56 protein-coding genes and 1 pseudogene (1 of these 57 only partly in view) are annotated in these 56,496 nt (G+C 68.6%); 22 read left to right on the plus strand and 35 right to left on the minus strand.

The window, feature by feature from the left end; translation table 11 throughout:
• Together AC507J_RS24925 and AC507J_RS24930 are read left to right on the plus strand one after the other, a co-directional pair.
• Positions 1 to 1,561: LuxR C-terminal-related transcriptional regulator (locus AC507J_RS24925; RefSeq protein ID WP_496291625.1), on the plus strand; the 1,561-nt coding region annotated here is incomplete at its 5' end.
• A gap of 313 nt (positions 1,562 to 1,874) precedes the next feature.
• Positions 1,875 to 2,303 carry an SRPBCC family protein gene (locus tag AC507J_RS24930; RefSeq protein ID WP_496291626.1) on the plus strand — a complete coding sequence of 143 codons (429 nt, stop codon included), beginning with the start codon at positions 1,875 to 1,877 and terminating at the stop codon, positions 2,301 to 2,303.
• 87 nt (positions 2,304 to 2,390) lie between these two features.
• Here the strand turns inward: AC507J_RS24930 and AC507J_RS24935 are convergent, their stop codons facing one another.
• From AC507J_RS24935 to AC507J_RS25010, 16 genes are all read right to left on the minus strand, one after another.
• Complete coding sequence (locus AC507J_RS24935; RefSeq protein ID WP_496291627.1) at positions 2,391 to 3,164, minus strand: PP2C family protein-serine/threonine phosphatase; 774 nt, start codon at positions 3,162 to 3,164, stop codon at positions 2,391 to 2,393.
• A gap of 113 nt (positions 3,165 to 3,277) precedes the next feature.
• Entirely contained in the window at positions 3,278 to 3,667 is a 390-nt protein-coding gene (locus AC507J_RS24940; protein ID WP_496291628.1) for a nuclear transport factor 2 family protein, read from the minus strand.
• A 2-nt stretch (positions 3,668 to 3,669) separates the two neighbouring features.
• Positions 3,670 to 3,981 carry a MoaF-related domain-containing protein gene (locus AC507J_RS24945; RefSeq protein WP_496291629.1) on the minus strand — a complete coding sequence of 104 codons (312 nt, stop codon included), beginning with the start codon at positions 3,979 to 3,981 and terminating at the stop codon, positions 3,670 to 3,672.
• A gap of 151 nt (positions 3,982 to 4,132) precedes the next feature.
• A complete protein-coding gene (locus AC507J_RS24950; protein ID WP_496291630.1) occupies positions 4,133 to 4,441 on the minus strand; it encodes a GNAT family N-acetyltransferase in 309 nt (102 codons plus the stop codon).
• 141 nt (positions 4,442 to 4,582) lie between these two features.
• Positions 4,583 to 5,524, minus strand: coding sequence for a DUF5996 family protein (locus AC507J_RS24955; protein ID WP_496291631.1), 942 nt, complete (start codon positions 5,522 to 5,524; stop codon positions 4,583 to 4,585).
• 48 nt (positions 5,525 to 5,572) lie between these two features.
• The gene (locus AC507J_RS24960) at positions 5,573 to 6,298 is read right to left on the minus strand and encodes a flavodoxin family protein (RefSeq protein WP_496291632.1); all 726 of its coding nucleotides are present in this window, start codon (positions 6,296 to 6,298) and stop codon (positions 5,573 to 5,575) included.
• Positions 6,299 to 6,331: 33 nt separating this feature from the next.
• Entirely contained in the window at positions 6,332 to 6,532 is a 201-nt protein-coding gene (locus tag AC507J_RS24965) for a glutaminase (protein ID WP_496291694.1), read from the minus strand.
• Positions 6,529 to 7,257: an NADPH-dependent F420 reductase gene (locus AC507J_RS24970; RefSeq protein WP_496291633.1), complete on the minus strand. Its 729-nt coding sequence runs from the start codon at positions 7,255 to 7,257 to the stop codon at positions 6,529 to 6,531. Before AC507J_RS24970 ends, AC507J_RS24965 begins: the two co-directional genes overlap by 4 nt.
• Entirely contained in the window at positions 7,254 to 8,324 is a 1,071-nt protein-coding gene (locus AC507J_RS24975; protein WP_496291634.1) for an LLM class flavin-dependent oxidoreductase, read from the minus strand. The genes AC507J_RS24970 and AC507J_RS24975 overlap by 4 nt, the downstream gene beginning before the upstream one ends.
• Before the next feature lie 30 nt (positions 8,325 to 8,354).
• Entirely contained in the window at positions 8,355 to 9,902 is a 1,548-nt protein-coding gene (locus AC507J_RS24980) for an alpha/beta hydrolase (protein ID WP_496291635.1), read from the minus strand.
• A gap of 14 nt (positions 9,903 to 9,916) precedes the next feature.
• Positions 9,917 to 10,141 carry a hypothetical protein gene (locus AC507J_RS24985; protein ID WP_496291636.1) on the minus strand — a complete coding sequence of 75 codons (225 nt, stop codon included), beginning with the start codon at positions 10,139 to 10,141 and terminating at the stop codon, positions 9,917 to 9,919.
• A 650-nt stretch (positions 10,142 to 10,791) separates the two neighbouring features.
• Positions 10,792 to 11,286, minus strand: a complete 495-nt coding sequence (locus AC507J_RS24990; RefSeq protein ID WP_496291637.1) for a flavin reductase family protein — start codon at positions 11,284 to 11,286, stop codon at positions 10,792 to 10,794.
• 18 nt (positions 11,287 to 11,304) lie between these two features.
• Complete coding sequence (locus AC507J_RS24995) at positions 11,305 to 11,889, minus strand: mycothiol-dependent nitroreductase Rv2466c family protein (RefSeq protein ID WP_496291638.1); 585 nt, start codon at positions 11,887 to 11,889, stop codon at positions 11,305 to 11,307.
• Between the two features lie 10 nt (positions 11,890 to 11,899).
• On the minus strand, positions 11,900 to 13,027 hold the full coding sequence (locus tag AC507J_RS25000; protein WP_496291639.1) for an LLM class flavin-dependent oxidoreductase: 1,128 nt from the start codon (positions 13,025 to 13,027) through the stop codon (positions 11,900 to 11,902).
• 77 nt (positions 13,028 to 13,104) lie between these two features.
• Positions 13,105 to 13,803 (minus strand): hypothetical protein, encoded by a 699-nt coding sequence (locus AC507J_RS25005; protein WP_496291640.1) that lies wholly within the window; start codon positions 13,801 to 13,803, stop codon positions 13,105 to 13,107.
• 3 nt (positions 13,804 to 13,806) lie between these two features.
• Positions 13,807 to 15,078: an aminotransferase class V-fold PLP-dependent enzyme gene (locus AC507J_RS25010; protein ID WP_496291641.1), complete on the minus strand. Its 1,272-nt coding sequence runs from the start codon at positions 15,076 to 15,078 to the stop codon at positions 13,807 to 13,809.
• A gap of 121 nt (positions 15,079 to 15,199) precedes the next feature.
• On the opposite strand from AC507J_RS25010, the gene AC507J_RS25015 reads away from it, so the two are divergent.
• From AC507J_RS25015 to AC507J_RS25025, 3 genes and pseudogenes are all read left to right on the plus strand, one after another.
• Complete coding sequence (locus tag AC507J_RS25015; RefSeq protein WP_496291642.1) at positions 15,200 to 15,550, plus strand: ArsR/SmtB family transcription factor; 351 nt, start codon at positions 15,200 to 15,202, stop codon at positions 15,548 to 15,550.
• 153 nt (positions 15,551 to 15,703) lie between these two features.
• Entirely contained in the window at positions 15,704 to 16,084 is a 381-nt protein-coding gene (locus AC507J_RS25020) for a hypothetical protein (protein WP_496291643.1), read from the plus strand.
• 79 nt (positions 16,085 to 16,163) lie between these two features.
• A pseudogene (locus AC507J_RS25025) lies at positions 16,164 to 18,203 on the plus strand (molybdopterin-containing oxidoreductase family protein).
• Between the two features lie 7 nt (positions 18,204 to 18,210).
• Here AC507J_RS25025 and AC507J_RS25030 read toward each other — a convergent pair.
• From AC507J_RS25030 to AC507J_RS25050, 5 genes are all read right to left on the minus strand, one after another.
• Positions 18,211 to 19,269 (minus strand): inorganic phosphate transporter, encoded by a 1,059-nt coding sequence (locus AC507J_RS25030; RefSeq protein WP_496291644.1) that lies wholly within the window; start codon positions 19,267 to 19,269, stop codon positions 18,211 to 18,213.
• Between the two features lie 242 nt (positions 19,270 to 19,511).
• Positions 19,512 to 19,856, minus strand: coding sequence for an ArsR/SmtB family transcription factor (locus AC507J_RS25035; protein WP_496291645.1), 345 nt, complete (start codon positions 19,854 to 19,856; stop codon positions 19,512 to 19,514).
• Positions 19,857 to 19,967: 111 nt separating this feature from the next.
• Entirely contained in the window at positions 19,968 to 21,308 is a 1,341-nt protein-coding gene (locus tag AC507J_RS25040) for an FAD-dependent oxidoreductase (protein ID WP_496291646.1), read from the minus strand.
• Between the two features lie 251 nt (positions 21,309 to 21,559).
• Positions 21,560 to 21,907, minus strand: a complete 348-nt coding sequence (locus AC507J_RS25045; protein ID WP_496291647.1) for an ArsR/SmtB family transcription factor — start codon at positions 21,905 to 21,907, stop codon at positions 21,560 to 21,562.
• Positions 21,904 to 24,492: a molybdopterin-containing oxidoreductase family protein gene (locus AC507J_RS25050; RefSeq protein WP_496291648.1), complete on the minus strand. Its 2,589-nt coding sequence runs from the start codon at positions 24,490 to 24,492 to the stop codon at positions 21,904 to 21,906. The genes AC507J_RS25045 and AC507J_RS25050 overlap by 4 nt, the downstream gene beginning before the upstream one ends.
• Before the next feature lie 574 nt (positions 24,493 to 25,066).
• Here AC507J_RS25050 and AC507J_RS25055 point away from each other — a divergent pair.
• From AC507J_RS25055 to AC507J_RS25075, 5 genes are all read left to right on the plus strand, one after another.
• Complete coding sequence (locus AC507J_RS25055; RefSeq protein WP_496291649.1) at positions 25,067 to 26,128, plus strand: hypothetical protein; 1,062 nt, start codon at positions 25,067 to 25,069, stop codon at positions 26,126 to 26,128.
• Positions 26,129 to 26,236: 108 nt separating this feature from the next.
• Entirely contained in the window at positions 26,237 to 27,028 is a 792-nt protein-coding gene (locus tag AC507J_RS25060; protein ID WP_496291650.1) for an ArsI/CadI family heavy metal resistance metalloenzyme, read from the plus strand.
• A 28-nt stretch (positions 27,029 to 27,056) separates the two neighbouring features.
• Entirely contained in the window at positions 27,057 to 27,938 is an 882-nt protein-coding gene (arsM, locus tag AC507J_RS25065; protein ID WP_496291651.1) for an arsenite methyltransferase, read from the plus strand.
• A 28-nt stretch (positions 27,939 to 27,966) separates the two neighbouring features.
• The gene (locus AC507J_RS25070) at positions 27,967 to 29,079 is read left to right on the plus strand and encodes a GTP-binding protein (protein ID WP_496291652.1); all 1,113 of its coding nucleotides are present in this window, start codon (positions 27,967 to 27,969) and stop codon (positions 29,077 to 29,079) included.
• A 71-nt stretch (positions 29,080 to 29,150) separates the two neighbouring features.
• Positions 29,151 to 30,293: a methyltransferase domain-containing protein gene (locus AC507J_RS25075; RefSeq protein WP_496291653.1), complete on the plus strand. Its 1,143-nt coding sequence runs from the start codon at positions 29,151 to 29,153 to the stop codon at positions 30,291 to 30,293.
• A gap of 4 nt (positions 30,294 to 30,297) precedes the next feature.
• Here the strand turns inward: AC507J_RS25075 and phnD (AC507J_RS25080) are convergent, their stop codons facing one another.
• From phnD (AC507J_RS25080) to AC507J_RS25110, 7 genes are all read right to left on the minus strand, one after another.
• The gene (gene phnD, locus AC507J_RS25080; RefSeq protein ID WP_496291654.1) at positions 30,298 to 31,230 is read right to left on the minus strand and encodes a phosphate/phosphite/phosphonate ABC transporter substrate-binding protein; all 933 of its coding nucleotides are present in this window, start codon (positions 31,228 to 31,230) and stop codon (positions 30,298 to 30,300) included.
• A 94-nt stretch (positions 31,231 to 31,324) separates the two neighbouring features.
• Positions 31,325 to 32,185, minus strand: coding sequence for a phosphonate ABC transporter ATP-binding protein (phnC, locus tag AC507J_RS25085; RefSeq protein ID WP_496291655.1), 861 nt, complete (start codon positions 32,183 to 32,185; stop codon positions 31,325 to 31,327).
• On the minus strand, positions 32,182 to 33,927 hold the full coding sequence (gene phnE / locus AC507J_RS25090) for a phosphonate ABC transporter, permease protein PhnE (RefSeq protein WP_496291656.1): 1,746 nt from the start codon (positions 33,925 to 33,927) through the stop codon (positions 32,182 to 32,184). The genes phnC and phnE overlap by 4 nt, the downstream gene beginning before the upstream one ends.
• Positions 33,906 to 34,811 (minus strand): phosphate/phosphite/phosphonate ABC transporter substrate-binding protein, encoded by a 906-nt coding sequence (phnD, locus tag AC507J_RS25095; protein ID WP_496291657.1) that lies wholly within the window; start codon positions 34,809 to 34,811, stop codon positions 33,906 to 33,908. The genes phnE and phnD (AC507J_RS25095) overlap by 22 nt, the downstream gene beginning before the upstream one ends.
• A gap of 214 nt (positions 34,812 to 35,025) precedes the next feature.
• Positions 35,026 to 36,009 (minus strand): hypothetical protein, encoded by a 984-nt coding sequence (locus AC507J_RS25100; protein WP_496291658.1) that lies wholly within the window; start codon positions 36,007 to 36,009, stop codon positions 35,026 to 35,028.
• Positions 36,010 to 36,378: 369 nt separating this feature from the next.
• Positions 36,379 to 37,638 (minus strand): MFS transporter, encoded by a 1,260-nt coding sequence (locus AC507J_RS25105; protein WP_496291659.1) that lies wholly within the window; start codon positions 37,636 to 37,638, stop codon positions 36,379 to 36,381.
• Positions 37,635 to 38,990, minus strand: coding sequence for an FAD-dependent oxidoreductase (locus AC507J_RS25110; RefSeq protein ID WP_496291660.1), 1,356 nt, complete (start codon positions 38,988 to 38,990; stop codon positions 37,635 to 37,637). Before AC507J_RS25110 ends, AC507J_RS25105 begins: the two co-directional genes overlap by 4 nt.
• Before the next feature lie 303 nt (positions 38,991 to 39,293).
• Between AC507J_RS25110 and AC507J_RS25115 the strand changes: the two genes are divergently transcribed.
• From AC507J_RS25115 to AC507J_RS25125, 3 genes are read left to right on the plus strand one after another with little or no spacing between them, the layout of a single operon-like run.
• On the plus strand, positions 39,294 to 39,983 hold the full coding sequence (locus AC507J_RS25115) for an arsenate reductase/protein-tyrosine-phosphatase family protein (protein WP_496291661.1): 690 nt from the start codon (positions 39,294 to 39,296) through the stop codon (positions 39,981 to 39,983).
• Positions 39,976 to 40,749 (plus strand): aquaporin, encoded by a 774-nt coding sequence (locus tag AC507J_RS25120; RefSeq protein ID WP_496291662.1) that lies wholly within the window; start codon positions 39,976 to 39,978, stop codon positions 40,747 to 40,749. Before AC507J_RS25115 ends, AC507J_RS25120 begins: the two co-directional genes overlap by 8 nt.
• The gene (locus AC507J_RS25125; protein WP_496291663.1) at positions 40,746 to 41,150 is read left to right on the plus strand and encodes an arsenate reductase ArsC; all 405 of its coding nucleotides are present in this window, start codon (positions 40,746 to 40,748) and stop codon (positions 41,148 to 41,150) included. The genes AC507J_RS25120 and AC507J_RS25125 overlap by 4 nt, the downstream gene beginning before the upstream one ends.
• Before the next feature lie 101 nt (positions 41,151 to 41,251).
• On the opposite strand, the gene AC507J_RS25130 is transcribed toward AC507J_RS25125, so the two are convergent.
• The gene (locus AC507J_RS25130) at positions 41,252 to 42,712 is read right to left on the minus strand and encodes an SDR family NAD(P)-dependent oxidoreductase (RefSeq protein WP_496291664.1); all 1,461 of its coding nucleotides are present in this window, start codon (positions 42,710 to 42,712) and stop codon (positions 41,252 to 41,254) included.
• 323 nt (positions 42,713 to 43,035) lie between these two features.
• On the minus strand, positions 43,036 to 43,845 hold the full coding sequence (locus tag AC507J_RS25135; protein WP_496291665.1) for an SDR family NAD(P)-dependent oxidoreductase: 810 nt from the start codon (positions 43,843 to 43,845) through the stop codon (positions 43,036 to 43,038).
• Between the two features lie 115 nt (positions 43,846 to 43,960).
• Here AC507J_RS25135 and AC507J_RS25140 point away from each other — a divergent pair, with 115 nt between their 5' ends.
• A complete protein-coding gene (locus AC507J_RS25140) occupies positions 43,961 to 44,557 on the plus strand; it encodes a TetR/AcrR family transcriptional regulator (RefSeq protein ID WP_496291666.1) in 597 nt (198 codons plus the stop codon).
• A 237-nt stretch (positions 44,558 to 44,794) separates the two neighbouring features.
• On the opposite strand, the gene AC507J_RS25145 is transcribed toward AC507J_RS25140, so the two are convergent.
• Complete coding sequence (locus tag AC507J_RS25145) at positions 44,795 to 45,475, minus strand: TetR/AcrR family transcriptional regulator (RefSeq protein ID WP_496291667.1); 681 nt, start codon at positions 45,473 to 45,475, stop codon at positions 44,795 to 44,797.
• A gap of 125 nt (positions 45,476 to 45,600) precedes the next feature.
• Between AC507J_RS25145 and AC507J_RS25150 the strand changes: the two genes are divergently transcribed.
• Together AC507J_RS25150 and AC507J_RS25155 are read left to right on the plus strand one after the other, a co-directional pair.
• The gene (locus tag AC507J_RS25150; RefSeq protein WP_496291668.1) at positions 45,601 to 46,380 is read left to right on the plus strand and encodes an SDR family NAD(P)-dependent oxidoreductase; all 780 of its coding nucleotides are present in this window, start codon (positions 45,601 to 45,603) and stop codon (positions 46,378 to 46,380) included.
• On the plus strand, positions 46,377 to 46,502 hold the full coding sequence (locus AC507J_RS25155) for a hypothetical protein (RefSeq protein ID WP_496291669.1): 126 nt from the start codon (positions 46,377 to 46,379) through the stop codon (positions 46,500 to 46,502). The genes AC507J_RS25150 and AC507J_RS25155 overlap by 4 nt, the downstream gene beginning before the upstream one ends.
• A 292-nt stretch (positions 46,503 to 46,794) precedes the next feature.
• Here the strand turns inward: AC507J_RS25155 and AC507J_RS25160 are convergent, their stop codons facing one another.
• On the minus strand, positions 46,795 to 47,022 hold the full coding sequence (locus AC507J_RS25160; protein ID WP_496291670.1) for a hypothetical protein: 228 nt from the start codon (positions 47,020 to 47,022) through the stop codon (positions 46,795 to 46,797).
• A gap of 146 nt (positions 47,023 to 47,168) precedes the next feature.
• Here AC507J_RS25160 and AC507J_RS25165 point away from each other — a divergent pair, with 146 nt between their 5' ends.
• Complete coding sequence (locus tag AC507J_RS25165) at positions 47,169 to 48,176, plus strand: zinc-dependent alcohol dehydrogenase family protein (protein ID WP_496291671.1); 1,008 nt, start codon at positions 47,169 to 47,171, stop codon at positions 48,174 to 48,176.
• A 37-nt stretch (positions 48,177 to 48,213) separates the two neighbouring features.
• Here the strand turns inward: AC507J_RS25165 and AC507J_RS25170 are convergent, their stop codons facing one another.
• From AC507J_RS25170 to AC507J_RS25180, 3 genes are all read right to left on the minus strand, one after another.
• Positions 48,214 to 49,140 (minus strand): GlxA family transcriptional regulator, encoded by a 927-nt coding sequence (locus AC507J_RS25170; RefSeq protein WP_496291672.1) that lies wholly within the window; start codon positions 49,138 to 49,140, stop codon positions 48,214 to 48,216.
• Positions 49,141 to 49,418: 278 nt separating this feature from the next.
• A complete protein-coding gene (locus tag AC507J_RS25175) occupies positions 49,419 to 49,838 on the minus strand; it encodes a Rid family hydrolase (RefSeq protein ID WP_496291673.1) in 420 nt (139 codons plus the stop codon).
• Positions 49,839 to 50,225: 387 nt separating this feature from the next.
• Complete coding sequence (locus AC507J_RS25180; protein WP_496291674.1) at positions 50,226 to 51,320, minus strand: alkene reductase; 1,095 nt, start codon at positions 51,318 to 51,320, stop codon at positions 50,226 to 50,228.
• A 41-nt stretch (positions 51,321 to 51,361) separates the two neighbouring features.
• Here AC507J_RS25180 and AC507J_RS25185 point away from each other — a divergent pair, with 41 nt between their 5' ends.
• The 5 genes from AC507J_RS25185 to AC507J_RS25205 form a co-directional block, all read left to right on the plus strand.
• Positions 51,362 to 51,691, plus strand: coding sequence for an SbtR family transcriptional regulator (locus AC507J_RS25185; RefSeq protein ID WP_496291675.1), 330 nt, complete (start codon positions 51,362 to 51,364; stop codon positions 51,689 to 51,691).
• Between the two features lie 57 nt (positions 51,692 to 51,748).
• On the plus strand, positions 51,749 to 52,741 hold the full coding sequence (locus AC507J_RS25190; RefSeq protein WP_496291676.1) for an MsnO8 family LLM class oxidoreductase: 993 nt from the start codon (positions 51,749 to 51,751) through the stop codon (positions 52,739 to 52,741).
• Between the two features lie 221 nt (positions 52,742 to 52,962).
• A complete protein-coding gene (locus AC507J_RS25195; protein ID WP_496291677.1) occupies positions 52,963 to 54,036 on the plus strand; it encodes an alpha-hydroxy acid oxidase in 1,074 nt (357 codons plus the stop codon).
• A 256-nt stretch (positions 54,037 to 54,292) separates the two neighbouring features.
• Positions 54,293 to 55,312: a 4-hydroxyphenylpyruvate dioxygenase gene (gene hppD, locus AC507J_RS25200; protein WP_496291678.1), complete on the plus strand. Its 1,020-nt coding sequence runs from the start codon at positions 54,293 to 54,295 to the stop codon at positions 55,310 to 55,312.
• Positions 55,309 to 56,496 carry the 5' portion of an aminotransferase-like domain-containing protein gene (locus AC507J_RS25205; RefSeq protein ID WP_496291679.1) on the plus strand. 141 nt of this gene lie beyond the right edge of the window, so 1,188 of the gene's 1,329 nt are visible here — the first part of the coding sequence; it begins with the start codon at positions 55,309 to 55,311; the stop codon falls past the right edge of the window. Before hppD ends, AC507J_RS25205 begins: the two co-directional genes overlap by 4 nt.

Consider the following 56,496-nt stretch of genomic DNA (forward strand, 5'->3'; position numbering starts at 1 on the left):
GCGGGCCACCGAGCTGACTCCTGAGCCCGCCATCCGCGCGAGCCGGGCACTGAAAGCCGCGTACGTCACGCATGAAGCCGGTGCGTCCGAACGCGCGCTGGAACTGCTCCTGGCGGCACCGATCGGGTCGCTGGGTCCCCTGCAACGCGCGCGGCTCGACCTGCTGCGAGCCCAGATCGCGTTCCACCTGACCCGTGGCACCGAGGTGCCGGGCATGCTGATGGATGCCGCCAAGGCACTGGCCCCGTTGGACGCCGCGCTGTCCCGCGAGACCTACCTACAGGCCCTGGATGCGGCCATCATCAACGGTGGGGGCGACGCGGTGCGCATCGCCGAAGCGGCCCTGGCCACCCCCGTACCTGAGGTGCCGCCGCGACCGGTGGACCTGCTCCTCGACGGGCTGGCGACGACCCTGACAAGGGGATATTCGGCAGGAGCGCCCGGGCTGCGGCTCGCGCTGGCAGCGTTCCGCGACGGCCCGCAGGTGGAATCTGGGCAATCCAGCGAGAGCGACCGTTGGCTGTGGCTGGCCGGCCGCAACGCCGTGGCGGTCCTCGACGACGAACTGCTCTACGTCCTGGCCACCCGCAACGTCCAGCTCGCTCGTGAAGCCGGCGCGCTGGCCGTGCTCCCCGCCGCACTGAACTTCCTGTCCATCACGTCGGTCCTGCTGGGCGATCTCGCCCAGGCAAGCGAGTTGGCCGCCGAGGCCACAAGGCTCACACAGGCGACCGGGGGCGTGCCGTTGCGCCATGCTCACGTCATTCTCCACGCCTGGTGTGGTGACCAGGCCGAGACCACCGCGGTGAACGCCATCATTGCCCAGGAGGACATCTACCCCGACGGGGGTACGGATGTCGCCCTGGCTCAGTACGCAATGGCAGTACTGCACAACGGGTTGGGCAACTATTCGGTCGCGCAGGAATCGGCGGAGAGAGCGTGCCGGTCCGCCGAACTGTCGATCAGCAGCGCGGGCCTGCCCGAGCTCATCGAGGCTTCCGTCCGTGCCGGCGAGCCGGAACGAGCGGCGCTCGCGCTGGAGCAGTTCAGCTCACGCGCGGATGCGTGCGGCACCTCATGGGCGCTCGGCCTGGCCGCGCGCTCACGAGCGCTGACCACCACGGGGCCTGATGCCGAGAAGCACTACCGCGAGGCGATCGAACGGCTCGACAAGTCCCGCATGGCCAGCGACACGGCTCGTGCTCACCTCGTCTACGGCGAGTGGCTGCGCCGCGAAGGTCGCCGCCAGGAGGCGCGCAAGAGTCTGCGCACCGCCCACCAACTGCTGTCGGATATGGGTGCGGAAGCGTTCGCCGAGCGAGCCGTCCGCGAGCTGCGCGCCACCGGTGAGCACCCGCGCAAACGCACCACCCAGCCGGCCCGCGCCCTCACCAGCCACGAGCTGCACATCGCCCGATTGGTCGCCACCGGGGCAACCTCCCGGGAGATCGGCGCACAGTTGTTCCTGAGCCCGCGCACGATCGAAGCCCACCTGCGCAGCATCTTCCGTAAGCTCGGCATCACCTCCCGCAGGCAGCTCAAGGAACTGCCGCTGCGCTGACCGGCCGGGCACACCACGGCCATAGCCCGGACAGCCAGGCCTCGCTGCTCGATCCAACAGCCGCATTCGGCTGCTTTGACAGCGTCGGCCGGGCTCACACAATGTGCCAGCACGGTACGATCGGCCGGGATCCCCGTAGCTTCCACCGACGCGAACCGTCGCCATGGGTGCGAGCCTGGTGGCTCGACGATGACCGCCGGCGGTTCGGTTCACACGGCCTCATCCCGAAATTACCTGGAACTATTCGACAACCTTGTCGCACAACCGATTTGGCCACTGAGTCGCCCTCAGGCCAGACCAGGAGAGGACGACCATGCCTACCATCAGCCACACGATCGACATTGCCGCGCCCGCGGATCGCGTGTGGGCGATCCTCACCGACACTGCTGCGTACCCGGAATGGAACCCATTCATCACGAAGCTTGACGGCAGCCTGACCCGGGGATCTCGGCTGGCGGTGACCATCGCACTTCCCGGGGCTAAGCCGCGCCGCTTCACTCCCACCGTCACCGCCGTCGAGTCCGAGCGGCGGCTCGCGTGGCTCGGCCGTTTGCTCATCCCGGGCATCTTCGACGGCGCGCACTCCTTCGACATCGAACCGCTCACTCCCGAATCGACCCGGTTCACCCAGTCCGAACGCTTCTCCGGGTTGCTCGTGATGATGCTGCGCGGCATGTTGCGCTCGACCGAGTCAGGCTTCGCGGCAATGAATACGGCCCTCGCCGCTCGGGCAGAGGCATGACGGCCGTATCCACGTTCTGAGCTGACACCGCAGCTGAGCCATCCAGGGTGCCCGCGCAGTCCCGCCTCTCCGCAGCAGCGCTCCCGTTCAGGTGATGCGCTGTGCCAGAAGGGCACACGCGTCGTCGCGGGCGGCGCCGAAGTCGAGCCGGTCGAGGATTGCTGCCGGGTGCGCGTCGAGGCCGACGAGCTGATCGGCAAGCAGTTCGATGCCATGGTCGAAGTTTCCTCGCTTGATCATGCCGTCGGTGTAAAGCAAGAGTGAGTGACCGGACAGCAGTTGGCGGGCCTCCTGCGCGTACTGCGGTGCCGAGAACGCCCCCAGCAGCGGCCCTGCGGGACTGGGGAGGGAGACCACCCGCCGGCGGTCGGCCAGCAGCAACGGCGGATGGCCGGCACCGGCCCAGATGATCTGGCCCGTGCTAGGCCGGAACGTCGCGACGACAGCGGTCGCGGTGATGGCGTTGCCGGCGCCGATGAGCAGTGTGTTGAGGCGAGACAGGATCACCGCCGGTGGATGGCCCTCGACGGCGTACGCCGCCATTGCATACCGCAATCCGATCATGGCCTCGACGGCCCGCAGCCCGTGACCGACGACGTCGCCAACAGCCATGACCAGATCTCCGTTGGCCAGTGGAAGAACCAGGTACCAGTCTCCACCGATCCGCAGTACGGGGTCCGCTGCGCGGCATCGCACGGCGATCCGCAGGCCAGCGAGGTCAGCGACGACGCTGCTTGCGGGCTGGATAGCGTGTTGCAGCACATGGCTGATGTGCCGCTCGCGGGCCAACTGACGCCGGTAGGAGAGCAGGGTACGGCTACCGCCCAACAGGACCGTGCTCGTGGCGGGCTCCGTTCCCATAGCTCATCTCCTTATCTCAGCTTGTCCGCGATGGGCCTTTCGACGAGGCCGGGATTGGCGGTTCGGTGGGGAGGAACGGGTGTCGGATCCGCCCCTCTCCCACCTACGGAGTGTCAGATCATCGGGTTACCGGTGACGGTCGCCTCGGGGGAGGTAAGGTCCTGAATGACATCCCAGTGTTCGACGATACGGCCATTTTCGAGCCGGAAGATGTCAACGATGACGACCGGGTTCGGTGCCCAGCCATGGACGATGCTGTGGGTGAACACGAGATCGCCCTGTGCGGCGATCCGCTTCGGCTCCCATGAGAAGCCCTCCAGATCCGGCACGACGGCGCGTAGCGTGTCCAGACCGTTGGCCATCTGAGGACTGTGCTGAACGTAAGGCTCAGACCAGTACCGGTCGAGCGCCGTGATGTCCTTTTCGGCGAAGAGTTCTCGCATGGCGGTGAGTACGATTTCGGTATTGCGTTGAGCCTGGTCAGTCGCCGTGTTCGCGGCCATAGTCATGCCTCCTCGATTGTCCCGACAAAGTTGTAGAGAGTGCCGCCGACAGTCACGTTGGAATACAGCGTCGCTTTGGCGAAGTCCTCGACGTGGGTGACGGTGGCACCGCTGGCCTCCGTCCACGAATTCAAGTAAACGCCGTCGCGGATCTTCCTCAGGTCCAGCTTCACGGTTTCCGCGTGACCGTCGGGCGCAAGGCCACCACCGCTCTCGACGACGAAGCTGCCCTGTATCTGCGAATCAAAGGTGAACCGGACCTTCAGTTCACCCAGGTTGAACCGATAGCTTCTGCCGATCACAAGCTCAGTCATGACGTCCTTCCCTCTTCACCCGGTCTGGGTGCACTCTGCGGACCACCTGCTCGCCCCTTGCCTCATCCTGGAATTCGACAGGCCGGGTGTCGGGTCCACGGGTTCGTACTGCTGCTCCCACCGGCTCTCCGTCGCTGCCGTACCTTGCAGTTCAGTCGCTGACTCTGCTGCGGGACTGGTACACCAGGTCCTGGTACTCGGGATGCCGGGCGATCCAACCCGCGAAGAAGGGGCAGGTGGGCAGGACCAGCAGGTTCTCGGCACGGGCCTCGTCGAGGCCGGCGCGGGCCAGGGCCGCCCCAACTCCCCTGCCCTCGTACTCCGGCGAGACCTCGGTGTGTACGAACGCGATGAGTTCCGTGGTGCGGATGTACTGCGCGATACCCGCAACCTTGGACTCTCCCTCGACCCGAGCTTCGTACTGTTTGGCTTCGGGGACATCCTTTACATTTACTGCCATGTGTCCTCCATCAGATTTCATTTCCGATACGAGTTGATCAGCCCCCGTACGGTCGGCCGCCGACTGACCAACTCCTATCCCACGCTGAGCATCCTGTGCCGAGTCGGCCAGGATCGACGTCGAGGGAGACCTGCTGCTCAGCTAGACCGGCGGGGTGCGGTGCCAGCGCATCGGGTTGTCCTCCAGCGCGGAGCGGTCCCAGTGCCCGAGGTCTGCGGCGGCTTCGTAGGTGGTGCGGAGGAACTCGGCGACTGCGCGATCGGGGTCCGGTGCGGCGCGGACGGCCTCGTAGGGGAGCAGGAACTGCTGGTACTCGGTGCTGAAGTATGCGCCTTCGGGGCCGATGTGCTGGTCGGCGAAGCCGTCGGGTGCGGGGTAGGCGTAGGAGTAGAAGGCGCCTTCCTCGCCGCCGCCGGGCCAGAACCCGCAGCTGGACAGTTCGCGGGAGTAGCCCTCGACCATGACCCAGTCTCCGCAGTTGGGCACGCCGCCGGGGTGCGGTGGGGCCGACCGGCCGGAGAAGCGGGTGCAGGCGAGGTCCATTCCGCCCCAGAAGAAGTGCACGGGGCTGACCTTGCCGACGAAGTGTGACCGGAACTCGCCGATCGTCCGGTTTGCCTGTAACAGTTGCTGCCAGAACAGGGTGGCTGCCTCGCCGTCGTAGGAGGCGTGCTGGTGGTCCTCGGTGAACGGGATCGCCGGGTCGACCTCGTTGGGGTGCGGCCGGATCGGCGCCTCGATCCCGAGTTCGTCGAGCATGGCCATGACGCGGGTGTAGAACTCGGCGACCGGCATCGGCCGTAGTGGGAGGCTGCGTACGCCGCCGTTGCTGCTGCGTACGTCGAGCCGATGGCCGATGAAGTCGAACTCGATCTCGAAGGCGCCCGTGCCGTACGGGATGGTCGACGTGGTCAATCCGCGTGGGCTCACGTACAGGGTCACCTGCCACCAGTGGTTGAGCAGCGGGGCGTGGGCCATGCGGATCTTGCCCACGATCTGGGTCCACATGTGCAGGGTGTCGCGGGTGTCGGTCCAGTCCGAGACCCGCAGGCTCGGCCAGCTCATCGTCGCCGGGCTTGTCATCGCTACTCACATCCTTGGCGCTGTCACCGAGAGGTGACGGTCGTCGGGTCAGCGGTACTCGGGGTTGGCGGCGTCTGGATGGACTCCTGTGTCCCAGGCCGTGCGTTGGTTGCCGTAGGCCGGGAACCCGCCGGCGCGACGGATCATCGACGCGAGGTGGAGCAGGTTGTAGGTCATGAAGGCGGTATTGCGGTTGGTGAAGTCGTTCTCCGGACCGCCGGAGCCCTCGTCGAGGTAGGACGGGCCGGGGCCGACCTCACCGAGCCAACCCGCGTCGGCCTGCGGCGGAACGGTGAACCCGATGTGCTGCAAGCTGTAGAGGATGCTCATCGCACAGTGCTTGAGGCCGTCCTCGTTGCCGGTGAGCAGACAGCCACCGACGCGCCCGTAGTAGGCGTACTGGCCGTGCTCGTTGAGCACGCCGGAGTAGCCGTAGAGCCGCTCGATCACCCGACGGGTCACCGAGCTGTTGTCACCGAGCCAGATCGGTCCGGCGATGACCAGGATATCGGCCGCCAGGACCCGATTCAGCAGTACAGGCCATTCGTCGGTGTCCGCCCCGTACTCGGTCATGTCCGGTCGGACGCCGGTGGCGATGTCGTGGTCGACGGCGCGAATCTGGTCCACGCTGACCCCGTTCGCCTCCATGATCGCCACACTGCGATCGACCACCCCCTGAGTGTGGCTACGGCCGGGGGACCGGTTGAGGGTGCAGTTGATATACATCGCGCGCAGCCCGGTGAAATCGGGCCGCTCAGTCAGGGACGCGGTCATGGGGTCCTTCCTGGTGGTGAGTGATCAATGACATCAATGAGCGTGAGCCGACCGCCGTCGCCGGAGTTCGGCCCAGTCGCCGGCGGCGTCGTACATCCCGCAGGTGGCCATTACGCTCAGCACCTGGCGCACCACCGCCCTGTCCACAACCTGCTCGTTCCTGAGCGGATTGACCCCGCGGTTGGCAAGCGTGTTCCCCGGAGGCGTCCGACTCGACCTCCGCGAGCACGTCAGTCAGATAGTCGGGAACGACTGACCGCATCTGTCCTCCTCAGGTTCTCGCGGAGGCTGTCCGCGGGGCCTCGCGCACCAGCAGCCCGGCCGACTGCGGTGAGGGTTCGCAGCTCGGCGGCCTCGACATTCGCTCCGAATGCAGCGGTCCCAGGCTCGAGGCGGGCGCCGGCCGCGAGGGAGCCGATCGCCACGGCGTCGAATCCGAACGCGTTGATGAGTTGTGACACCACGCCGACATCCTCGGCAGAGTCGCCAGCGACCGCGATCGCCTTGCGCCCGGCCCGCCCTGCGGGACGAGCCTCGTCCTCGAGGTCGTGATAGCCCATGTGGTTCAGGGCTTTGACGACGCGAGCGCCCGGCAGGAACCGTTGCACGGCATCGCTCGAAGACACGCCGGGCCCGACGATCGTGTCGCGGGGACCGTCAATCTCCCACCAGTGGTTCATCGCATCCACGACGAGTTTGCCCCTCAGTTCGTCTGCCGAGAGGTTGCGGTGCTTGCTGAGTGGGAGCGCGAGGATCACCACGTCCGCGGTTGCCGCGACCTCGGTCGGCCACCCGGTGGTGGCACCGGGGGTCAGCACCTCGATGGTCAACGCGATCCTGGCAGGATCTCCGGAGCCGGCGATCAGGACGCGATAGCCCGCGGCGACGGCCAGGCGGGCCAGGACCGTGCCGACCTTCCCGGCGCCCAGGATGCCGATGGTGGTGACCTGCGAGATCACCGGGTCACCCGTGCGGGGTCCGCGGACTGCTCGGCCAGAAGCTCACGCACCCGCGGGATGACCTGCGTGCCGTACAGCTCGACCGACCGCATCCGCGCGGCGGCGGAGACCGTCCCGGCGGCGGAGTAGATCATGTCGAAACGGCCCACGTCCAGCACCCGGATCGCGCGGGCGATCTTCGCCGCGACGGTCTCGACCGACCCCACATACAGCGAGCCGTGCGCCACGTCGGCATCGAACTCCCGCTGCTGGAGCGGCGGCCAGCCGCGCAACGCGCCAATCCGATCGCGGATCTCCCGGTAGCCGGGGTAGAACAACTCCCTGGCCTGTTCGTCGGTCGCGGCGACGAAGCCGGGGGAGTGCACTCCAACCGGCGCAGCGGTCGTGCCGAGCTGCTGGTGCGCCCGCCGGTACAGATCCACGTACGGAGCGAAGCGATCGGGTGCGCCACCGATGATGGCGAGCATGAGCCGGAACCCGTAGCGCGCGGCGCGGAGCACCGACTGCGGCGTGCCGCCCACTCCCACCCAGGTGTTCAGACGTCCCGAGTCCGTCTTCGGGTAGACGTCCGCGTCCCGTAGAGCGGCGCGAGTGGTGCCCTCCCAGGTCACCGGTTTCTCATCCAGAAGTCGATGAAACAGGTCGATTTTCTCCTCGAACAACACCTCGTAGTCCGTCAGGTCGTACCCGAACAACGGGAACGACTCGGTGAACGACCCTCGCCCGAGGATCACCTCGGCGCGACCGTTGGAGAGCGCATCGAGCGTGGCGAAGCGCTGGAACACCCGCACCGGATCGTCCGAGGACAGCACCGTCACGCCCGACGCGAGCCGGATGCGCTCCGTGACGGTCGCGATGCCGGCGAGCACCGTCTCCGGACTGGAGATCGCGTACTCCGGCCGGTGGTGCTCGCCCAATGCGACCACGTCGATGCCGATCTGGTCGGCCAGCACAGCCTCGGCCACCGCCGCGCGGATCGCCTGCGCGTGCGACACGATCTCCCCCCGGTCATCCCGGGGACGGTCTCCGAAACTGTCGATACCGAACTCGATCTGCGACGCATCCATCGTGGGTAACTCCTTAGATGTCTCGGCCAGCTAGTGAAGACGTGGGACGTTCGGGCGGTGCAGCTGGTCGAGGGTGTCGGCGCGCCGCTGGGCGGCGTCGGCGTCGAGCCTGCGGGTCGCGGGGCCGCAGCGGGTGTCCTTCGGCATCGTGCCGTGCACCAGGTAGGCGGTGGTCACGTTCAGCGCGCATGCGTTGTCGCCGTACACGTAGACGCCGTGGCCGCTGCCGTCGACGCTTACCAGCCGGGAGCGTTTGGCGAACTTCTCCCGAAGCAGTTCGCCCCCTCGGTGCGGCGTGCCCGGGTCGCGCAGGTTCTGCACGAGCAGCACGTTGCGCGGCCCCTTGTCGTTGATCCGTACCGGTGGCTCGGACGGCTCGTGCGCCCAGTACGCGCAGGGGGTGATGTTCGCGCTGGCCGCGCCGTACATCGGGTATCGCTTGCGGTCGGTGGCGACCGCGCGCCGGTAGGTGTTGACGTCCTCGGGCCAGTTGACGTCGTTGCAGTTCACGGCGAGATACGCCGACAAGAAGTTGTCCCAGGGCAGCACCTCCGGCGGCGTCGCGACAGACTCGCCCGGCCCGGTTACCGCCGCCTCGTCGGAGCGCAGCAGCATCTGCCAGTACTGTGCCAGCGCCGGGTAGTTGGCCTTCCCGTAGAGCGACGCGAAGGTGGTGAACCGGAAGACCGCCCCGGTGACGAGACCGACCGCAGTCTCATCTAGCCGTTCGGCGAGCCGGAAGTAGGTCTTGCGTACCTGTGCCGGGGTACGGCCCAGGCCGTAGGCGCCATGCCGGGCCGCCGCCCACGCCGCGAAGTCCGGGAATGTCTGTTCCACACCCAGGCCGAACCGGCGCTGCGCGGCATAGTCGAGGTGGGTGTCGCCGAGGTTGCTGTCGAGCACGACGCGGTCGGTGGTGTCCGGGAACATCGACGCGTACGCGGCGCCCAGCGCCGTCCCGTACGACGCACCGTAGAAGCTGGCCTTCGTCTCGCCGAGCGCGGCCCGGATCGTGTCCAGGTCACGGGCCGTGTTCGCGGTCGTGATATGCCGCAGCCGCCCCTCGGTGTCGTTGGCCGCACACAATTCGGCGACCGCCTTCACGGTCCTCGCCCGCTCGATGACCGCCGCGTCGTCGACCGCGTACGGCGGGACGTTGCTGAAGTAGTCCAGCTCGCCGGTGAAGCCGCAGCTCACCGGGGCCGATTGTCCGACCCCGCGGGGGTCTATGCCGATCAGGTCGTAGCTGTCCGACACGCTGCTCGGCAAACCCAACCCGACCAGGTCCGCCGGCATCGTCAGTCCCGAGGCGCCCGGCCCTCCCGGATTGGTCAGGAGGATGCCACGGCGCTGCGCCGGCTTCGCACTTGCGATGCGCGACACCAGAATGTCGATCGTGACACCGTCGGGATCGCGGTAGTCCAACGGCACCGGCACCGTCGCGCACTGCAACGCGGGCGAGACAACCGCGACCTCCTCGGGGCACACACCCCAGTTCACCTGCGACGCCGGAGCACCGGCCTGCACCGGCGCCGCTGCCAGCGACGCGGCGATCCCAGTGACGACTGCGACGGCCACGCTTCGACGCAACTTCATACCCCGGCCCTCGGCTGCCGACGGTCGGATCCGGGCGCTCCGGCAACGGTGAGGTCGGCTGCGGACCTGCTCTCCGGCAGCAGGATTCCCGTCCTGGGGCGCACCCCGAGGGACGCATTGAGCTCCCGGCGCGCGGCCTGGATCGAGAGCTGCTCGACGGGGTGGAACTCTTCGTAGGTACCGTTGCGTTGGGCGACTTCGATGACTGGGCTGACGAGCATCGCGGATCCTTTCGTCTCGGCACAAGACTTCCTCCTGGGCGGCACCTTCGCGTCGGTATAAACGCCTTAGCTCGCACCCTCAGCGCACTGCGTCGCAAGCGAGCTGGTCGCTGCCGGTGCGAGCAGGCCGGCTTGGCCGGCCTGTACACGGTTGTCCAGCGATGAAAGCCGCGAGCTCGGGGCCTGTCTCGACCTGCCGGCAGCCGTTTCGTCAACCGCTCCGGCGGGAGATCACCGCCTTGCCGTGGCGGCCGGGATCAGGAAGGATGGCGACTCGCCATCGGTGACAACTACCTACTCCGACCCTGTCGGAGCTCATCCCCGCCCCGGGTGGGAGCGAAAGTGACCGACCTCCTGGTTCGGCGCGCAGTGCGGACGCCCGCGCCGCCCACAAGCTCAGCATCGCCCGGCTGAGGGGGTGTTACGGATTTTCACGGCGGGTCGTACGATCCGTCGCATGGACGGCGAGCGGTGAACCGGACGTTGGCCGTGCTGCTCGCCGCGACGGCCGGTGCGGCTGTCGCTGTCGCCATGCTGTACCGCAACGCCGTGGCCGCCGCCGAACGCACAACCGCCTGAGGCTGGCCGGTTCTCCGGCCAGAATCGGCAGCAGAATGCCGGGCGGGGGCAAGGATGCCTTGCCCCCGCCACTAGCCCAGATTCAGCGACCAGTATTCGCGTCGATAAAAGATGAGTGGTGGTGTCGTGCGTAGGTGACGGAAACGGTGGACGAGGCCGATGATCAGGTGATGGTCTCCTGCGAGGTGGCTGGCTTGTAGTTGACAATCGAGGTAGGCGAGGGCCCCGTCGATGACTGGGGAGCCTGCCTCGGAGAAGTGCCACTTTATGTGGGCAAACTTGTCGGCACCGGGTGTCGCCAGAGTCCGGCTTACGTGGTCTTGGTCGGAGGCGAGGACGTTGACGCAGAAGGTGCGACCCTCGCTGATGAGTGGCCAACTGGTGGAGGTGTTGTTGACGCCGAATCCGATCAGCGGCGGGCGCAGTGAGATGGAGAAGAAGGAACCGACGACCAAGCCGAGAGGGCGGCCGTCACGAGTCGCGGTGACGGCGACGACCCCGGTCGGGAAGTTCCTGAGGAGCAGGCGGAACTCGTCTTCGGTCGTCGGTCCTTCGTCCGGTTTCACAACTGGCGTCTCCTTCGATCAGCTGGGACGGCCGCGCTTGATTTCGAAGAAGTACGGGGCGTTGGCGAGCCGGGAAATGGCGTCGTACAGCTCTCCTGCCTCGGCTGTCGGCGGGACCGTCTCGAAGACCGGGCCGTGGATCCCTCGTGGTGCGCCGGGGATCTCGATGACCGGGCTGCCGACGTCGGGGCCGGCGGAGGCGATGGCGGCGTGGGTGTCGGCGCTGATCTGCGAGTCCCAGCGGGGGTCGTGGAAGGCGTCGAAGGCGTCGCCGGCACCCGTGGACTTGCTGATGTTGTGCAGCATGTCCTCGGTGATTTCTTCGCCTTGGTCGTGCGCGGCGGTGCCGACGGCGGCGTAGAAGCGGGCCGCGTCGGCCGGGCGGGCGGCGTCGCGCAGCGCTTCGCCGATGCGTAGTGCGCCGTGGGAGGCGCCGAGCATGGCGGCCCAGTCCGGGTTCATCTGGTCGCCGTAGAGGACCTTCAAGCTGAACGGCCGCCAGTCGATGTCGAAGTCTCGCTGCTCGGCCGCGGCGGTCAGCCATCGTCCGGCCCGCCAGGACCAGTAGCAGGCGGGGTCGGACCAGAACTTGACCAGGGTCACGGGTGCTCCTTCAGAGAGTGGCTGGTTGGGTGGTCGTGGCGCCGCTGCTGAGGGCGGCCTTCACCGCAGGGGCGACGTGTTCGCCGAACAGTCGCATGGACCGGTTGCTCGCCTCGAAGTCGAGGCCGCCGAACTGGAACCAGCCCTGGAACATGTCGACGCCTGCGGTGGCCTTGTCGAGAAGTTGCGCTACGCACTGGTCGGGAGTGCCGAAGATGATCCGGCGGCTGGCGACGGCTTCCTCGAACGGAAGGCTGGTGATTTTGTTGAACCAGGCCTTGTGGTCCTCGTAGCCCTTGTCGACCGTGGTGCTCTGGCTGATCATCACGGACGCCTCGTGGCCGGCGCCCAGCCAGGCCGCCAGGTGCGGTTGGGCGAGTTCGCGGGCTTCGGCTTCGGTCTCGGCGACGAAGATGTGTTGCATCGTGCCGTACTTGCCGGTGGGGGTGCCCGGGTGAGCGGCCTGCCATTCGTCGCGGTAGATCGCGGCGGTGCGGGCGGTGTCGTCGGCGTCCAGGAAGGCGGTGCAGAGATTGACGCCGAGTCGGGCGGCCTTGCGGATGGATTTCTCACTGATGCCGGCCATCCAGATGGGTGGATGGGGGGTCTGGGTGGCTTCGGGGACGAGGTCGACGGCTTCGCCGTGCCACGGGCCGGTCGCGTAGGACTGGACCCCACCCTCGGTGAGCAACTGTCGGATGAGCGGGAACGCGGCGTCGAAGAGCTGCTCGGAGTCGGCGCGCTGCACGCCGTAGCCGGCTTGTTCGTGGCCGGCCAGGCCGCGGCCGAGGCCGATCTCCAGGCGTCCGCCGGTGAGCAGATCGAGCATGCGGATCTCTTCGGCCGCTCGGACGGGGTGGTACAGCGGCAGGTTGAGAGTCATGGCGCCGAGCCGGACCCGCGTGGTGGTCTGCGACAGGGCGGCGATCATCAGGTGCGGCGAGGGGACGATCTGGAATCCGGCGTTGGAGTGGTGCTCGGTGAAGAAGTAGGCGTCGATGCCGACCTCGTCGGCGATGCGGGCCTGCTCCAACGAGTGCTGATAGGCGGCGGCGTGGGGCAACTTGTTCTCGACGGGGCGCCAGGCCGACGCGCCGTCGGAGGTGGACGAGGTGATGTCGTAGACGCTGAACTGCACGGGCTGCTCCAGGGCAGGGCTGTCACCGGTGACGCGGGCGCCACCGGTGATGGCCGACGGTGTGGTTGCCTGTGGGACTACGGGCGAGACGACAGGGTGACCGCCTGCGGTGCGCGGGTCTGGTTGGTCTTGGGCACGAGGCGCGCCAGTGGATGGCTGGGGTCGATGGGGCGGTAGTCGCAGCTGGTGTCGGTGCTGGAGAGCAGTTCCAGTTCACCGAAGGCGAACTCGATGGGCCGGCCACGTCCGTCGGGACCGTCGGGTGGGTACACCCAGCTCTTCTCGGGCACCTCGCACTGGCAGCCCCGCACCGGAGTCTGGGGACCGCCCTGGCGGACGTGTCGCCAGCTCGCGCCGAGTGCGTGCTCCGCGATGGCGGCGTAGACGGCCTGGCTGTCGGGGCTGTCGTCGCGAAGGTCGATGCCGAGGTGGTCGACGAAGGGCAGGGCGCGGGTCACCGCGCCGGGGATGAGGTCCTCCTCGGCGATCGGTCCACTGGTGAAGATGACCGCGACGCCGCTGGGAAAGCCGTATTTGCGGAAGTTGGGCGCGGCACGTTGTGCGGTGACGCCGTGGGCGAGGATCGCCTCGTGCGGTAGTGCGTCGACATTGGCGACCTTGACCTGTACGTGGATCGTGTCGGCGATGGTCATCGCGGCGGCGAACGGAAAGTCTGGGGCGAAGAGGTCGTCGACGAGCGCGGCCTCGTCGGCACTGATGAGCCCTTGGTCGATGAAGAACCGCAGGGTGGTGGCGGCGGAGGACTGGTCGGGCATCGGTCACGCTCCCTGGGCGGCGATGTCGGCGACGGCGGCGATCAGGCGATCGACTTCCTCAGGGGTGTTGTAGAGGTAGAGGCTGGCGCGGACGTTGCCGGCGCGGCTGTCCTCCTCGTGCAACTCGTTGAAGAAGTAGTTGAGGGCGCAGTGTTGTCCGGCGCGGACGGCGACGCCGTAGCGGTCGTTGAGAAGCTGTCCCACTTCGGTGAAGTCGCGATTGATGATGTTGAAGGACACCACCGCCACCCGGTCGGCGGGATCGACCGGACCATAGAGTTCGACACCCTCGATCCGTGACAGGCCGTCACAGAGCCGGTGCATGAGTTGACCCTCGTGAGCGGCGAGATTGTCCAGCCCGAGTTCGGTGAGGTAGTCGATCGCGGCCGCCAGTCCGAGTGCCTCGGCGATGGGTGGCGTGCCGGCCTGCCACTTGTCGGGTAGCGAGGTGAACGAGCAGTCCGACAGGACACAGCCGTCCAGGGTGGGTGCGGCGCAGGCGGTGGTGTCGATCGTGCCACCGCCGAGGACGCCGGGCACGAGGGAGACCGCGTACTGCCGGCGGATGTAGAGCACCCCGATCCCGGTCGGGCCGAGCATCTTGTGGCCGGAGAAGGCGAGGAAGTCGCAGTTGAGCTTGGTGACGTCCAGCGGTAGGTGCGGCGCTGACTGGGCCGCGTCGATCAGGAACAGCACTCCTCGTTCCCGGCAGATCGCACCGATCTCCTCCACCGGTAGCCGGTTGCCGAGGATGTTGGTGACGTGGGCCAAGGTGACGAGCTTGGTGCGTTCGGTGAGAAGCCCGCGAAACGTGTCGAGGTCGAAGCCGCCGTCGCGGTCGGCGTTGTACCACCGCACGTTGACACCCTGCTTGTTCGCGATCCGCATCCACGGCGCCATGTTCGAGGTGTGCTCGAGGTTCGACAGCACGATCTCGTCACCGGCCTCGAAGTCCAGGGTCGCGGCGACCAGGTTGATCGCCGTGGTGGTGTTGCTGGTGAGCACGATCTCCTCGGTGGAGGCGTTCAGGAACCGGGCGATCGTGGTCAAGGCATCGTCGAAGCGCTGCGAGGCGCGCATCGACAGGTCGTAGGAGCCGCGGTGCACGTTGGCCCGGTAGTTGATGTAGTAGTCGGTCATTGCGTCGATAACCGGCCGCGGTGTCAGGGACGAGGCAACGCTGTCGAAGTAGGCCAGCGACTCCGACACGGTCGGGAAGTCCCGGCGGACAGCGCTGACGTCGTAGGCCGAGGCGAGCTTCTGCGGAGTGCCCATGGCCCCATCCTGGCACTCGCAGCCCCTGCTTTCAATAGGATCTGCGAATAGCACTCGCTTAAGCCGATATCATCAACATGTGCTGTTGTTAGCTGCGTTGAGGATCTGGTTCAATGGTCCCATGACGCAGTCGCTGCAGGTAGCGCCGCTGGAATCGCCGTCGGAGACGGCCGGGCAGTGGGCTCCGGTGTTCAAGGCCCTGGGCGACCCGGTCCGGCTCGAGATCACCCTGCTGCTTGCGGCGCGTCCGCGCAGCGTCAAGGAGTTGCAGGAGGCGTTGGGGCACAATCAAGCGCTGGTCAGCCACCATCTGCGGCTGCTGCGCGACCAGGGCATCGTCACCTGTCGTCCGCGTGGGCGCAGCAACGTCTACGAGATCCAGATCGACCCGTTGGCGTGTCTCGCCCAGTGCCTGTCCTCGATGGTCACTCCGGCTGACCCGGATTGCGCCTGCCCGCCGAACGCCTCGTAGCGCCGAAACCCGACACCTCTGCGGTCCTGATTGCTACCCGAGCCTTGCTCACACAAGCGGGGCGTCGTTAGCCTGGCCGTGCTCTAGCATCAGTACATCTTGATGATGTTGGAGAACGTCAGTAGGTCGTAGCCGCACGGGGGAGGTACCACCGTGACCACCGAACCGAATCCCACAATCCCAGCGCCCGCCGCGTCCAGCTGCGCGGGTTCACCCTACGGTGACGAGAGCAAGGGCATCATCGTCTACGTCCGGGACGAGACCGAGAGCCGGAACGCCCTGGAGACGTTCAGCCGGCTGGACAACCCGCCGGAATGCTGCCGACTGCGTACCCGGCAGTTGGGCGAGGGCAGCCCGGGCGAGCACCCGCAGATCGTCGCCGACGTCGCGGCCCACACCGGTAGTTGGCCGCTGCCACTGACCGTGGTCGACGGAAACGCCGTCGTCGCCCGTCGCCTGCCGACCTTCGACGAGTTGGTCCGCTTCACCTCCGGCAAGACCCCCGGACACGCACCGGACCTGCTTCCCGGCTAGGGCGTGCGGCAGATCAGCCGAGGCACCCGGTTGCCGGCGCACCTCGACCGGCAACCGGGCGAACACGGGGAGGTCGGCGATGCCGGGACCGGTACGGGGCGCATGTCCACACGACTGCCCCGACAGATGCAGCTGGGAGGTCACCGTCGACGGCACCGGCACCGCCGTGTCGCTACGGGGATCCACCGCACATCCACTGACCGCCGGCAAGCTCTGCGCAAAGCTTTCCGGCTACCTCACCGACCGCGTCTACCACCCGCGAAGGGTGACCCGGGCACTGCGGCGAGCCGGCCGTAAAGGTGAGGGACGCTTCGTCGAGATCAGCCTCGACGAGGCGCTCGCTTCGGTCGCCGACCGGTTGGGCGACATCGCCGACGTGGACGGACCGGCCGCCATCGTGCCGTTCAGCTACGAAGGCACCCAAGGGCTGCTGCAATCCAAGTCGATGAGCGAGCGGTTCTTCGCCCGCCTGGGTGCCACCGAGGTCCTGCACACCATCTGCGGGGCCACCGCCGGCGCCGGAGTGTCCGCCGTCAACGGCACGACCAACGGGGTGCTGCCCGAGGACGCGCGCCACGCCCGACTCGTGCTGATCTGGGGTGCCAATCCCGTCGTCACCAACCAGCACCTCTGGCCCGCCGTCCTGGCTGCCCGCGCCGCCGGCGCACGGATCATCGTCATCGATCCGGTCCGCACCCGCACCGCAGCCGCCGCCGACTGGCACGTCCAGCCGCGCCCCGGCACCGACGCCGCCCTGGCTCTGGGCATGGCGCACGTGATCGTCGCCGGCGGTTACGCCGACCCGGAGTGGATCGACGCCAACACCACCGGCTTCGCCGCGCTCGCCCACGAACTGCGTCGGTTCACCCCACAACGGGTGGCGCAGATCGTCGGCATTCCCGCGGCTGACGTCGTCGCCCTCGGCCGCGCCTACGGCACCGTCGCGGCAGCGCTCATCCGGGTCATGATCGGCATGGAGCATCACCCCGGCGGCGCCGCTACCTACACCGCCGTCGCGGCGCTGCCCGCGCTGACCGGCGCATGGCGCCACCACGGCGGCGGCCTGTCGTTCCACACCGCCGCTCACTTCATGGACGCGCTCAACGTCGCGGCCCTGAAGATGACGCACCTGGCCGCAGGAAAGCGCCGATAGCTGAACATGGTGCACCTCGGGCGGGCGCTGACCGACCTCGACCAGGATCCGCCCGTGCACGCGCTGGTCGTGCACGGCAGCAACCCCGCAGTCACCCTGCCCGCGTCCCACCTCGTCCGCGCCGGACTGGCCCGGGAGGATCTGTTCACCATTGTGCACGACCACATGATCACCGACACCGGACGCTTCGCAGACATCGTCATCCCGGCCACCACCCAGCCCGAACACCTCGACCTGATGTGGTCCTGGGGTCATACCGACCTGATGCTCAACACTGCCGCGCTCACTGCACCCGGCGACGCGATCAGCGTCACCGACCTGTTCCGCGCCCTCGCCGCCCGGCTCGGCTTCACCGACGCCTGCTTCGCCGACACCGACGATGACCTCGTCCGGGCGGCACTCGACAGCGACCATCCCTGGCTGAAGGGCATCACCGAGGAGGCACTGCGCACCACCGGCTGGCAGCGGCTCGCCCTACCGACGCCGTACCTGCCCTTCGCCAACGGTTTCCCCACCGCCGACGGTCGGGCCAACCTGTCCGCGGTCGCGGCCATCGCGGCCACGGTCGACGGCGTCGTCGCCCCCGCGCCCCGGCGATGGCCGCTGCGGTTGCTCACCATCAAGGCCCTGCGCTCGATGAACTCCACCTACGCCGACACCGACCGGGCCGCCCGCGACGGCGGCCCCTGGCTGGACATCCACCCCGATGATGCGACCAGCCGTGGCATCGACACCGACACCTGCGTACGGGTCCACAACGGTCACGGCGAGATCCATCTCAAAGCCAGGGTGAGCCGACGGGTGCGACCCGGCGTGGTCGTCACCGACTTCGGCGCGTGGACATCGCTCGGCACGCGCCGCTCGGCAGGTCCGGTCAACGTGCTGACCGACGACACCCTCACCGACGCCGGGGGATCGGCCTTCCATCACACCTTCGTGGAGGTCAGCCCCGAGGCTGACCGGTGACGAGACCTCAGCCGGCGATGCTGAAGACGAGGGCGGCGACCAGACCGGCGCAGATCGGCGTGGCGGTCCAGGCGATGCCGAGATCCCGCAACGTCTTGCCGGAGATCCGGCTCACCTGCCCACCCGCCGAGCCGACGATCGCGCCGGTGGAAACCTGGGTGGTGGACATCGGTAGGGCCAGCACCGCACCGGCTCCCACCAGGCAGGCGGTGGTCGCGTTGGCGGTGAAGCCTTCGGTGTGACTCATTCGGACCACCTTCTCGCCCAGGGTCCGTGCCACCCGCACCCCGAACAGGGAACCTCCGGCCATGGCGACCGCGACCAGCAGGCTCACCGAGGTCGCGGAGTATCCGGCGGGGATCAGCGCGAAGCCGCCGATGGCGGCGATCTTCGGCGTGTCGTTGAGACCCCGCGCGCATCCCGTGGCGCCGCTGGAGACCCAGTGCAGGAGCGTGATGATCCGCGCCGATGTCGTCGTACCGGTCGCCGGGTCAGCCGAGGGGGCCGCCGACCCGTCCGGTGCCGGCCTGCCCGCGCCGTCGCCGGTGTTGGCGCCGACCGGCGCGAGTTCGGGCTGTGGGGTACGGCGCAACCGACGCCCGGTCTGGACGGCGATCGCGATCGTGGCTGAGATGGCGTAGGCGACGACGATGCTGAGCAGCAGTGGCAGCACCACCTTCTGCAGGACGCCGCTCCACTGCACGCTGGAGGGCGCCAGCACCAGCCCGGCGCCGACCAGTGAACCGACGATCGCGTGTGTCGTGGACACCGGCAGCCTGGCGATGCTGGCAAACGTGACCCAGCTGGTGGTGCCGAGCAACACGGCCAGGGCGAACGCCGCCGTCGGCGTTCCGTCGACAATTCCTGACGAAAACAGCTTACCCATGTTGCGCCCGATTTCGATGGAAAGAAGGGCGCCGATCAGAGTGGTGGCAGTTCCCCAGAGAATGGCGGTCCGGTAGGCCGTGACTCCGGCGCCGGCCAGGGTGGCGACACCTTTGGAGACATCATTGGCGCCGTTGGCCGCCGCGAGAAACACCAGTACGACAACGATGGCAACGGTCATGGCCCGCCCCCCGCGCTCGACGTAGGTCCTGGCACGAGTCTCCAAGCCATTTAGCCGTACGTCAATGCGCATTCACCTCCCGTTTACCTCGATAATCGGTCCGGGTTAATGCACCTGCCTGTATCGAAAAAATTGGAAGCCAGAGAGTGGGAGATGCGCGCGGTGGTGCGGGGGCGGATTGTCGCGGGTGACCGATTCCGGCTACTGGTTCATGATATGACGCACGATTCAGGGCGGCTTGCTCAGGACGGCGCGAAGACCTCGCTGAGGCGGGCGACGGTCTGCGGATAGCTCCAGTAGTACACCCAGGTGCCACGCCGCTCGGAGCCGACCAGACCAGCCTCGCGTAGCACCTTCAGGTGATGGGAGATCGTCGGGGCGGTGACATCGAACTGGTCGGTCAACTCACAGACGCACACCTCGCCACCGGCCCGCGAAGCGATCAACGAGAACAACCGCAACCGGACGGGGTCACTGAGCGCTTTGAACACCTGCGCGTAATCCGCCGCGTCCACGGCGTCGATCGGCTCGGAGAGCAGCGGCACCCAGCGGGAGATCCTGATCGGGGAGGAGGTCGGCTTGGCCACACTTCATCGTGACCCGTCTCTGAAGTCCACCGCAAGACATCGGCCGGCGGGCGTCACCGCCCTCCTGCGGCCACGTCGGGCGTCACCGCCCTCCTGCGGCCACGTCGGGCGTCACCGCCCTCCTGCGGCCACGTCGGGCAGCTCCGATTCCTCGGTACCGCACAGCGGGGCGGCGGACGCTGCCCGCTGTGGGCTCGGCCCGCAGGTGTTGGCCAGGTCCATGGCGGGCTGGTCGCCGGGCAATGTCCGCGCGGTGTCCCAGTCGCCGACGAGCGCCGCGACGACGGAGCGGACCTGAACGAACCCGGTACGCAGCAGGAAGGTCGGGGCCCGGCCGTAGCTCTTCATGCCGACGATGTAGCAGTCTGCCTCGTCGTGGGTCAACTCGTCGACGCCGTGCGATGGCACGCTGCCGCAGAAGTGCTTCTCGGGGTCGATCAGGGGGGCCAGCGCCCGGGGACACTCGAGCGCGCTGTCGAGGCGCAGCCGCAGCTCCGCAGCGATGCGGTGGTCGGGCCGGTACCCGGTGGCGTTGACCACGACATCGCCGGTGAGCCGGTGCGGTGCGCCGGCCAGGTCGTCGCCGATCAACTCGATACCGCCGGCAGGTGGCGAGTCCACCCGGTGGATGCGGAAATCGGTGACGAGCCGGATCGTGTTCCCGTCGACCAGGTCACGAAGGCGGCTGCCCAGCGCACCACGGGCGGGCAGTTCGTCGTTGTCGCCGCCGTACGTTGCGGAGGGCGACCGACCTCGGATGGCCCAGGTGATCTCGGTGTCCGGAACGGACGCGCGGAGTTCGGCGAGGGCGAGAAGCGTGGTGGCTGCCGACTGTCCGGCGCCCACGACGATGGTATGGCGGCCGGCGAATCGGTGGCGGTGCGCAACAAGGACATCCGGCAGGCCCGTGACGACACGGGTGGCGGTGTTCTCGCCGTAGGCGGGTAGGCCTTCCGCGCCGAGGTGGTTGGGGGTGCGCCAGGTGCCGGAGGCGTCGATGACCGCGCGGGCGAGCAGTTCCGAGGTCATGCCGTCGCGGGTGACGATGCGCAGGCGGAAGGGGGCCCGGTCCCGGCCGGCGGTGCGTGTCCGGTCGTAGCCGGCGCGGCTGATCGCCTCGACCCGTGCGTCGCAGCGCAGTGCCGCGGCGAGGGCTGGCAGCTCTGCCAGCGGCTGAAGATAGTCGGTGATCAGGTCGTGGCCGGTGGGCAGGAGGTCACCGTCGGGTTCGCGCCAGCCCGCAGCGATCAACAGCCGGCGGGCGGTTTCGTCGATGTTGTACCGCCACGGCGTGAACAGGCGTACGTGGGCCCACTGCCGGATCGACGTCGCCGGTGCGGGACCGGCTTCCAGGACGGTGAAGGGGACGTCCCGTTCCGCCAGGTGCGCGGCGGCGGCCAGTCCCACCGGTCCGGCGCCGATGACGACCACGGGAGGTGCCGTCGGATCCATGTCGTCTCCAGGTGTCGTCGGTGGTGGGCTCGCGCATGCTGGGTGGCGCCCGGTTTCTTCCCGCGTTTCTTCCCGCGCCGTCGCAGGCCCGAACACCGGGCAGGGACCGCGCGCCGCAACCGCCAGCTGCCGTACTGATTCCACTGATACTGCACGGTTGCGGGCAGGCCGGGCCGACACGCCGGCCGGGTTTGCCGAGCTGCTCCGGCAGCCGAAGCGGGCCCTGCGGGGCGAGGCGTGTGGGGCGCCGGTTACTCGGGCGCGCGGGCCGAGACGGCGGCGAGGTATCCGGCCAACTGGTTGACCGTGGCCGGCGTGACCCAGTAGTAGACCCAGGTGCCACGGCGTTGACAACCGACGAAGCCGGCGTCGCGCAGGACCTTCAGGTGGTACGAGATGGTAGGCCCGGTCAGCTCCGAGGCATTGACGAGGTCGCACACGCAGACCTGACCGCGGGCGGCGATCGTGGTCAGCATGCGCAGCCGGACCGGATCTCCCAGGGCCTTGAACCTCGACGCGATCGCCGTGGCGTCCGGATCCTCGGGCGCGGTACGGCGCCCCGCCGGACGCGCGGCAACGTGGCTTGCTGGTCTGCTCATCCGGGCGCCTTCCGTAGTCGGCAGGCGAAGCACTTGTACGCCTGTTGACCGGAGAGATTGTCGTGGTAGCGGTCGTCGATCAGATGGTTCGCGGCCTGGTAGCGCGGATCGGCGAAATCGTCGCCGACCAGCTGCGCGGGGCCGAAGGTGTTCGGTACGAAGACGGTGTCGGCGCGGATCCCCGGATCGAGCAGGGCGGTGCCCCTGACCGCGCCCCGCGGACTCTCGACGATGATGTCGTCTCCCGGCCCGATGCCGTGGGCCCGCGCGGTGTCGGGATGAATCTGGACCAGCCGAATCCCGTTTAGTCGTTTCCCGGTCGGTGTCCAGTGCGTGACGGTGGCGAAGTGCGCCACGCTGGGACGACCGGTCATGCCCATCAGGGGATAGCGCCGGTGAACGGCGCCGGAGCCGGGGACCGCCAGGCGGACCGGGCGGGTGAGCGCCTGCGGTTTGAGCGGGTTGGTGATGAACCTCGGCTCGTAGGCCACGGTCGGATGGGCCCCGGTCACCTCGGGATGGGTGTAGAAGGACGGCAAGGACGAATGGCCACTCGGTGCCAGCAGTCGCTCCTGCGCCGGGGTGGTGATCTCAATCTTGCCGCTCGGAGTGAGGAACCGCTTTCCGCGGTGCGCGGGATCCAACGCCTCGGCGGCGCGGTACCACGAGGGGTGGTCCAGGTACAGGGTGCTCACGCCCGGGTGCTCCAGGTCCGGGCAGGGCCAGCGCAGGGGCTCGGCGCGCGAGCGGAGCCGGTCGTGAGTCATGCCGCCCATCCCCGGGGTGTGGGCGACGAACTCCGCCCACAGCTGCCGGTAGTCCCGCCACCGGGCCGGAAAGGCGTCGGTCCAGTAGCGGCGAGGGCGCCGGCGGTCGTGGCGGCTCAGTGCGTGGGCGAGGTCGACCCAGATCTCGACGTCGGTGCGGGACTCGCCGACCCGGGGTACGGCCGCGTCCTGCCAGCGGATGCCGCGGTCGTCGCGCCGCATGTACACACCGTCGAACTCCAGCCCACTGCAGACTGGAAGGATGAGGTCGGCGTAGTACGCGGCCTCCTCCATGAACAGTCCGGTGTAGACGTAGAAGTCAAGCCGCCGGTACGCCTCGCGGACCTTGGTCGTGTTGGCGGAGCTGACGAGCGGGTTTCCCTGGGTGATGACCGCCTGGAGCCGATAGGGGCGGCCAGACAGGATGGCATCGGCGAAGGCGTCGGGTCCGACCGGGAGCGCGGGCCCTCGGGGCGGCAACGGTACGGCCAGTGGTGGCAGGTCGAGCCGTCCCGGCCAGGTGTTGTGCATGAAGTTGCAGCCGCCGCCGGGAACACCGATGTTGCCGGTGATCGCGGCGAGCATGGCGATCGTCCGGTAGGTGTCGAAGGCGCCCAACTGGTGCGAGATGCCGGCGTTGCAGAAGATCGCTGCGGGTCGTGAGGTGGCGTATTCCTCGGCGATCTGCTCGATTACCGCAGCGGGTACTCCGGTGATCCGGGACGCCCACCGCGGGTCGTAACCACCGCGGTCCAGGTGGCGTGAAAGCTCGTCGAATCCAACCGTCCACCGGGCGACGAACCGCCGGTCGTAGCGCTGCGTCCGCACGATGTGGCCCAGGACGCCGAGGATCAGCGCGAGGTCGGTGTGCGGCTTCGGTGCCACCCAGGTGTCGGCGAGGGCAGCGGTGGGTGTACGGCGGGGGTCGACCACGACGAGCCGGGCGCCGGTGTGCTCGCGGCTTCGTAACAGGTGGGCGAAGGTGACCGGATGCGTCTCGGCCTGGTTGGTGCCGAGCATCAGCAGGTATCGCGCGGAACCGAGGTCCTCGCGGCCGGTTGCCGGGTCGACACCGTAGCCGTTGGTGAAGTTCGGCAGGCCGAAGGTCATCGCCAGGGCGTCACCGCCCGCGTCGTTGCAGACCGGGCCGACGTCGGTGTCGTTGGGGCTGCCGAGCATGGCGAACAGCCGGGAGACGAGGGAGCCGACACCGCGGGGCAGCCGCCCGGTCGTGCGGTTGGCGATCGCCCGGGCCTCGCCGGTGTCGCGCAGGTGCAACAGGCGTGTGGCCATGATGTCGAGGGCCTCGTCCCAGGACACGGGAGCGAAGACCGACGAGGTGCTGCCCTTTGCGCCGGAGACCCGACGCAGCGGCCTGGTCAGCCGATGTCGGTTGTACACCAGCTCGGTCATGGCAGGCCCCTTGACGCAGAGGTTGCCGGCCTGGACCGGGTCGGCCGGTTCGCCGCGTACCTCGATGACCCGGCCGAGCTTCAGGCCGACTTGCAGGCGACAGTTGCTGTTGCAGAACTGGCAGGCGGTCGCGACGATCCGGTCTGGAGTGAGTGCGGCGGACCCGCGGTGGAAGTCTGGCAGGGGTGGGCAGCCGGCGGGGGCCGCAGGAGCCGAGACTGCGGTGTTGCCCGAGCCTGATTGCGCAGTGGCGTGGGCGGGCGCCGACATCACGGGTACGGCCACGCCGGCCGCGGTGACCGCGGCGCCCTGGATCAAGGTGCGTCGGGCGACCGGGGGCCGGGGCGGTGGGGCCGGCGCGGGTGGGTCGTCCGACTCCGGTTCCGGCACATCGGTTGGCGGCATGAGGCAGCTCCGGTGGTCGGCCTACGTCGGCGGGCAGCTGGTCGTCGCGTGATGCCTTTTAGGTACGTCTTTGTCTCAGACGGGCACGGAGTGGTAGGCAGGCTCTGGCTCGCGGTGGTGCTCATCAGGCGATGGCAATCATCGACTCATTGCGACGGTTGACGGCCATGCCTTGATCAGTAGGTGCGAGGCCATGAACGACGCGATTTGCGGGCCTCGGATGTTCAGTCTCCCGAATATCGATCACGATGGTCAATGCCGCGAGCGGCATGCGGCGGTGTGTTCGTTCTTGCATATCGTGCTACATGCGCGTTGATCTTCGGCAATTGATCGACCCGTGTGGTCGCGGCATGGGAAGTCCCAGATGAGGGGCCATCGTCCCTGATCATTCTGGCTGGTCTTGGCCTCGCGGGCGGGTATCGACGTCCTTGACAGCGTGGAGGGCTGGTTAGACGATGACGAAAGTCAACGGGGATCTAATCAGCTTCGCGTCATTCCTTCGGTGTCGGCTATTTGTGCCCATGCGCCGATACGCCGATCCGCGCACCTGTCAGCTGCTTCAGGAGGTAGCGTCGTGGCTTTCCATGTTCCGACTATTCAAAGCGATCTCCGGCTGTTCACCTCCGCCGGCCTGCTCGCCGCCCACGAGGCCGAACAGGTCGTCGAGGTGATCAGTGAGACCTTTCCATTCGCGGATGTGATGAGCAGCGCCGAGTCCATTCACGTGCACGTCAATGCCGATGACGTGGCGACCTTGCCGGTGGACGGCACCCTGGCGGCAGCGTGCGAGGAGACCTCGAACTCGGATCGCGAGCGGAAGTTCTCCTTCCCCAGCGGCCTCAACGTCATCTTCGCCTCCGATCCGACCGCCCAGGACGAGTTCATCCCGGGGGCCGTGGCCCAGGCCAGACCCTACGTCGACCATCTGGGTGTGGACCTGCGCGAGGAGAACGCCGCGACGCAGCAGGTGTTCGACGCGATCCCGGACACCGCGACCCGCGCCGGCTGGCGTCACGTGTACCAGAACGGGCCGGTGCGATGCTGCTACACGGTGATGGGCCCCAAGCACTGGGTCTACCCGCCCGAGGGCACCGTGGGCTCACGCCGGCCGATCGAGTTCGCCTTCGGCGACCTGCGCTCCTCCGACGAATACCTGGGCTGTGACTACCGGCCGATCGACCCCGCACATCCGCTGGCCGGCAAGGTGGACGAGGTGCTGTCGGGCTGCGGGCCGGCGGGCACGGTAGCGAGCGACGCCGCGGCGGCCGGCACCGCGCCGACGACGAGCCCGGCCAAGATCTACGTATTCGAGGAGTGCTCCTGCAACACCACGCCGTCGCAGCCGTTGCTCGACGCGCTGCAGCAACGGTACGGCTCGGCGGAGGTCAAGGCGTTCGACATGGCCAAGCCGACCGGCATCGTGCCACTGCCGCCGGCGTTGTTCCTCGCCCTGGAGTCCGAGGGCTCACGCAGCCTGCCGGCGTTGGTGGTCGACGGACAACTGCGTACCCAGGGCTGGCTGCCCACCCCCGACGCAGCAGTGCAACTGATCGAGAACCCGGATGCCTCGGGGCTGCCGGCACCCCGGCCGGCGGCTGCCTCCGACGCCTGTTGCACCACCGACTCCTGCTGCTGACCACCGCGTGGGTGCCACCGGCGCGTCTGGCGTCGATCAACCGTCGCCGGGTTTCGGTTGCCCACCCTCACGCGTGACCACGGACATCACCCCACGACGGGAGCAACGATGAAGATCGAAGTATTCGTCAGCACCGACGACGACCAACTCGCCGCCGAGCGGATCCTGCACGCCGTTCCGGACGTGCCCGACACGGCGACGCTGTCCGCGACCAACCTCTATGGATCGTCCCTGGAGGGGGTTCCGGCGGTCGTCCTGCAGGTGATGCGGATCAAGCGCTCCGGCACCATGCCGCTGACCGTGGTGGACGACAAACCCGTCCTGTCCGGCGAGTTGCCCACCGTCGACCAGATCACCGACTACCTCACCAACGGCGTGCAGGCCGCCGCCGGACTCGTCGACCGCGCCGACTCGGCCGTCGAGTTCGCCACCGCCAGCCGCATGCACATCAGCATGTTCGTCAACGACCTCGACGAGACCGTGAAGTTCTACGAGGTGTTCTTCGGTCAACCGGCGAGCAAGCACCTCGACGACTACGCCAAGTTCGAGGTTGCCGAACCGCCCCTGGTCATCTCCTTCAACCCCGACCGCAAGCCCACCAAGGGCGGCGCGGTCAACCACCTCGGGGTCCAGGTCAAGAGCACCGACATCGTCATGGCGATGAAGGAACGCTTCGCCGCCGCGGGATTCCTGACCGACGAGGAGGTGGCGACGCCCTGCTGCTACGCCGTGCAGACCAAGGTCTGGGTCGGTGACCCGGACGGCAACCGCTGGGAGGTCTACGTCGTTACCGAGGCCGACGCCGACGAGGGCTGCGGAGCCGACTGCCCCTGCTACGCCGAGATCTCTCCGAGCCGGGTCAGCACCGACTCCTCCTCCAAGATGCCGGTATCGGCGTGACAGCGACCACGGGACCAGGGGACCGTCGATGACCAATACCACACCGCACAGTGCGGACACCATTCGGAACACGGTCCGTGACCGCTACGGCAGCCGGGCCACCGCACAGGCGACCCAGGCCAGCAACCCCACCTCCTGCTGCAGCACCGACTCCGGCTGCTGCGGTGAACGCCCGACCGCCGGGGTCAACGCGTTCTCCGCCGACATCTACGGCATCGAGGACATGGAGGAGGTGCCGCTGCGCGCCGCCCTCGCCCGCCTCGGCTGCGCGAACCCCACTGCGGTCGCCGCGCTGCGCCCCGGCGACATCGTGCTCGACCTCGGCTCCGGCGGTGGCCTCGACGCGCTGCTCGCCGCCCGCCGCGTCGGAGCCACCGGCCACGTGTACGGCATCGACATGACCGACGAAATGCTCGGCCTGGCCTGGCAGAACGCCGCCGACGCCGGAATCGGCAACGTCTCGTTCCTCAAGGGCAATATCGAGCAGATCCCACTGCCCGACGCCACCATCGACGTGGTCATCTCCAATTGCGTGATCAACCTGGCCGTCGACAAGCGACAGGTGGTCGCCGAAACCTGGCGGGTGCTGCGCCCCGGTGGCCGGCTGGCTATCGCCGACGTGGTGATCCAGGGCGGACTACCGCAGCACTCGGCGTTCGCCGCCGCCCTGCGCGCAGACCTCTACGCCTGGGGCAGCTGTGTCGGCGGCGCACTCAGCGACGACGAGTACCTGGGCCTACTGCGCGGACAGGGCTTCACCGGCACGCGGCTCGACATCCTGCGACGCCACGATGCCAGCGACCTTTTCCCCACCGGGCTGCCCGAGTACGCCGCGCTGGAACCCGCAGACGTCGTCGAGGGCATCCTGGCCCGCTTCGCCAGTGCGATCGTCCGCGCCGAGAAGTCCTGAACCCGCCTCGCGACCCGGGGGAGAAGAGATGAGTACGAAGATCGTGGTGCTGAGCGGCTTCCTCGGCGCCGGGAAGACGACCACGATGACGACGGCAGCGGCGCAGCTGCGGGCCGCCGGCCGACGTGTCGCCGTGGTCACCAACGACCAGGGCGTGGAACTGGTCGACACCGCCTTCGCCGCTGCGGATTCCACCACCGTCGGCGAGGTCACCGGTGGCTGCTTCTGCTGCCGCTTCGAGGACCTGCTCACCGTGATGTCGCAGCTGATGCGCCGGGCCGACCCCGACGTCATCATCGCCGAGGCCGTCGGCAGCTGCACCGACCTGACTGCCACCGTCATCCGGCCGCTGGCGGCCCTGCACGGCGACGACTTCGCCACCGCGCCGATGACGACGGTCGTCGATCCGATCCGCTACCTGCGGCTGCTGCCGGAACTCGACCGCGGCGAGAACGGCACCGACATCGCCTACCTCTACCGTAAGCAGCTTGAGGACGCGGCCGTGATCGCGGTCAACAAGGTCGACCTGTTGCAGCCCGACGAGATCAGCACCGTGGTGACCTCCCTGTCGCACCGGTTTCCGCAGGCCGAGGTCGTCACCTACTCGGCGGCCACCGGTCAAATCGACCCGCTGCTGACCTGCTGGACCCGTTCGCACACCGCCGACGACAACGATCTGGACCTCGATTACCAGCGATACGGCATCGCCGAGGCCCGGCTGGCCTGGCTGGACCGCACCGTCGAACTGCAACCCACCCAGGGCCAGTTCGACCCGACCGCGTGGATCCAGACCTTTCTGCGGGCGATCGCCCGCGGCAGCCGCGACGAAACCCTCCTGATCGGGCACGTGAAGCTGATGTTCCAGGACGCCTCCTCAGGCGCACTGACCAAGGCCAGCCTCATCGACGGTGACCAGATCCCCACCGTCGACCTGGCCGGCGTGGCCACCTCCGCTGGCGGCCGAGCCGTCCTCAACGCCCGGGTCGCCTGCGAACCCGCACAGCTGGAACGGCTCGCCGACGCCGCCGCGCACACCGCCGACAACGAGCACGCGGTGCGCTCACACGTGACCAGTCAACGGTCGTTCAAGCCGGGACAGCCACAACCGACGCACCGCATTCTCGTCGGCAACGCCCAGTAGCCGATAGGGCACCACCTTCCTGCACCCTCGGACATCGGCCCGCCGGGGCCGGGAAATGGGTCGAGAGCACCGTGAGCATCGATCGAGCCGTCCAACTGCGATACAGCGCCGCGTCCCAGGCGGCCGAGCCGGGCCTGTGCTGCCCGGTCGACTACGACCCGCAGTACCTAAGCGTCATCCCCGCCGAGGTACTGGAGAAGGACTACGGATGCGGAGACCCGGTCAGCTATCTGCAACCGGGTGAACAAGCCCTCGATCTCGGCAGCGGCGCCGGCAAGGTCTGCTTCATCGCCGCCCAGATCGTTGGACCGTCCGGCTCGGTGATCGGCGTCGATGTCAACGACGACATGCTGGCCGTCGCCCGTCGCGCCCAGCCGGAGGTGACCAGCCGGCTGGGCTACGGCAACACCACCTTCGCCAAGGCCCGGATCGAAGACCTCGCCCTGGACCTCGAGTTCCTCGACAGCCACCTGGAGCGCCATCCGGCGCGCAGCCACGACGACCTCGCCCGGATCGAAGAACTATCCGCACGGCTGCGCCGCGACTCGCCGCTCATCGCCGACGCCAGCGTGGACGTCGTCATCTCCAACTGCGTGCTCAACCTGGTGGCACCGCAGCGCAAGCAGGCCATGTTCGCCGAGATCGCCCGCGTGCTGCGCCCGGGTGGCCGGGCCGTGATCAGCGACATCGTCAGCGACATCGATGTACCAGATGCATTGCGCGACGACCCGCACCTCTGGTCCGGCTGCTACAGCGGCGCCCTTCAGGAAGAGCGGTTCCTCGACGGATTCACCCGGGCCGGACTGACCGGCCTGACGATCCTCAAACGGGAGACACAACCCTGGGAGACGGTCGGCGACGTCGAGTTCCGCAGCGTCACCGTGGCTGCCTACAAGCCGCCCACCCGAGCCGACACGACCGCCGGGCACGCCGTGATCTACCGCGGGCCGTTCGCGTCGGTCACCACCGACAGCGGCCTGCAGATGGCCAGGGGCCGGCTCGTACCGATCGGGCCGGACGATCTCCGGTCGATCCTCACCGGCCCCTTCGCCGACCACACCTACGTCCTCGAAGTCGATCCCGGACCCGCGACCCCGCCGACGCCACCGGCCAGCCGCATCTCGACCACAGCCGCCGCTGCCGACCGACCCCGGTACCGGCTGCTGTCCGCTCCAGGCGACTGCGCGCAGCCGAGCGCGCAGTGCGGCTGTTGACGGCTCACCCGGCGATCGGTCCGCACGCCTCCACCCGGGTCGCCTTGCACGCATCCCAAATGACCTGGTAGTACGAGTGGTCCACCGGCAGGTAGCCGTAGTCACGGTTGGAACTGATCAGGCAGGCGTCGCCGGTGCACCAGCCACGTTGTTCCAGGTACTCGGCGTTGATCTTCAACGTGGCGGCGCGGATCTTTTCGCGCAGGTCGTCGGGCAGGCCCGAGCGGGTGACCACCGGGGAGTGCGGGGCCCGCACCTGCCAGAACGCTTTCAGCTCGCCGTCGGCGACGTCGTTGGTGCGGATGGCGTTCTCCAACTGAGCATCCGCGACCAGCCCGATCTCGCAGTCGCCACGCTTCACCGCCCGGGGAATGGTGTTGCCGGCCGGCACAACCAGCCGCTCGAAGTCCGTGTCGGGATTCAGCCCGGCCTTGGAGAACTCGAACAGCGGCAACAGGGTCGAGGTCGAGGCGGGGTCCGGGAAACAGACGGTCTTACCCCGGAAATCGTCAAGCGACGAGAACGCGTTCGACGCCTTGGTGACTCCGAGCACCACGTAGCCGGGCTCGTCGCCCTTCTCGTGCTGCAACAGCCCGGTCGGCTCGATCTCCGCCCCGTTCTGCACCGCGAGGGCGTAGGAGAAGGCGCCGAGCTGCGCCATGTCCACCGTCTCGCCGATGAGGGCCTCGATCACGCCGGCGTAGTCGGCGGCCTGAAAGGTCTCGATCTTGATGCCGATTTCCTCGGACAGCGCCCTGACGAACAGGCCGTAGTGATCCTGGAAGGTGCTCGCCTCGCCGGCGGGCACCGCGGCGAAGACGATCTTGTCTGGCCAGCCGGTCTGACTCTGGCCCGGATCGTCGCCACCGCCGCACCCGGTGGTGATCAGCAGCAGCGTGGCCACCAGGGACGTCGTGACCTTGCGGACTCTCCTCACGCGGTACTCCTTCGACAAAGGCAGGGTCGTTGCTGCGGCGGTGTCAGCCGCAGGCGGCGATGGCCCGACGTCGCAGCAATCGGGCGGTGGGGTGTTACTGGGCGAGTGGCGGTGCGGTGGACACAGCGGCCAGTGACGCCGGATCCTCGGGCTGTTCCGGGCGCTCAGGCCCTGCCTGGTCACCGTCACGTCGGTAGACCTGCATCAGTTGATGCCTGGTCAGCTCGCCGGTCGGCCGGTCGAGAACCGTGCGGCCCGCGCGTAGTCCGATGACGCGGTGGGCCCAACCCAACGCCATGTCGACCTGGTGAAGGCTGCAGATGACGGTGAGATGCTCCTCGACACAGATGCGTCGCAGCACCTCCATCACCTGCCCGGACGACTCCGGGTCGAGGGAGGCCACCGGCTCGTCGGCGAGCAGCAGTTGGGGCTGTTGCATCAGGCTCCGTGCGATCGCGACGCGCTGCTGTTCCCCGCCGGAGAGGGTGTCCGCGCGCTGGAACGCCTTGTGTCCCAACCCGACCCGGTCGAGATGGTCGAGTGCGCATCGTCGCAGCGCCTTGGAGTAGCTGACCACGCCCAGCCGTGGGCCTCGTAGCCGGCCGAGCGCTCCGGAGAGCACATTCTCCATGCAGCTGAGCCGGCCGACCAGGTTGAACTGCTGGAAGATGAATCCGACCTGGCAACGCAGCTGACGGATGGCCCGGGCGCGGGCATGCACGACATCGACGCCGAGGACGTCGATGTCGCCGGTGCTGGGGGCGTGCAGGCCGTTGAGCAACCGCAGCAGGGTCGACTTGCCGGACCCGGACAAACCGATCACCGCCAGGAACTGCCCCCGCGGTAGCTCGAAGGAGACATCGTCGAGCGCGCTGTGCTCGCCGAACCGCTTGCTCAGGTGCGCGACGCGCACGACCGGTGCCGGCTGGCCGTCGGGAGATTCGGACCGGGTCACAGGATCCTCTTCCTGATCATGTCGGAGAAGCGTTCGACGGCGAAGACCGTGACGAAGATGACGATCAGCACCGCGGCCGTGGTCGGGAACTGCAGCGTGTGCACCGACTGGTACGTGATGAAGCCGATCCCACCGGCGCCGACGATGCCGACGATGGTCGACGAGCGGATGGTGCTGTCGAGTGTGAACAGCGTCGTGGCCACGAAAGATGGCGCGACCTGCGGTACGACACCAGTGGTGGCCTGTTGCACCCGAGTCGCGCCGACCGATCGCAGTGCCTGCCGAGGGCCCGGGTCGAGGTGCTCGATCGCGTCCGCCATCAGCTTCGCAGTCAATCCGATCGACCCGAGACCGAGGGCGATCACCCCGGCGAACGGTCCGAGGCCGAACGCGGAGACGAAGATCAGGGCGAGCACGAGCGGGGGCAGGCCCCGGGACAGCACAATGACCAGCCGGGCGAGGTGGTAGACGACTGGGTGCGGAGCGACCGGACGCGCGGCGAGAAACGCTATGGGCAGGCTCAGCGCGGTGGCCAGCGCGGTGGCGCACACGGCGATCGTCAACGTTTCGACGATGGCCGGGGCGAGGTGGTCGCGGACCGAGTGGAAGTCCGGGGGCAGGAAGGTTCCGACACTGCCGATCAGTTCCGGGATCGCCCGCACCAGCGCCATCGGGCTGATGTCGAGTCCCACGAAACTGGCGACGGCCAACGCGGCGGCGGACATGACCGCGAACTGTCGCGCGAGGCGGGTGCGCGTCCACGGTGGGCTGAGCCGGCGGGCCGATTCGGGGACCGGTCGGGTGCGCCGGGACAGGCGGGGCCGTCGGCGTCCGCGGGTCGCCTGTTCGTGGGAGAGAATGCTCGCCCGGATCGCCGCGGATATGCGTTCGACGATGACGACCAGCGCGATGATGATCAGGGCCAGGCCCAGGCCGCGTTGGTATTGCAGAGTGCGCAGCGTGTTGTACAGCTCGAAGCCGATGCCGCCGGCACCGACGAAGCCGAGCACCGCGGAGGCAGCGACGTTCATGTCCAGCCGGTACAGGGTCGTGGCGACGAACGACGGCATGACCTGTGGCACCACTCCGGTCATGAGGGCCTGCAACCGGCTGGCGCCGACGGTCGCGACGGCCTGGTGCACGCCGTCGTCGACCTCTTCGATCGCGTCGGCGAACAGCTTGCCCATCATTCCGGTGGAGTAGATGGCAACGGCGATCACACCCGGCAGCACGCCGACGCCGAGTACCCGCACGAAGATCAGCGCGTACACCAGGTCGGGTATCGACCGGGCACCGAGGATGATCGCCCGGGCGACCGCCCGCACCGCCGGCGAGGGTGCGGTGTTGGCGGCGGCCAGAAACGCCAGCGGCACCGACAGCAGCAGGGCGAGTGCCGTGCCGGCGACGGCCATCATCAGGGTGTCGAGGATGGGACCGGCGACCCGGGACGGCTCTGGCATCTCGACCGGCAGCATCCGGCTGAGCAGGTTGCCCATGTCCGCCCAGCCGTCGACGAGCCGCTGCGGGTCGACGCCGACCTGCCGGATGCTGATCACGATCGCGAGGAGCGCCCCGACGGCGGCCACCAGGCCGACGAGGCGGTTTCGGGTCCACGGCGGACGCAGATCGCGTGGCGTGCCTGCCGCCGGTGACCCTGGGGAGTCGGGCGCCGCGGCGTCTGGCCGCTCGGGGCTGTTGGTGGGGGCGCGCACCGTCTGGCCTAGCTTCCGATCGGTCCGCACGCCTCGATCCGGGTGGCCTCGCAGGCATCCCAGACCACCTGGTAGTAACCATCGTCGACCGGGATGAAGCCGTAGTCACCGCTGGCGCTGATCAGGCAGGCGTCACCGGAGCAGAAGCCCTCCCGCTCGAGGTACTCGGCGTTGATCCGACTGGTCGCCTCCTTGATCTTGTCGCGTAGGTCCTGCGGCAGGTCGGTGCGGGTCGCCAGCGGCGACCCGGGAGCGCGTACCTCCCAGACGACCTTGAGATCGTTCTTCCCGACATCGTTCTGCCGGATGGCCGATTCCAACTGGGCCTCGGAGGCGAGTCCGACCTCGCAGTCGCCGCGCTTGACGGTGCGCGGAATGGTGGCGCCGGCGGGCACCGTCAACCGGGTGAAATCCTCGTCGACGGTCATGCCCGCCTTGTGGAACTCGAAGAGCGGAACCAGCGTGGTGGTGGAGGCCGGGTCGGGGAAACATACGGTTTTGCCCCGGAAATCGGCGAAGCCGGTGATGGCACTCGACGACGGCACCATGCCGTAGATGACATAGCCGGCCTGGTCGCCCTTCGCGTGGATCCGTACGCCCGACGGCTCAATCTTCGCGCCGTTCTGCACGGCGAGCGCGTAGGAGAACGCGCCGAGCTGCGCGATGTCGACGGTCCCGGCGATCATGCCCTCGATGACGCCGGCGTAGTCAGCGGCCTGGAACGTCTCGATCTTGATGCCGACATCGCGTGACAAGGCCCGGACGAAGGGACCGTAGTCGTCGTCGAACGTGCGCGCCTCGCCGCTGGGCGTCGCCGCGAAGACGATCTTGCTTGGCCAGCCGTTGGCGTCCGTGCCGGGTCTGTCGTCTCCACCACCGCCACAACCGGCGACGGCGAGGACGATCACGGTCACGACTGACCACAGCCGGACGCTTCTGGTACGCGATATTCTCACTGCAGAGATCCCCCTGTCATGGTGATGCCACCCGCCTCGGGCAGCGATCAGCGTTGCTGGCAAACGGCAAGATGGGGTTGTCGCCGCCCGCGCGGCGACGCGCTGTCGGCCAAACCCGCCAGGTCGAAGGGTGCTGCTCCGTGTCGCCGGACCGCGCTCGGATCGTGGCCAGCTAGCCGAAGACACCCGGCGCGGGTGCAGTGGTCTCCTCGCTGGTGATGCGAACGGCCTCCGCAGGGGTGGGCGGCCGCTGCGTGACGACCGGATAGCCGTCCACCACCGTCAGCGGCAGCGGACAGGACTCCTTGAGTCGCCACAGGGCGACAACCACGTCGGGGAACTCCTCCGGGCGGTCGTTGGACAGCATGCGTACGCGCAACCGGTCGCCGGGCGGCTCGTCGAGCGCCTCGAAGACGGCCCGCGTCGCCCGTGCCTCGTCGTCAGACTTGACATAGACGACAATGCCCTTCGCGTCGTCGCCGAGGCTCGCGCGGCGGCTTTCCTCCCACGGCAGCGCCATGGTGGCCATCGGGTGTGCCGGGTCGATGGGACGGTGGTCGCATCCGAGATAGTCCTCGTCGATCAATAGCTGGCCGTAGGCGAACTCCGTCGGCCGTCGCCAGTCGTCAGCGCCTCCCGGTCCGTAGACCCAGTACTTCTCGGCGACCTGAGTGTGGGCACCGTAGACCGGGCGGCCCGGGCCGCCCTGCCGCACCCCGCGCCACCGGGCGGCCGAGGCGATCGACGGGAGATCATCGAATCGGCGTCGGGTCAGGTCGTTCTCGTGGCGCATATCGACGCCGAAGTGATCGACGAACGGTCGGGGGAGCGTGACAGCCCCCTTGATCAGGTCGTCCTGGGCGATGGGAAACGATGAAAAGACGACATTCAGGTTCCCCGGTAGCCGGTACTTGACGTAACCGGGTGCCTTCCACCGCTCCAGATGGCCGCGAGCCCGTAACTCGTCGTGCGGCAGGTCGGACAAGTCGTCGAGTTTGACGTGTATGTGGACGGATTCTGCGAGGGAAACCGCTGCCGCGAACTCGAACCCTTCCCCTACGAGCATGAGTAACTGGTCGGGCTCGCGACGGGACAGCAACTGGCGGCGTACGAGGTACTCCAGCTCTGGTTCGAGAAGTGCCTGGTCGAAGAGCATGGCCGCCTCCCCGTGCACCTTTGCCATGCGACGCACTGACAAGTGTGTTCGTTATCAAGAATTACTTATGTTAACGAGCTGGTGCGATGTTATCGACGTCCCTAGGTGCCGGCAAGAGGGTCCCGGAGACAGATCCCGGCCATCGGTCGTGGCCCTCATTCCGCAGCGGCACGCAAAGCCCGTTGTCACCGCTTTTGATCTGACATTTCCGGCCACTGGAAGCGGATTCAAGCCTTGCTACCTGCCACCGGATCGCCCACCGAAACGGCGGCAGTCGCGCACCCGACATCACGGCGCCGCCCCGCAACCGCGAAACGATCGGGCGAGCGCCCAGCGGCGACGACCTGACCGGCGCCCTGGCCCGCGCGGCTAACGTGCCGGCCGCGTGACGTGCGAGGTGCCGGCGAGAGCGATGGTGATCGCGGCGAACGCGCAGCAGACGGCGATTGCCGCGAGAACCGGCGGGTAGCTACCGGCGGAGGACTGGATCGTCGCGGCTGCCAGGGGCCCACTCGCCTTGGCCAATGTCGCCGGTGCCACGAGTAGCCCCGCCATGGTGGCGTAGCGGGCCGTGTCGTAGCGCTCGGCAATGAGAATGGGCCTGGCGATGGTGGCGACCCCGAACCCCAGGCCGAAGCCGATCACGCCGCCGACGGCTCCGGCCGTGGCGGTGCCGACAACGGGTAGCAGCGCTGCGGCTGCGGCCTGCACACCGAATATGCCAGCGGTGATGGCGGTGGTGCGGTAGCGCCGCTGCAGGCCGACGGTGACAAGTCGACCGGCCACCGACAGCACGCCGAGAAGCCCGGCGATCGTAGCGGCGAGCGTCGGTCGATGTCCCCAGGCGACCAGGGCGGCAACGATGTGCACCGTGAATGCACTGACCGCGGCGGTGTGCAGAGTGAACCCGACGGCCAGAAGCCAGAAGCCACGGTCGGTGAGAATGAACCGGAATCGCACGGCGGATGAGTGGGGCCGCCCGCCAACGTCCTCCCCTGCTGAGCGGGACCAGGTCGCGGGCCTGCGTACGAGCAGCGCATGGGCCGGAATGGTCAGAGCCTGCACAACGGCCAGGATGAGCAGTGCACTCCGCCACCCGTGCCGGTCGACGAGCCAGCCGGTCAGCGGAAGGAAGATCGTGCTGGCGAAACCCGCGACGACGGTGATGGCCAGCAGAGCACCCGCCCGGCGCGCCGGGCTGAGCCAGGCGATGGTGACCGCGAACGCCGCCTCGTAGAGGCTGGCGGCGGTGGCCGCCCCGATGCCGACCTGGACCGCGTACAGGCCGGCGACGCTGTCCACCTGTGCCCAGGCGACCAGGAGAAGCGCCCCGGCGGCAGAACCCGTGGTCATCAACGCACGGCCGCCGCGCCGGTCCAGCCACCAACCGACCGGGAGAGCCAGGACCGCGCCGGTGAGCACGTTTGCGGTCAGCGCGCCGGTCGCGATGCTCGTGCTGGCGCCGAGGTCCGCCGCCATCGTCGGGTGAAGTACGGCGAACGCGTAGTAGAGAGTGCCGTAGCCAACGGTCTGCGTGACGGCGAGCCCGGCGATCATGGCCGTGCCCGACCGCCGGGAGTCCCCGCCAGTTGTCGTGCCGGCGGGGACCTTCGCGCCGGTGGTGCTCACCCGCAGCAGCCGCCACCCGCCGGCGCGGCGTTGACCAGGGTCAACTCCGGGCGCGATTGTCCTGAGATGGTGGCGTCGCGGCCGGCCGCGTCATCCAGCATGGCCTGATATCCCGCCGTGGCCGAACAGACCCCGGTTTCGGGCAACTGCAACTGGACGTCGCGCGCGGCTGCCCAGTCCCCGACCAGCGCGGCAGTGACCGATCGGACCTGTTCGTAGCCGGTGGCCATGAGGAAGGTCGGTGCCCGCCCGTAGGACTTCATGCCGACGATGAAGTATCCGGCTTCGGGATGGGCGAGTTCATCGGCGCCGTGTGGCCGGACCGAACCGCAGGAGTGCTGGTTGGGATCGATGAGGGGAGCGAGGGTCCGAGTGCAACCAAGAGCCGGGTCGAGATCGAGGCGCAGCTCGTCGGCGACACGGTGATCGGGCCGGAAGCCGGTCGCGGAGACGACCCGGTCGCCGGAGAGGTTGCGGCCGTCGGCGGCGTGCAACTGCACGTGGCCGTCGGTCACGGCGACCTGCCGTACGGCGAACCTCGTGACAAGCTCGACGCGGCCGGTGTCGACGAGCAGCTTGACACCGGCACCGAGCGCACCACGGCCGGGCAGGCCGTCCGCGTCGCCGCCGCGGACCGCCCGGTCGATGGAGCCACCGCGGGTGGCCCAGGTGATCCGCGTTCCGGGAACCTGATCGGCCAACTCGGCAAGGGCCAGCAGCGTGTTGGCCGCCGAGTGCCCGGCACCGACGACGATGGTGTGTCGTCCCGCGTAGGCCGCGCGGTCAGCGCCGAGGACATCCGGCAGGGCCGAGCTGATCACCGAACTCGCCCGGTCTTCCCCGTGTGCCGGCAGCCCGTTGGCGCCGAGCACGTTCGGAGTTGCCCAGGTCCCGGACGCGTCGATGATGGCCGCTGCCGCCAACTCCTCGCCGGTGTGCAACCGCACCACGAACGGCTGGGCCTCACGGCCGGCGGTGATGACCCGGTCGACGTCGGCCCGCCCGATCGCCACGACCCGAGCGTCGTAGCGAATGTGCGGCGCCAGGTCGGGCAGCGCCGCCAGCGGCGCGAGATAGTCGTTGACGAGTTCACCGCCGGTGGGCAGCACATCAAGATCCGGCTCGCTCCAGCCCGCCGCGTGCAGCAGCCGGGCGGCGGCCTGGTCGATGTTGTACCGCCATGGTGAGAACAGGCGCACATGCCCCCACTGCGCCACCGCGGCACCCGGCCCCGTGCCGGCTTCGACAACGACGAACGCCCGTCCACGCTCGTGCAGATACGCGGCGGCGGCAAGGCCGACCGGACCTGCGCCGATCACTACCACCGGAAGGTTGTCCAGCTGGTTACTCACCACAACTCCTTGCCTTCAAGATCTTCGAATCAAGTCTGCCTGCTATGACCCTATTACCGCCTGTATCGCCTTCCGAGTGGCGGCATGCCTGAGGTGTTCAGCTCCAGGTCACCTCGGGTCACGCGACTCGCGCCGCGCCAACTGTTGTATCGAAAAGTCTCGAATCAGAGGGTTGCACGCTGATTCGACAACTGTCAACCTAGGTCCATGTCGAAGCAGGAGTCCCGCAAGGGGGTGCCCGTCAGCCGTCACCATCCCCGCCACTCTTGACCGGACGATGCCTACTCAACCAGCATTGAGTCAATGAAGTTTGAGCGAGCATCCTTGCTTCGGCGGGCCCGTGTCCATGCCGCGTTGGGGGACCCGGCCCGGTTGGCGATCGCGGACGCCTTGGCCCTGGGTGATGCCTCACCCGGCGAGCTTGCCCGCGCCCTCGATCTGCCCACCAACCTGGTCGCCCACCACCTCAACGTGCTGCGGGACGCCGGACTCGTCACCCGCGGCCGATCCGAAGGGGACCGGCGTCGGACCTACGTCCGGCTCAACCCCGATGCTCTGATCGGCCTGGCCCCGCCGCCGCTGCCGGACATCGCGCGCGTCGTCTTCGTTTGCACCCGCAACTCGGCTCGATCGCAGATCGCGGCCGCTATCTGGGCCCGACCAGAGCGCATCCCCGCCACCTCCGCCGGCACCGACCCGGCACCCAGGGTGCATCCCCGAGCGCTTCGGGTCGTACGCCGCCACGGCCTGACCATCAACCCGACCGAGACGGCGAACATCACCGACATATGCACCCAAGGTGACCTTATTGTCGCAGTCTGCGACAGTGCCTACGAACAACTCACCGACACCCTGGCACCCCACCTGCACTGGTCAGTGCCAGACCCGGCGCGCGCCGACAGCGATTCCGCCTTCGAGGCGTCCTATCTCGAACTGGCCAGCCGCATCGACCGCCTCGCACCCGCCCTGCCGCACGGAGCCCGGGATGGCTGAATTGGGCCCTGATTGCCCCTGGCGGCGAATCCTCGCGGAGTTCGTCGGCACTGCACTCCTGGTCACTGCCGTTGTCGGTTCCGGTGTAATGGCAACCAGCCTCTCGCCCGAGGACAACGGCCTACACCTGCTCGCGAACTCCATCGCCACCGCCTTCGTGCTCGGTGCTCTTGTCCTGATCTTCGGCCCGGTCTCCGGCGCCCACCTCAACCCCGTCGTCTCCCTCGCGGACTGGTTCCTCGGTCGAGGCATGACAGTCGGCCTGAGTGCTGGCAACCTGGCAGGGTATGTGACCGCCCAGACCCTCGGTGCGATCACGGGGTCGGTCCTGGCCAACCTGATGTTCGCGCTGCCCGCCGTCGACATCTCCACCAACACCCGCGCTGGGTCGCATCTGTGGCTCGGCGAGACCGTCGCCACGAGTGGCCTGATCCTTCTCGTCTTCGCCTTGACCAGGACCGGCCGACCGGCTCTCGTACCCGCAGCCGTCGGCGCGTACATCGGTGCCGCGGTCTGGTTCACCTCATCGACATCCTTCGCCAACCCCGCCGTCACGGTTGGCCGCGTCTTCACTGACACGTTTGCCGGCATCAACCCCGCGTCGGTCCCCGGCTTCCTCGCCGCCCAACTCGCCGGGCTGATCGCCGGGACCGCCCTGACCGTCGCCCTGTATCCCGTCGCCCGACCACCGGTCATCCCACCACCCACCCCGACCGCGGCCGCGAGCATGTCCGCGTCTCCTGGCACCAGAAAGGAAGGAACATGACCAAGCCCAGTGTCCTGTTCGTCTGCGTACACAACGCCGGACGCTCCCAGATGGCCGCCGGGTGGCTACGCCACCTGGCAGGCGACACCGTCGAGGTCCGCTCCGCCGGCAGCCAGCCCGCCAACCAGATCAATCCCGCAGCTGTTACAGCCATGCGGGAGGTCGGCATCGACATCACCGCCAACCAGCCACGCCAACTCGACTACGCCACCGCCGAATCCTCCGACGTCCTGATCACGATGGGCTGCGGCGACGTCTGCCCCTCCTTCCCCGGAAAGCGGTACCTCGACTGGCAACTCGACGATCCGGCCGGACAGGGCATCGAAGCCGTCCGTGTGATTCGCGACCAGATCCGAGCACGCGTCGAACAACTCCTCGAAGAACTCGGTTCCACGGCGTGACGCAGGCGGTAGACCTCGGGGTCGACGGCGGGCGGACGAACTCGAACCCGACGGGGGTCGGCCGCGCTTTGGCCCCAGATGCTTCGGCAGGGCAGCACCGATCACCAGGCGCAGGGTGTGTAGTCCTTGAGGAAGCAGCCGTGCAGGTCTTCGCCCTGTTCGCCGCGGACGATCGGGTCGTAGACCCGGGCCGCGCCGTCGACCAGGTCCAGCGGGGCGTGGAAGCCGGCGTCCGCCAGCCGCATCTTCGTCGGGTGAGGCCGCTCGTCGGTGATCCAGCCGGTGTCGACGCTGGTCATGAGGATTCCGTCGGCCAGCATCTCCTGGGCGCTGGTCCGGGTCAGCATGTTTAGCGCGGCCTTGGCCATGTTGGTGTGTGGGTGCCCTGGCCCCTTGTAGCCGCGGGCGAACTGGCCCTCCATCGCCGACACGTTCACCACGTACTTGCGGCGGGCGGTCGCTGCGGCCATCGCCGGTCGCAGTCGGCTGACCAGCACGAACGGCGCGGTCACGTTGCAAAGCTGCACTTCGAGCAGTTCGACCGGGTCCACCTCGTGCACCCGCTGCACCCAGCTGTTGACTGGGTCGAGGTCCGGCACCAGACCGCCGGCGTCGATGGCGCTGGCTGTCGCGATCCGTTCCGGCGAGGCGGAGCCGCTGGTCAGCGCCAACGCGGTGAGCGTGTGCGGGGTGATGGTGGGCGAGTTCAGTGGGGCGATCAGGCTGCTTGCCGGGTCGCCTCGGCCGGCCGGTTTGGCGAACGTGATCATCTCTGGCAGCGGGCCGTCCGGCAGGGCCGCCGCCTCTGCGGCGACGAGTTGCGCGTACGCCGCAGGCGTGCGGCGGACGGTCTGCGCCGCGTTGTTGATCAAAATGTCGAGTGGTCCCTGGCTGCTGACCGAGTCAGCGAGGGCGATTACCTGGGCGGGGTCACGCAGGTCGATCCCGACGATCCGCAGGCGGTGGAGCCACTCCCCGCTGTCGGACATAGCGGCGAATCGGCGGACCGCGTCGTGGGGAAACCGTGTGGTCACCGTGGTGTGCGCGCCGTCGCGCAGTAGCCGCAGCGCGATGTACATGCCGATCTTCGCCCGGCCGCCGGTGAGCAGCGCGCGCCGGCCGGTCAGGTCGGTGCGGGCGTTCCGGCGCTCCCGGTTCAGTGCGGCGCAGGGCGGGCAGAGTTGATGGTAGAAGGCGTCCACATCGCGGTAGCGCTGCTTGCAGATGTAGCAGCCGCGCGGCTTGTGCAGGACGCCGGCCGTGGCACCCACGGTGGGGGAGACGAGCGGGTTGCCCTGGGTCTCATCGTCGATGCGGTCCGGGGCGCCGGTGGCGGTGGCCGCCGTCACCGCGCGGTCGGCCGCCGCGATGGCATCCCGCCGTTCCTCGCGTCGCCGCTGCTTGATCATTTTGTAGAGCCTCGCGGTGGCCCGCTGTACCCGTACCACGTCGGGGTGATCGGGAGGCAGGTCCTCCAACGCCTCAAAGACGCTGAGACAGGTCTCCAGCCGGGCCGGGTCAATGCGGTATTGCCCGGTTTCCGCTATGTTGTCCGCTGCCATGCCGTCGCTGTCTCGTTCCGTTCCCTGCGCCGGATCTATCCGGCCCACCCCAAGTCCGACCCGGAACTGTACGCACCGCACGGCCTCCGACGCATCCCCGCGCCTGTTCACCAGCCCGAAGGCCATTAGAGGTCAAACGAGGACCGGCCGCACCCTGTGAGGGTCAGGCACCCCCAGCCCCGAGGCGGCAGCCGCCATTGGCCACCGGATCAGCCGCGGTAAAGGCCAGTCTGGATTCAGGGGTGTCCGGTCGAGCGGGGGACTGCAGGGAGCATGGCCCCATCCGGTTGGGTCCTCGGCGGGTGGCACCATCGTGAGAGGGCTCAGGCGGCCGGTACGGAGTTGCGCATCAGGAGTCCCGCGAGCACGGTGGCCTGGCGGCGGCTGAGCAGTCGACCGAAGACCTCGGTGGCGATCCGGTTGCCCCAGCCGGCCACGACGCTGGGCGGCGGGTTGCGACGGTCGAGGGCGGCCAGGGCGGTGCTCACCACCTTGGTGGCGGGCATCCGTCGAGTGCCGCCGTCGGCAGCCTCGCCGGCGACGTCGAAGAACTCGGTCTCAGTGGCCCCGGGCAGCAGGGTCATTACGCGTAGTCCGGTGTTGCGCGACTCGTACCACAGGGCCTCGGTGAAGCTGAGGACGAACGCCTTGGTGGCGCCGTACACGGCCATGGTGGGGTCGGGCTGGTAGGCAGCCACGCTGGCCACGTTGACCAGGAAGCCGTCCCCGCGGCGGCGGAGTCGTTCGATGAAGGTGCGGCTGATCTGCACGACGCTTGTGACGTTGAGGGCGATCTCGGCGGCAAGGCGGTCCGGATCCTCGGTGTGGAACAGGCCGTGGGTGCCGAAGCCGGCGTTGTTCACGATGCTGGTGATTTCGATGCCCCGACGGTGCAGTTCCCGGTCGAGGACGCCACCGATGTCGGGCGTGGTGAGGTCCAGGGCGAGGGCGGTGGCCTCGATCCGGTATCGGGTGGCGAGTTCGGTGGCGAGGGCGGTGAGCCGTTCCTGGCGGCGGGCGACGAGCACCACGTTCGCGCCCCGGGCGGCGAGTTGGCGGGCGAATTCGGCGCCGATGCCGGCGCTGGCACCAGTGACGAGGACGGTCTGGCTGCGGTAGTCGATGGCGTTCATGAAGGGCCTTCCCCAAGCAGTCGTGGTGTAGTGACACCGTATGACCTTCTGACACCGAGTGTCAAATAGGCATCTGGGGTCATGGTGGCTAGACTCGTGCAGAGGAGGCGAGAGCATGAGCAGTGAGGGTCTGTGGAGCCGCACCCGGCGTACGGCGATCGCGGAGATCACCGAGGTCGCGATGGAGCTGTTCCTGGCCAAGGGATTCGAGGCGACCACCTTCGACGACATCGCCGCCGCCTCGGGTGTCTCCCGTCGCTCGGTCCTGCGCTACTTCGGCACCAAGGAGGACATCGTCCTGGGCCGGTTGGCCGATGAAGGGCGCCGGGCCCGAACCGTGCTGGCCGCGCGGCCCGACGACGAACCCCTCTGGACCGCGCTGCTGAACACGATGGTGGCCCTCGCCGAGGACCCCGGCGTCGACCGGGAACGGTTGCTCAAGGTCTCGGAGATGATGTACGGCACGCCGTCGCTGCGCGCCCGCAGCGTCGAGAAGCACCTACAGTGGCAGACCGACCTGATTCCCGAGGTCGCGCGGCGGCTCGGCGGCGATCCCGACGACGACCTGACCACCCTGCGGGCCACCGCCGTCATCGCCGGCGCGGTCGCCTGCCTGGACGTCGCCGGGGAGACGTGGACCCGACGGAAGGGTACGGTCCCCCTCCGCGACCTGCTGACTGCCGCCTTCGACTCGCTGCGGGACGCCACCTGACCGCACCGCGTCGGCGCTGCTCGGCGCGCGCACGCTGGAGCAGCTCGCCGGCCCGCTCGAAGGCGTCGACGTCGCGCTCTCCGACGACCTTCTCCACTGGATCGACGAGATCGTCCCACCCGGCCGGCTTGCGCGTCAGTTGCTCGACACCGGCAAGCGCGATGGCTGGAGGTCATGCGACACGGCGGTGGACTCCGCCGGACCACACGCCATCAAGTTCGCCGACGCCGCGACTTCTCAGCGACCCTGCGCGTTTTCTGCAGCAGATGCGGTAATGACCTCGCGGGCCCGGTGAGGAGCATCGGTGCCGTACCGGGCAACCATGGTTCGGACGGCTTCTTCCACCACCGCGGTGGTGCGGTCAGGGGGCACCGTCCAGCCCGGGAGCAAGAGGTTCGGCCAGAACAGGTAGTTGGAGATCATTCCGAGGAACTGCGTGGCGGCCATCTCCGGGTCGGCGATGTCTGCGGCTCCCGCGTCGTGCTCGGCCAGGAGGTAGATCCGGACGATCTCGAAGTACGGCAGTTTGCCCTGTGTGAAGTGTGCCTTGGCCAGTTCGGGAAAGCGTGGCAGTTCGGCGATGACGATGCGAAACAGGTCGGTCATCTTCGGCTGGCGCAGCAGTGTCGCGTAGCGCCGTCCGAGAACCGTCAGGCCGGCCGTCAGGTCGCCGGCGGGCGGCACGTCGGCGACGTCGTGCTCGGCCCACGAGTCGATGACGATGGCATCGAACAATGCTGCCTTTGTCGGAAACTGCTTGAACAGCGTTGCTTTTGACACGCCGGCACTGTCGGCAACACGCGCCAGTGACGTCCGGTCGTAGCCCAATTCGAGGAAGAGCTCGGTAGCGGCCTGCACGATGAGCGCGCGCTTCTCCTCCGCCACGCGCTGGTGATAGGCCGACGGCACTGGGGTCATGCGTCCATCATAGCGAGGCGAGTGGGTTGACTCACCATCCGAGGGGACGTAGCCTCGGCAAGGTGAGTCGCTCGACTCGCCACCCGCTCTCGGGTGTCGTCCCTGGTACGTACTCGGAGGATCCGATGTCCCGCTTCGCCGATCAGACCGTTCTCGTCACCGGTGGCACTGGTGGGCAGGGGGCCAGCCACGTTCGCGCCTTCCATGCCGAAGGCGCCAACGTCGTCATCGGCGCCACAAACGCCGAGCGTGGGGCTGGCCTCGCCGCCGAGTTGGGAGATCGGGCGCGTTTCGTCCGCCTCGACGTCTCCCAGGAGGAGTCGTGGGTCGCCGCCGTCGTGGAGACCGAGAAGGCCTTCGGCGCGCTCACGATCCTGGTCAACAACGCCGGGGTGCAGAACCCGCCGGCCCTCATCGAGTCCACCAACCAGGCCACGTGGGCTCGCATCCTCGACATCAATCTCACCGGCACTTTCCTCGGTATCAAGGCAGCCGCACCGGCACTGCGGCGCGCGGGAGGAGGAACGATCATCAACATCGGCTCCACCATGGGCATCGGCGGTACTGCCTTCTACGCGCCCTATGTCGCCAGCAAGTGGGCGGTTCGAGGGCTCACTCAGACTGCTGCCCTTGAGTTGGGCCGCGACAACATCCGCGTCAATGCAATCCACCCCGGCGTTGTCGCCACCCCGTTCATTACCGAGCCGGCAGCCGGCAGCGACACCCCGATCGCCGACTTCTACTCGCCCGAGCCCTTCGCCGTCCCGCGACTCGGACAGCCCGCCGACATCACTGCGCTGCTGTTGTTTCTCGCATCGCCGCACGCGACCTTCATCACCGGCGCCGAGTATGTCATCGACGGGGGACTGCTCCTCGGCCCCGCACTGCAGAAGGAAGCCGCATGAACCGCGCAGACCAGCATGGTGAGCCCCGGCGGGCGGCGGCGTGCCGGTCCATCCACCGGCCGTGGGTCTTGCGCAACTTCGGGCCCCGCGATGCGCTCGTAAACGGCCTGGTCGACGGCTGATGCATCACTGTGCATAACAACCGGCGATGAACAAACCTGAAGCGGCAGATCCGGATACCTGAGCACGGGGCCACGCCATAAGCGTCGTCCTACCGGCCCCCATGGAGGTATCGGCAATGGTCTTGCCGCGCGTTCCGCTCCTCATCGCAGCCAGCAGCGCTATCGCCGGTGGAGGCGGATTGGTGGCAGGTGCCGTCGGCGGCGTTCGGATCAAACGGGCAGAAACACTGAAAAGGCATCGCAGGGCGAGCGGGATGACGCCGATCAGGCCCAATCTGGGCTGATAATTGATTCATGTCGATTCTCGGACACAAACCGAGGCCCAACGGTGCGTGGCAAGGGCAACACTTGCCCGCACCGTTTGTGCTTCCGGGTTGCAGGTCAGGCTCAGCTCGAGGTTGCGGTAGGTCTCCAGTTTGTGTTCAGGGTCGACGTCTCGTGGTGTGGTGACCAGGTCGCCAAGTTCGTCGATGATGGCGATGAGTTCCTTCTCGTCGCCCGGGCGTCCGGGAAGGAGCATGCGTGCGCATCGCGACGGGCGTGTCACTATCCTTGCGGATATTGGCATTGTCGCCACTGGAGTGTGCGGATCGTGCGCGCGATACTGAGAAAGAGCCGACCGTTCCGGTGCGTCGAGCACTCCTAATCGCAATGAGGAATATCCATATGACTGATCTGATGAAGGCCGTCGTGCTCGCCCGTTTCGGCGGGGTCGATGCTTTCGAGTTGCGCGACGTCCCCGTGCCGCGAGTCGAGCCCCGCCAGGTGCGGGTGCGTGTCCATGCGACCGCCGTCAACCCGCTCGACTTTCAGATCCGTCGCGGAGACTACGTGGATCATGTGCCGCTTCCGGCGATCATCGGGCACGACATCTCCGGCGTCGTCGAGGAGGTCGGGTCTCACGTGACTGAGTTCCGTGCCGGCGATGCGGTGTACTACACGCCGCGGATCTTCGGCGGTCCTGGCTCCTACGCCGAGCAGCATGTCGCCGATGTCGACCTCGTCGGCCGTAAGCCGGAGAACGTCAGTCATCTGGAGGCAGCGAGCCTGACTCTGGTCGGCGGTACGGTCTGGGAGGCGCTCGTGACGCGAGCTCAGGTCACTGTGGGGGAGACGATCCTCATTCATGGGGGCACGGGTGGTGTCGGCACGATCGCGATTCAGGTCGCGAAGGCGATCGGCGCACGCGTGATCACCACTGCGAGGGCCGGCAACCATGAGTTCGTGCGCTCTCTGGGAGCGGATGCGGCGATCGACTCTGCTACGTCGGACTACGTCGATGCTGTGGCCGAGCTGACGCAAGGCAAGGGGGTTGATGTCGTCTTTGACACGATCGGTGGCGACACGCTCACCCGAAGCCCGCTGACGCTCGCCGACGCCGGACGCGTCGTCAGCATCGTCGACATCGCGCAGCCGCAGAACCTCATCGAGGCGTGGGGTAAGAACGCCGCCTATCACTTCGTCTTCACCCGGCAGAACCGAGGAAAGCTGGACGCGCTCACCACGCTTGTCGAGCGCGGTCTCGTGAAGCCGGTCGTCGGCGCGACTCTTCCGCTGGCTCGGGTGGGCGAGGCTCATGGGCTCCTGGAGGACAGGGGGTCGTATGCGCTGCGCGGCAAGATCGCGATCGATGTGGCGGGCGAAACTGTTGCGCTTCCCCCTCGCATCTCGTAGCGGAGCGCTGCCGGAACCCGGGCGATGATCGCGGTGGTCAGCTCCGCCCGGAGAAGGTGGCACGGTACTGCGAGGGGGACACGTTCAGGAGTCGGCGGAAATGCAGTCGGAGGTTCGATCCGGTTCCCAGGCCGACCTGGTCCGCGATGCGGTCGACCGACAGTCTCGTGCCTTCCAGGAGTTCGCGGGCGGTGTCGACCCGCGCTCGGAGGATCCACTGCAGCGGGGTGCTGCCGGTCTCTTCGGCGAAGCGGCGCAGGAACGTGCGGGGCGACATCCGTGCGTGTGCGGCGAGTTCGGCGATCGTGAGCTGCTGGTCGAGCTGCGACAAGGCCCATTCGCGCGTCGCGGCGAGGGTTTCGCCATGGGCTGCCGAACTGGTCTTCGGCAGGTACTGGGCCTGGCTCCCGGTCCGGTAGGGCGCGGTGACGAGTCCTCGTGCGATCTCGTTCGCCGCGCTCACGCCGAGGTCGCGCCGAACGATGTGCAGGCACAGGTCGAGCCCGGCGGCGGCCCCCGCCGAGGTGAGGATGGATCCCTCGTCGACGAAGAGCACGTTCGGCTCGACCGTGATCTGCGGATGCCGCTTTGCGAGTTTCTCCGCCGCATCCCAGTGCGTCGTCGCCCGCAGGCCGTCGAGCAGGCCGGCATCCGCGAGGGCGAATGCGCCATAGCAGATCGACGCGATGCGTGCCCCGCGCGATGCGGCGCTCCGGAGCGCTTCGCGTACCTCCACCGGTATCGGCCGACCCGCCGGAGCGTAGCCTGGGACGACGACCGTGTCTGCGGCGGCAAGTGCGTCCAGGCCCTGCGGGACCGCGTAGCCGAAGCCTCCGTGGGACGGCACCGTTCCGGCAGTGACCCCGCAGGCCGAGACCTCGTAGGGGAACCCCGACTCCGGATGGAACACCTCCGCCGGGATCCCGACGTCCAGCGGGAGCGCCCCGTCGAGCACGAGAACCATCACCTGATGCGGTCGCTGCATCCCCCGACTCCGATCCGGTCGACGCGTGCCGACCGCGTCACCATCCTCGCACGTATGGGCATTTCCGCCATTCGTGCGCATTCGCCTCTCCGCAGCCCTGCGAGGCATCAGCTGCCCACGCACGGGTGCGGCTTCCGCCGCTCGAGCTGAGGAACGATCGTGGACGAGGAACTGTTCCCGACACGGCTGCGCCGGGGCCGGCGGTAGGCCGGCCCCGGCACACCCGTTCCGCGTCGTCGCGGGTCGCTCGTGACCGGTCAGGTGCGGCCGACGACGGCGGTCACCCGGATCTCGACGCGCATCTTCGGCGCGGCCAGCGTCGCGACACCGATCATGGTCCAGATGGGCGATCGGTCACCCATCCGCTTGCGGAACTGCTCGATCATGACCGTGCCGTGCGCCTCGCTGAGGACATCGGGGGAGTCCGAGACGTGGAAGGAGTCCACGGACACGACGTCCCGCCAGGTGGCCCCGGCCGTGGCCAGGGTGCGCTCGACGTTGTCGAAGGCCCGGACGATCTCCTCCTCGATCGACTCGGGGAAGGCCAGCTGGTCGTCCCAGCCGCCCTGACCCGAGATGTCGACCCGGTCGCCGATCCGGACGGCCTGATGGTAGTGCCGGTTCTCCAGCATCCACGGGCCGTAGCCGGGCGTGGCGAAAAACTGTGGCTCGGTCATGCTCTTCTCCCGTCTATGACTTCGAGCTTGAAGTGACTGTGATATTGGAGGCACTCGACCGGCGGCTGCGGATAAGCGAACTCGCCTACCTGGCCAACGGCTCGCTGTCCGGTCTCTCCAATGTCGTCAGGCAGCCCGAACAGCGAGGCCGGGTCGAGCGTTCTCCTTACCCGGGGGACCGCCGCTATACCATCGCCGCCCTCACCGATGCCGGCTACGACGTCGCCGCCGCGCCCGCGCATGTGCGCTCCGTGTGCTCCTCGACCCGCTCACCCCGCCGACCGACGCGCCCTGATGCGCATCGCCGCCATGCTCAAGGTGCGGCCGGTCGACCTGGCCCCGGAGGCGGCCGGTCCGCAGTAGACGCGACCTCCGCACGGCATCGGGTCAGGCGGATGTCGTCGCGGTCGGGCGTGGGTGGGCGTACGCGGGATAGGTGAGGTAGCCGTCGTCGCCGCCGGTGTAGTAGGTGGCCTGGTCGGCGACCGCCAGCGGCAGGTCCGCCCGGAACCGGTCGACCAGGTCGGGGTTGGCGAGGTACGCGCGGCCGAGCGAGATCAGATCCGCCCCGTGGGCCAGCCAACGCTCGGCGTCGTCCCGGGTTGCCGCCACCGGGCTGTTCGCTGCCGAGGGGCTGACGATGAGCGTGCCGGGCCAGGCGCGGCGCAGTCCGAGCAGCACCTGCTCGTCGGTGCCGGCCAGGTGCACGTACGCCGGTCCGAGCGGGACGAGTTCGGCGAGCAGCGCGCCGTACACCTCGGCGATGTCGGTGTCGATGGCGTCGGCGATGCCCGCGCCGGGCGACAACCGCAACCCGACGCGGTGCGCGCCGATCGCGTCGATCGTGGCCGCGACCGCCTCCACGGCGAACCGGATACGCCCGGAGACGGAACCGCCGTAGCGGTCGGTGCGAAGGTTGGCGTTGCCGGAGAGGAACTGCCCGATCAGGTACCCGTTCGCGCCGTGCACCTCCACGCCGTCGAAGCCGGCCTGGACCGCGTGCCGCGCCGCCGCCGCGATGGACTCCACCTCACCCGGAACCTCGGCTGTCGACAGCGCACGCGGCGTCGGCACAAGCTGCGGTCCGCTCGGGGTGAACACGTATGTCTCGCGGGCGGCGACGGCGGAGGGCGCGACCGGCTGGTGGCCGGTCGTGTCCGGGTGGCTGATCCGACCCGCGTGCATGATCTGCGCGAAGATCCGGCCCCCGTTGGTGTGCACGGCGGAGGTGACCTGCCGCCAGGAGTCGACCTGCGCCGGGGTGTACAGCCCTGGCGTGAGCGGGTTGGACTGCCCGACCAGGTTGGGGTGGATGCCCTCGGTGATGATCAGGCCGGCGCTGGCCCGCTGTGCGTAGTACGTCGCCATCGACGCGGTCGCGAGCCCTGCACGGTCGGACCGCACTCGTGACATCGGGGCCATCACGAGCCGGTTGGGAAGCCGGAGGCGACCGAGAAGGACATTGTCGAAGAGTGATGCCATGCCCCCACCGTAGAATCTGACGTTGATGTGAGATGCAAGCCTTGTGTGATCCGGATCCGGCGCGAGCACTGCGGGAACTGCTTCGTACGCTCTGCGCGTACCAGTTGCGGGACCGTGGTTTCACCAGGGCGTACGTCGACGCGGTGGTCACCGGAGACGGGCTCGACCACGAGCGGCGGGAAACCGAACGGGTCATCGCCCGGCTACTGAAACGCGCGCAGGCGGCGGGCACCGTCCGCGCCGATCTGACCGTCGCCGACTTCCGGCTGCTGATCGCCGCCCACCACGGCGTCGTCCTGGCCGCCGGACCCAACGCCGTGGCGGACTCCCAGCGCCATCTCCCACTGATGCTGCGCTCGATCCAACCCTGAGGAAGTGGGTACGTGGCACCGGGGAACAAGCCCGGGTCCGGCGGCGCTGAAACTGTGATGATTGGCAACGGCCTGCGCGTGTCACTGCTGGACCGGTCCCGGACCCGCACCGGCGAGGCCGACTCCGAGGCGCTCAGGGGCACGGTCGGGCGTGCTGCCCAGGCCGAACGGCTCGGGTACGACCGGCTCTGGGTGGCCGAACATCACAGCGTCCCCGGTATCGCGGGCGCGGCCCCGGCGGTCTTGCTGGCCGCCGTCGCCGGTGCGACGACCACCATCCGGATCGGCTCGGCCGGGGTGATGCTGCCCCACCACCAGCCGCTCGTGGTGGCGGAGCAGTTCGCGACGCTGTCCGCCTTCGCCGCGGGCCGGGTCGACCTGGGGCTGGGCCGCTCGCCGGGGTTCACCGCGCCCGTGCGCCGTGCGCTGCGGCAGACCGACGGCGATTTCGCCGCGGACCTCGCCGAGCTGCGCCGGTTCCTCAACGGGACGGCAGAGATCACCCTGCACCCGCAGCCACAGGGAGCATTGCCGCTGTACGCGCTGGCCACCGGAAGTGGCCTGCCGATCGCGGCCGAGCTGGGCCTGCCGGTGATCGTGGGCGGCCCTCTCCTGGGAGTCGGCGGCGACCCGGAGCCCGGGTTGGCGGCCCTGGCCGGATACCGGCACGCCTTCCAACCCTCGCCGCAGCAACCGGAGCCGTGGGTGGCGGTCAGCCTCGACGTGCTGATCGCCGACACCGCCGCGGAGGCCGCCGACCTGCTGCTTCCTGAGGCACTGGCGATGGCTCAGAGCCGGACTACCGGCGTCTTCCCGCCGCTGGAGCCGGTGGAGGTGGCCCGGTCCGCTCCCCGTACCCTGCGCCAGCAGCAGTATCTTGAGCAGACAGCGGCGAGGGCGATCAGCGGCTCGCCGGCCCAGGTGGAACGTCAGCTCGCCGAGCTGCTCGACCGAACCGGGGCCGCCGAACTCGTCGCCGCCGGCAGCACCTTCGACCGGGCCGCCCTGGCCGTTTCGGATGCCGAGCTGGCCGCTCTGTTCGGGCGATAGGTCACTTTGACGTCCATGATCCTGTGCTCCGCGATGCGCGACCTCCGGAAATTCGGCTGAGAACGCGTCCAGGTGAACCGGTACGCGGTTGGACGCGCGGTTGTCGACCGCAGCGGGCCCGTGTGAGTCTGACGCCCGGCGAGGCACGTTCTCGGGGGACGCGGGGGAAGGCGTCGGCAATGGTGGTTTCGCATGACCGGGCAGAGAGCCGTACACCGCGTGTGCCAGCACCGCTGACTCTTGCGGAGTACGAGCTGCTCGCCCAAGAGCGGATGGAACCGGCTGTCTGGGATTTCGTCGCCGGGGGAGCGGGTGAGGAGCGTACGCTCGCAGCCAACCTGGCTGCCTTCCACGGGCTGCGGCTGGTGCCGAGGGTGCTGGCCGGTGCCGGTCAACCGGTGGTGGAGGCCCGGATCCTCGGCCGCACCTGGCGGGCGCCGGTCGCGGTGGCGCCGCTGGCGTACCACACGCTCGTTGATCCGGACGGCGAGGTCGCGATGGCGCGCGGCGCGGGCGGGATGCCGATCGTGGTCAGCACCTTCGCCGGGTGCACGTTCGAGGAGATCGCCGCCGCCGCGTCCGGTCCGCTGTGGCTTCAGTTGTACTGCTTCCGGGACAGAGCAGCCACCCGGCGGCTGATCGACCGGGCGGTGCGGAACGGTTTCGAGGCGCTGGTGTTGACAGTGGACGCTCCGCATCTCGGCCGGCGTCTGCGCGATCTGCGCAACGGGTTCCGGTTGCCGCCCGGCGTCGAGCCGGTCAACCTGGACCGCGACGACTTCGCCTCACCGAGCGGCCACGCGCTCGCCGCGTTCGACCCCGACCTGGATTGGTCGGTGCTGGACTGGCTGCGCGCGGTCAGCCCGCTGCCGATAGTCCTGAAGGGGATCCTCGCCGCCGCGGACGCCCGCCGGGCGATCGAGGCCGGGGCGGACGGCATCGTGGTTTCCAACCACGGCGGCCGGCAACTCGACGGCACCCCCGCCTCGGTCGACGTGCTTCCGGATGTCGCGGCGGCGGTCGATGGTGCCATCCCGGTGCTGTTCGACGGCGGCGTACGCCGCGGTGTCGACGTGCTGGCCGCCCTCGCGCTGGGAGCCGACGCGGTGTTGCTCGGCCGGCCGGTGCTGTACGGGCTCGCGGTCGGCGGGAAAGAAGGGGTGGCCCGCGTGCTCGACATCGTCGTTACCGAACTGGTGGACGCGATGCGCCTTGCCGGCGTCGGCTCGGTCGCGGCTACCCGGGAGCTGGCCGTGACATCCGCTGCGACCGGATCGCCGAGGACACCCAGCTGAGGCCGACCGAGAACGCCCTGTAGCGCCGGCTGCTCCTGCTCGACCTCGCCGCCCGCCTCGACCTGCCGGTGCTGGACTCACCAGCCGTACCGGCTGGTGAGTCCAGGCCCGCAACTGCCGATTCGGTGGGGCCGTTCGAGTGCGGCGCGTTTCCAGTTGTACGGGCAGGCACCGGCATTGCGCCCATCGCAGGGTTCTGTGAGGCTGGCCCGCGCCGAAGATTTCCACCGCAACGCCGTTCGGGGGAGGCCATATGGTGGCGCAGCGCATCGCGTTCGTCGAGCTGTACACACACGAGCAGAAGGCCGTCGTCGACTACCTCACCACCGCCCTCGGCTTCGCCGTGGCGGCGGAGTCGGAGGACGACGAGTCGGCGTCGGCGCTGCTGCGGCAGGGCCGGCTGCAACTGGTGGTGACGTCGGGTCCGCGGACCGCCGAGTTCGTCGACGCGCACGGCGACGGTATCGCCGACATCGCGTTCGAGTGCGCCGATGCCGGCGCGACCCGGGCCGCCGCGCTCGCCGCCGGCGCGGCCGATCTCGGCGTCCTGCACGGCAACCCGGTGGTCTCCGGCTTCGGGTCGGTCCGCCACACCCTGGTGGCTGCGGGCGACGGCACCGCGCTGCGGCCGCCCGCCGGCCGCGACTGGACGAGCCCGGACGCCGGGCCGGCCGCGGCGCCGGGCCGCTTCCAACTGCTCGACCACATCGCGATCTGCGTCGAGGCCGGTTCGCTGGATCGCTACGCCGACTTCTACACCGCAGCCTTCGGTCTCGGCCGGTACTCCTCCGAGTTCGTCGAGGTCGGCGGCAGCTCGATGGACTCGGTCGTCGTGCGCAGCGAGACGGGTGAGGCGACCTTCACCCTCGTGGCCCCCGGATCGGTGACCGGCAACGGGCAGCTTGACGCGTTCCTTTCCCGTAACGGCGGCCCCGGCGTGCAGCACCTGGCGCTGCTCGTGGACGACATCGTCGCGGCGGTCACCGAGGCAACGGGGCGGGGCGCGGCGTTCCTGCCGACGCCGGGCGCGTACTACGACGCGCTCGCCGAGCGCTTCCCCGAGATCCCCGAGCGGATCGACGCTCTGCGCGGGGCCAACGTGCTGGCCGACCGGGACGAGTGGGGGTACCTTCTGCAGCTGTTCACCCGGTCCCCGTACCCGCGCAACACGCTCTTCTACGAGTTCATCCAGCGCCGTGGGGCGCGCGGCTTCGGTAGCGCGAACATCAGGGCGCTCTACGAGGCCGTCGAGCGCGACCGGCTGGCGGCGCAGTGAGCGCCCCGCCCCGATCGGGGCCGCGGCCGGCTCAGCTGCGCGGCGCGGACCTGCACGCGAGCCTCTCCGAGCCGCTGCTGGACACCATGAACTTCCTCAACGAGGTCGCCTCGCGCCACCCGCAGGCGATCTCGTTCGCGCCCGGCCGACCGTACGACGGTTTCTTCGACATCGAGCAGATCTTCGAGCACCTGCGCCGCTACATGGCGCACCTCGAGAGCGAGGGGCGCACGCCGGAGCAGATCCGCAGCGCGCTGTACCAGTACGGCCCGGCGGCCGGCACCATCCGTGAGCTCATCGCCCGTTCGCTGCGGCTCGACGAGGGCATCGACGTGCCGCCGGAGTCCATCGTGGTCACCGTCGGCGCGCAGGAGGCGATGCTGCTGGCCGTGCGTGCGCTGATGGCGGGCCCGGCCGACGTGCTGCTGGTCGCCAGTCCGTGCTACATGGGCATCACCGGTGCCGCCCGGCTGCTCGACGTGGACGTGGTGCCGGTGCCCGAACGGCCCGGCGGGCTGGACCCGGCCGACGTCACCGACGTCGTCGAGGCGCAGGTCGCGTGCGGGCGGCGCCCACGGGCGCTGTACGTGATCCCGGACCACGCGAACCCGTCGGGCGTCACCATGCCCGTGGCGGCGCGGCGCGCGCTGCTGGAGGTGGCCGCGCGGCACGACATCCTGGTGCTCGAGGACAGCCCGTACCGGCTGGTCAGCCCGGGCCGGCCGATGCCGACGCTGAAGTCCCTCGACGCCGGGCGACGGGTCGTGCTCCTCGGCACCTTCGCGAAGACGATCTTCCCCGGCGCCCGGGTCGGGTACGTCGTCGCCGACCAGCCGGTCGACACCGGCGCCCTGCTCGCCGATGAGCTGGCCAAGATCAAGAGCATGGTCACGGTGAACACCTCCTCGCTCAGCCAGGCGGTCGTGGCCGGTGCCCTACTGGCCGGCGACGGCCAGCTCGGCGCCCTCAACGCCGACCTGACGGAGCACTACGGCGAGTCGATGCGGCAGATGCTGCAGCAACTGGAGCGGCGGCTGCCGGCCGCGCGCCGGGCCGAGCTCGGCGTGGCCTGGAACCGACCCGCTGGCGGTTTCTTCCTGGCGATGTCGGTGGCGTTCCGGGCCGACAACGCCGCCCTGGCCCGCTCGGCCGAGCAGTTCGGCGTGCTGTGGACGCCGATGTCG

The organism is Micromonospora sp. PRAS1, assembly GCF_059553435.1.

Excerpts from the sequence above, each read along its gene's own strand:
- arsM (WP_496291651.1), top strand. The coding sequence starts at position 27,057 with ATGACCAATACCACACCGCACAGTGCGGACACCATTCGGAACACGGTC.
- AC507J_RS24960 (WP_496291632.1), bottom strand. The coding sequence starts at position 6,298 with ATGACCGCGTCCCTGACTGAGCGGCCCGATTTCACCGGGCTGCGCGCG.
- AC507J_RS25005 (WP_496291640.1), bottom strand. The coding sequence starts at position 13,803 with ATGCCCGACCAGTCCTCCGCCGCCACCACCCTGCGGTTCTTCATCGAC.
- AC507J_RS25070 (WP_496291652.1), top strand. The coding sequence starts at position 27,967 with ATGAGTACGAAGATCGTGGTGCTGAGCGGCTTCCTCGGCGCCGGGAAG.
- AC507J_RS25120 (WP_496291662.1), top strand. The coding sequence starts at position 39,976 with ATGGCTGAATTGGGCCCTGATTGCCCCTGGCGGCGAATCCTCGCGGAG.
- AC507J_RS24955 (WP_496291631.1), bottom strand. The coding sequence starts at position 5,524 with ATGACAAGCCCGGCGACGATGAGCTGGCCGAGCCTGCGGGTCTCGGAC.
- AC507J_RS25050 (WP_496291648.1), bottom strand. The coding sequence starts at position 24,492 with ATGCCGCCAACCGATGTGCCGGAACCGGAGTCGGACGACCCACCCGCG.
- AC507J_RS25145 (WP_496291667.1), bottom strand. The coding sequence starts at position 45,475 with ATGACCCCAGTGCCGTCGGCCTATCACCAGCGCGTGGCGGAGGAGAAG.
- AC507J_RS24935 (WP_496291627.1), bottom strand. The coding sequence starts at position 3,164 with ATGGGAACGGAGCCCGCCACGAGCACGGTCCTGTTGGGCGGTAGCCGT.
- AC507J_RS24985 (WP_496291636.1), bottom strand. The coding sequence starts at position 10,141 with ATGCTCGTCAGCCCAGTCATCGAAGTCGCCCAACGCAACGGTACCTAC.
- AC507J_RS25040 (WP_496291646.1), bottom strand. The coding sequence starts at position 21,308 with ATGGATCCGACGGCACCTCCCGTGGTCGTCATCGGCGCCGGACCGGTG.
- AC507J_RS25130 (WP_496291664.1), bottom strand. The coding sequence starts at position 42,712 with ATGGCAGCGGACAACATAGCGGAAACCGGGCAATACCGCATTGACCCG.
- AC507J_RS25140 (WP_496291666.1), top strand. The coding sequence starts at position 43,961 with ATGAGCAGTGAGGGTCTGTGGAGCCGCACCCGGCGTACGGCGATCGCG.
- AC507J_RS25190 (WP_496291676.1), top strand. The coding sequence starts at position 51,749 with ATGATTGGCAACGGCCTGCGCGTGTCACTGCTGGACCGGTCCCGGACC.
- AC507J_RS25160 (WP_496291670.1), bottom strand. The coding sequence starts at position 47,022 with ATGCTCCTTCCCGGACGCCCGGGCGACGAGAAGGAACTCATCGCCATC.
- AC507J_RS24945 (WP_496291629.1), bottom strand. The coding sequence starts at position 3,981 with ATGACTGAGCTTGTGATCGGCAGAAGCTATCGGTTCAACCTGGGTGAA.
- AC507J_RS24930 (WP_496291626.1), top strand. The coding sequence starts at position 1,875 with ATGCCTACCATCAGCCACACGATCGACATTGCCGCGCCCGCGGATCGC.
- AC507J_RS25010 (WP_496291641.1), bottom strand. The coding sequence starts at position 15,078 with ATGGGCACTCCGCAGAAGCTCGCCTCGGCCTACGACGTCAGCGCTGTC.
- AC507J_RS24940 (WP_496291628.1), bottom strand. The coding sequence starts at position 3,667 with ATGGCCGCGAACACGGCGACTGACCAGGCTCAACGCAATACCGAAATC.
- AC507J_RS24975 (WP_496291634.1), bottom strand. The coding sequence starts at position 8,324 with ATGGATGCGTCGCAGATCGAGTTCGGTATCGACAGTTTCGGAGACCGT.
- AC507J_RS25015 (WP_496291642.1), top strand. The coding sequence starts at position 15,200 with ATGACGCAGTCGCTGCAGGTAGCGCCGCTGGAATCGCCGTCGGAGACG.
- AC507J_RS25180 (WP_496291674.1), bottom strand. The coding sequence starts at position 51,320 with ATGGCATCACTCTTCGACAATGTCCTTCTCGGTCGCCTCCGGCTTCCC.
- AC507J_RS25150 (WP_496291668.1), top strand. The coding sequence starts at position 45,601 with ATGTCCCGCTTCGCCGATCAGACCGTTCTCGTCACCGGTGGCACTGGT.
- AC507J_RS25100 (WP_496291658.1), bottom strand. The coding sequence starts at position 36,009 with ATGCTCTTCGACCAGGCACTTCTCGAACCAGAGCTGGAGTACCTCGTA.
- AC507J_RS25125 (WP_496291663.1), top strand. The coding sequence starts at position 40,746 with ATGACCAAGCCCAGTGTCCTGTTCGTCTGCGTACACAACGCCGGACGC.
- AC507J_RS24950 (WP_496291630.1), bottom strand. The coding sequence starts at position 4,441 with ATGGCAGTAAATGTAAAGGATGTCCCCGAAGCCAAACAGTACGAAGCT.
- AC507J_RS25135 (WP_496291665.1), bottom strand. The coding sequence starts at position 43,845 with ATGAACGCCATCGACTACCGCAGCCAGACCGTCCTCGTCACTGGTGCC.
- AC507J_RS25165 (WP_496291671.1), top strand. The coding sequence starts at position 47,169 with ATGACTGATCTGATGAAGGCCGTCGTGCTCGCCCGTTTCGGCGGGGTC.
- AC507J_RS25155 (WP_496291669.1), top strand. The coding sequence starts at position 46,377 with ATGAACCGCGCAGACCAGCATGGTGAGCCCCGGCGGGCGGCGGCGTGC.
- AC507J_RS25045 (WP_496291647.1), bottom strand. The coding sequence starts at position 21,907 with ATGAGCAGACCAGCAAGCCACGTTGCCGCGCGTCCGGCGGGGCGCCGT.
- AC507J_RS25030 (WP_496291644.1), bottom strand. The coding sequence starts at position 19,269 with ATGACCGTTGCCATCGTTGTCGTACTGGTGTTTCTCGCGGCGGCCAAC.
- AC507J_RS25175 (WP_496291673.1), bottom strand. The coding sequence starts at position 49,838 with ATGACCGAGCCACAGTTTTTCGCCACGCCCGGCTACGGCCCGTGGATG.
- AC507J_RS25115 (WP_496291661.1), top strand. The coding sequence starts at position 39,294 with ATGAAGTTTGAGCGAGCATCCTTGCTTCGGCGGGCCCGTGTCCATGCC.
- AC507J_RS25170 (WP_496291672.1), bottom strand. The coding sequence starts at position 49,140 with ATGGTTCTCGTGCTCGACGGGGCGCTCCCGCTGGACGTCGGGATCCCG.
- AC507J_RS25060 (WP_496291650.1), top strand. The coding sequence starts at position 26,237 with ATGAAGATCGAAGTATTCGTCAGCACCGACGACGACCAACTCGCCGCC.